We start from the raw sequence: 55,414 nt of genomic DNA, 5'->3' as shown, positions 1-55,414 counted from the left end.
GACGAATTCGCCAGGGTGGGCGCCCAGCGGGTGGGCATCAGCACCGACACCGTCGACAAGCAGGCCCACTTCGCCCAACAGCGCTCGTTCGACTATCCGCTGCTCTCCGACGCGGACGGCGTGGTGTCCGAGCTGTTCGGGGTGCGCCGAGGCAGGCTCGCCAAGCTGCGCAGATCCGTCGTGGCGCGTGAGGCGGCCCGGGGTGGTCGGCACACTCGGCGCCGTGGCCTGCTGGCCCGGCTGCTGCCGGTCAGACGGACCACATTCGTCATCGACACCGACCGCACCATACTCAAGGTCGTCTCCAGCGAGGTGCGCGCATCGGTGCACGCCGACCAGACGTTGTGGTTCTTGGAGAACCACAACGTGCACGACGGCGCGCATCAGCAGTCGGAGGGCAAGGGCGAACCGATTGGCGAGTGGTTCACAGAACCGGAAACCGCGGACGAGCCGAGCTTGGTCCGGCCATACACGCTGGCGGCAGGCCGTACGGACTCTGGTGTCGGACTCGCACTCGAGGCTCCGGTCGAAGCGCTCAACAGCACAGCTAAGCCGCCGCGCTGGCGGAGAAATGATGTGCGGGGCCAGATCCTGACGTCGTGCGTGCACAATCCCTCGGTCGCAGAGATCGCCTCTCGTCTGTCCTTGCCGCTCGGTGCGACGCGGTTCCTGGTCGACGACCTGGTGACACAGGGTTATTTGCGGGTGCACGCTCCCCTCGGTGACTCGATGACGATCGACGAACGACGTGAACTGATAAGCAGGACTCTGCGTGGCCTACGAGCACTCTGAGGGGTGGGGCGCCGCCCGTGCACGGAATTCACTCTCCGGCTTACAGGCCAGTCGCCCGCCCCGCCGGCTCAGCTCGACAGCTTGGCCACCGATTTAAAGAGCTTACGCAGCGCCGGCCGAAGGTGCTGGCGGCGTTCGTGCGCTAAGTCGTTCTCCTGCTGGTAGAGCAGGCCATAGGTGAACGTGTCCTCGCCCGCGGCGTGTGCGGCCTGGGCCTGCCGCAGCAGGTGCGCGCGGCTGACCACGCTGTCCTGGTGATCTCCGAGCAACGACTGTATTTTTTTCGCCCGCTTCGATACCTTCGTCGCGCCTGTCGCCGCAGCGGTGTAGCGAAGTCGTTTGGCACGCTTGCGAATTCGGTGTATCACGTCGTCGCGATCTTCGTCCTGGGCCCGTTGTGCGGCCTTCGCGGCCTTGTGCACCCTCTTACTGGCGGCGGTCACCGGGTCGGGCTCCTGTTCGGCCGGCGGGGCTTTCGCGACCACGGCTTCCAAGGCGTCGAGCAGCCGGAAGTACCGCGGTGAGCGCAACGCCGTTAAAGAACGACGCAGCCCGGTCAGATAGCCTTCTTCGGCAGCGTCGACCAATCGTTCCCGGACGGGTCCGCGGACCAGCTCCGGCGACAAACCGTCCAAGGCGCTGCGATAGTGCTTCGCGAGTACTTCGGCGTCGCGGGCTTCACCCAACACATTGCCCAGCTCGCGCAGCTCGTCGAGGAGATCATCGGGCGGAGCGCACGAATCGGGCCACGCTTGTAGCAGGCTGCGGATCTTGCGGGTCGTCACCCGCATCTGGTGCACGGCGTCGTCGGCCTCGGCGCGCACCGCGCGGTCCCACACCAGCAGCTCGTCGAGCTGCTCGGCGACTGCCCGATGTAGCGGGTTGGCGGCGCGGGCAGCCAGGTCGTTCACAGTCGTGCCGAGCACCCGCGCCAGTTTGGAACCGTGTCCTGCGGGCGCCGCACCGGCACCAAGCAATCGATCGCCCAGCTTTTCCATCAGCTCGGTGTTGCCCGTGGGCTGAGCCAGTTCGAGCTCCCACTCCCGCCACCGTTGCTCGACTTCGGGTGCATCGGGGGTGGCGGCCCTCGACGCGGTGACATGATCGTCGGCGAATTCAGCCAGCACCGCGTCGTCGGCGCCGTAGAGCTCGTGGACATACCGCGTGGTGGTTATCCGCGCGACCGGCCTCAGTGGGCGGTCGCGGACAATTGCCAGCACGACGTCCACCAGCTGGGTCGGCACTTCTTCCGGACTGTCTTCCTCGCTGCCGTTCGCGGTATCGAGTGGTGCGCGAACCTCGGTGCGGGCGTCGGGTCCGGCCGGCAGCTTCAGGTGCCAACCGGCGTCGACGCCGCCGGTGCGACGGCGCAACGTGATTCGTCTGGACGCCAGATCACGCGCCGGCGTGTCGAAGTACACGGCGTCCAGTGACTGAGTCGGGAGCCGCTCGACCCGGAGAATGTCCGCTAGACCGGCGAATGATGGCGAGCTGGTGGACTCGCCGACGTCGAACTTGCGCTCTACCTCTAGATAACGCGACGGACTCGGGGCGTTGTCAGGCATCGTCGCTTCAGCGTTCCCCAAGAAGCGGTGCTTTAAAAGCTGTGCTCGTCGGCGGGAAACGTCCCGGCGGCGACTTCCTCCGCATACTGGGTTGCCGCACGGTGCAATTCGCCCGCGACGTCGCCGAACCGCTTGACGAACCGGGCCGTCTTGCCGCTGGTGAGCCCGGCCATGTCCTGCCAAACCAGCACCTGGGCATCGCAATTGTGTCCTGCGCCTATGCCGACAGTGGGAATGGTCAGCTTGCCGGTGATCTGGGTGGCGAGTTCGGCCGGCACCATCTCCATGACGACGGAGAACGCACCGGCCTCGGCAACGGCGATCGCGTCGGCGATGGTCTGTTCGGCGGCGTCACCGCGGCCCTGCACCCGGAAACCGCCCAGGGCGTTGACGCTTTGCGGGGTGAAGCCGATATGGGCCATCACCGGAATACCGGCGGCGGTCAGGGTAGCGATCTGCTCAGTGACTCGTTCGCCGCCTTCCAGCTTGACCGCATGCGCGCCGGCTTCCTTCATGAATCGAGTCGCGGCGCTGAGCGCGGCGGCGGGACCGGCCTCGTAGCTGCCGAACGGCAAGTCGGCCACCACCAGAGCGTGTGGTGCGCCCCGCACCACGCCGCGCACCAGCGGAATCAGCTCGTCGATCGAGATCGGCACCGTGGTGTCATAGCCGTAGACGACGTTGGCGGCCGAGTCGCCGACCAGCAGTACCGGGATGCCCGCTTCGTCGAAGATTCGGGCGGTTGAATAGTCGTAAGCCGTCAGCATGGCCCACTTGTGGCCTTCGGCCTTCATCTTCTGCAGGTGATGGACACGGACCTTGGTCCGCGGTGCGGTAGCGCCGTAAACAGCGTGCTCAGACATCGTTGTCCCTAAAGTGGTCGGGTCGATCCTCGTGGCCCAGCGGGTCCCCGGGTTCGTCTGACGGTGCCAGTCTGCCACCTGTCGCCGCGGAAATGCACATCCGGTCCAGTGGACTTCCTCACACCAAGACCCGTCGCAACCATTCCCGCTCCGCCGTCCGGTCCCAGACATACCATCGGCGCATGCAGCGGCTTAGCGGACTCGACGCCAGTTTTCTGTACTTGGAGACCCAATCGCAGCCGCTACACGTCTGTTCGATTCTCGAGCTCGACACGTCCACGATGCCGGGCGGCTACACCTTCGATCGGCTGCGCGACGAGTTGGCGGTCCGGATCAAGGCCATGCCGCAGTTCCGCGAGAAGCTCGCGGACAGCCCGCTGAACCTCGATCATCCGGTCTGGGTGGACGACAACAACTTCGACGTGAGTCGGCATCTGCACCGCATCGGCCTGCCGCCACCCGGTGGGCGGAACGAGCTGTCCGAGATCTGCGGTCACATCGCCTCTTTGCCGCTGGACCGCACGCGGCCGTTGTGGGAGATGTGGGTCATCGAAGGGGTCGCCGGCACCGATGCCCAGCAAGGTGGCCGTCTGGCGCTGATGACCAAAGTGCATCACGCGTGTGTCGACGGTGTGACCGGTGCAAATTTGATGTCGCAGCTGTGCAGTACCGAAGCCGACCCACCGCCACCCGAACCGGTAGAGGGAGTCGGCGACGCCAATCAACTCCAGATCGCGGTGACCGGTTTTGCGAAGTTCGCATCCCGGCCGCTGTACCTGGCCAATGTGCTGCCGAAAACCGTGGATTCAGTGGTCAAGACGGTGCTGCGGGCGCGTAGTGGGATGACGATGGCCGCTCCGTTCGCGGCGCCACCGACGACATTCAACGCCAGCATCACCGCACACCGCAACATCGCCTACGCGCAACTGGATCTCGACGATGTCAAGACCGTCAAGAGCCGTTTCGACGTCAAGGTCAACGACGTGGTGATGGCGCTGGTGTCCGGCGTGCTGCGGCAATTTCTACTCGACCGTGGTGAGTTGCCGGATTCGTCGTTGGTGGCGATGGTGCCGGTATCGGTACACGAACGGTCCGATCGCCCTGGGCGCAACCAAGTTTCGGGAATGTTCTCCCGGTTGGAAACCCAGATCGCTGACCCGGCTGAGCGGCTCACGTCCATCGCTGAAGCGAATTCGGTTGCCAAGGAGCATAGTTCGGCGATCAGCGCCACACTACTGCAGGACTGGTCGCAGTTCGCCGCACCGGCGGTGTTCGGTATGGCGATGCGGGCCTACGCTCGCACCAGCCTGACCAAGAGCCGGCCGGTGCACAACTTGGTGGTTTCCAACGTGCCGGGTCCGCAGACGTCGCTGTATCTGCTGGGCAACGAGGTCAAGGCAATGTATCCGCTGGGTCCGATCTTCCACGGCTCGGGTCTGAACATCACCGTGATGTCGTTGAACGGCCAATTGGACGTGGGTCTCATCGCATGCTCAGAGCTGGTGCCGGACCTGTGGGAATTGGCCGACGACTTCGCCGTCGGGATGGAAGAACTGCTTCTCGCGACCCGGTAGAGCGCCCGGTTGCCGGGGCCACGCGTCAGCGCATGGCAGCATAGGTGGGCATGGGGATCCTTCGCGGCGGCAAGATCGCGCGCACGATGCTGATCTGGACCGCGATGGCAGTCATCGTGGCGACAGTGGCGAGCTGCACCCACGTCATCAGTGGGCGTGCGATGCTGGCCGGTCCGCGAATCGGTCAGCCAGTGGAGTGGGGACCGTGTCGTATCTCCGGCGGCGGTACCGCGGTGGTCCGGCTCCCGGGGGGCGCCCAGTGCGGCAAGCTTGCCGTACCCGTCGACTACAGGCGCCCCGACGGTGATGCCACGACACTGGCACTGATCAAGTTTCCGGCGACTCGAAACAAAATCGGGTCGCTGCTCATCAATCCCGGCGGACCCGGCGAGTCCGGCATCGAGGCTGCCGTGGGCCTCCTGCAGTCGGTGTCGCCGCGGGTTCGAGAGCGGTTCGACCTGGTCGGGTTTGATCCACGCGGGGTGGCGGCTTCGCGGCCGGCGATCTGGTGCAACTCCGACGCCGACAACGACCGGCTGCGCACCTTGCCGCAGGTCGACTACAGCCCGGCGGGGGTGGCGCAGATTGAAGCCGAGACCAAGGCCTTCGTTCGCCGTTGCGTCGACAGGATGGGCAAGAGATTTCTCGCGAACATCGGAACCGTTAGCGTTGCCCGCGATATGGACGTCATCCGCGAGGCATTGGGCGACAGCAAGCTGACATTCTTGGGCTACTCGTATGGCACCCGAATCGGCGCTGCTTATGCCGAGGCCTACCCGAAGAACGTCCGCGCGATGATCCTGGACGGTGCGGTGGACCCGAATGCCGATTCCATCGAAGCAGATCTGAAGCAAGCCAAGGGTTTTCAGGACGCGTTCAACGACTATGCGAAAGACTGCGCCAAGTCTTCGGACTGTCCGCTGGGCAGCGATCCGGCCAAAGCCGTTGACGTTTATCACAGATTGGTCGACCCGCTCGTCGACAACAACAACCCGATGATCGGCAGGCCGGCACGCACCACAGATCCACGCGGCCTGAGCTACAGCGACGCCATCGTGGGCACAATCATGGCGCTGTACTCGCCGACCTTCTGGCATCACTTGACCGAGGGATTGACCGAGCTGACCGGCCACCGCGGCGATACCCTCCTTGAGCTGGCCGACCTGTACATGCGCCGCGACAAGCACGGTCACTACACCGACGCCACCGATGCCAGGGTGGCGATCAACTGCGTCGACGAGCCGCCGGTCAAGGATCGCGCCAAGGTCATCGACGAAGACCGCCGCTCGCGCCAGGTTGCACCATTCATGAGCTACGGGAAATTCACCGGCGACGCCCCGTTGGGCACCTGTGCGTTCTGGCCGGTGCCGCCGACCAGTAAGCCGCATGCCATCTCGGCTCCCGGTCTGGCGCCGACCCTGGTGGTATCGACCACCGGAGACCCGGCGACGCCGTATCAAGCCGGAGTCGACTTGGCCAATCAGCTGCACGGTTCGCTACTCACCTTCCACGGCACCCAGCACACGGTGGTCTTCCAGGGCAACACCTGTGTCGACGACTATGCGACGGCATACCTCGTCAGCGGCGCGGTGCCGGCGAATGGGGCGAAATGTTAGGTGCGCGCAAAAGATAACGAGCGCGCAGAAATAACGAGATCAAGGTGTGACCATTGGGGATCATTACCCGTGGCCCATGCGTGGGACGATTGGCAGCCATGTGGCGCATGAGACGGTTGTTCTCTGCGTTGCTTTCGTTGACGTTCCCGGTAGTGGCAGCCGTGGCAACGACGCCGTTAGCAAGCGCGACGCCGGAATCCGATGCCGGCCCAACGCCGAGTTCGGCGGTGCCGCAGCCGTCGTCGGCGCCGCAATTGAGTTGGGGCAGCTGCGGACGGGTACTCAGTCACCCTGACGACGTTCCCGCCGCGCAGTGCAGCACCGTTCCGGTCCCCATCGACTACGGCAACCCGGGTGGCGCCCAAGCTCAGCTCGCGGTAATCCGAATTCCCGCGACTGGTCCGCGGATTGGAGCGCTGCTGGTCAATCCTGGTGGGCCCGGGGCCTCGGCCGTCGACATGGTCGCCACGCTGGGAGCGGAGCTGGCGGGCTCCGAGATCAGCCGGCGTTTCGATCTGGTGGGATTCGACCCCCGCGGCGTCGGCCACTCCACGCCGGCGCTGCGTTGCCAGACCGACGCGGATTTCGACGCCTACCGGCGCGAACCGATGGTCGATTACAGCCCGGCGGGCGTGGCACACATCGAAGAGGTGTATCAGCAGGTAGCCCAGCGCTGCCTCAACCGGAATGGGCCGGCGTTCTTGGAGAACGTCGGGACGGCATCCGTGGCACGTGACATGGATGTGGTGCGGCAGGCGCTGGGCGACGACCAAATCAACTATCTCGGATTCAGCTACGGCACGGAATTGGGCACCGCCTACGTCGAACAGTTCGGTGAGCACGTTCGGGCGATGGTGTTGGACGGTGCCATCGACCCGAGCGTGGGCCCGATCGACGAGAGCATCAACCAGCAGGCCGGGTTTCAGACGGCGTTCAACGATTACGCGGCGGATTGTGCTCGCTCGTCGGACTGCCCGCTGGGCAACGACCCCAACGAATGGGGCGCCCGCTTCCACCAGCTGGTCGACCCGCTGGTGAGCAAACCCGCCCCTACGTCGGATCCACGCGGACTGAGTTATGCAGACGCGGCCACGGGCACCATCAACGCGCTCTACACGCCGCAGTTCTGGAAATTCCTGACCAGCGGACTGCTCGGTCTCAAGCGAGGTACCGATCCCGGTGACCTGCTGATGCTGGCGGACGAATATTACGGCCGCACCGACCAAGGGCACTACGACAACTCGCAGGACGCGTTCAACGCGGTCCGCTGCGTCGACGCACCCGCGCCGAAAGACCCGGCGGCCTGGGTGGATGCCGACCGCCGGATCCGCCAAGTCGCGCCGTTCCTGTCCTACGGGCAGTTCACCGGGTATGCGCCGCGTGACTTGTGCGCGCTGTGGCCGGTGCCCGCGACGTCATCGCCGGCGCCGGCAGCGCCGGTTGCTCCGGGCAAAGTCGTCGTCGTGTCCACCACCCACGACCCGGCCACCCCCTATCAGGCCGGGGTGGACCTGGCACGCGAGCTCGGCGCCCCACTGATCACCTATGAGGGCACCCAACACACCGTGGTGTTCAACGGTGACCAATGCGTCGACGACGCGGTGACTAGCTATCTGGTCGACGGGGTCGCACCAGGAAACTTACGGTGCTAGGTCGTAGTGGTAACACGGATTTAACGGTCGATGCATACTGTTCAAGTCATGGATCGACAAAAGGAATTCGTGCTCCGCACGCTGGAGGAACGGGATATCCGGTTCGTCCGGTTGTGGTTTACGGATGTGCTCGGTTTCCTCAAGTCGGTCGCGATCGCGCCGGCCGAACTCGAGGGTGCGTTCGAGGAAGGCATCGGCTTCGACGGATCGTCCATCGAGGGGTTCGCCCGGGTTTCTGAGTCCGACACGGTCGCTCACCCAGACCCGTCGACTTTTCAAGTGCTCCCCTGGACCTCTCGGTCCGGCCACCACCACTCGGCGCGGATGTTTTGCGACATCACCATGCCGGACGGCTCGCCGTCGTGGGCCGACCCGCGGCATGTGCTGCGACGGCAGCTTGGCAAAGCCAACGATCTCGGCTTCTCCTGCTACGTGCACCCTGAGATCGAGTTCTTCCTGCTGCAACCCGGTCCGGAGGACGGGTCGACGCCGGTTCCGCTCGACAACGCCGGCTACTTCGACCAGGCGGTGCACAGCGCGTCCAACTTCCGCCGCCATGCGATCGACGCCTTGGAGTTCATGGGTATCTCGGTGGAGTTCAGCCACCATGAAGGCGCGCCCGGTCAGCAGGAGATCGACCTTCGCTTCGCGGACGCGCTGTCGATGGCCGACAACGTGATGACGTTCCGCTATGTCATCAAAGAGGTTGCGCTGGAGGAAGGTTCGCGGGCGACGTTCATGCCCAAGCCGTTCGGCCAGTACCCCGGCTCGGCGATGCATACCCATATGAGCCTGTTCGAGGGCGAGGTCAACGCGTTCCACAGCCCGGACGATCCGCTGCAACTCTCCGATGTCGCCAAGTCGTTCATTGCCGGGATCCTCGAGCACGCGAGCGAGATCAGCGCGGTCACCAACCAATGGGTCAACTCCTACAAGCGGCTGGTGCTTGGCGGTGAGGCGCCCACCGCCGCGTCGTGGGGGGCGGCCAACCGGTCGGCGTTGGTCCGCATTCCGATGTACAGCCCGCACAAGACGTCGTCGCGACGTATCGAGGTGCGCAGCCCGGACTCGGCCTGCAATCCGTACCTGGCGTTCGCCGCGCTGCTGGCGGCCGGGCTGCGCGGGGTGGAGAAGGGTTACGTGCTGGGCCCGCAAGCAGAGGACAACGTCTGGAACCTCACGCCCGAGGAGCGCCGCGCGATGGGTTACCGCGAGCTGCCGTCCAGCCTCGACGAAGCGCTTCGTGCCATGGAGAGTTCCGAGCTCGTCGCAGAAGCCCTGGGGGAGCACGTTTTCGACTTCTTCCTGCGCAACAAGCGCACTGAGTGGGCGAACTACCGCCGCCACGTCACTCCGTTCGAACTGAAGACCTATCTTTCCCTGTAACCGTTCCCTTCGCGGCGCTGGCTGAAGGGCATAGTCAAGTTCCGGGGAATCTGCGCTACCGTCGTGGACGTGAATCAACCGGTGACGGAGCGACCGAAAATTCCTAGCCTCGGTCGGCTCGGGTTGGTCGACGAGCGCGCGGGCGCCAACCTGGCGAAGCTCGGCTGGAACGACGAGGCGCATGTCACCCTGCTGTGGTCATTGTCGCGCGCACCGGACGCCGACGCTGCACTGTGCGCGATGGTCCGACTCCTCGAGGCGCTCGGTGACGACTGGGACGAGCTCAATGCGGCACTGGCCAGCGACCGCGGGCTGCGCGGCCGGCTGTTCGCCGTGCTGGGTTCGTCGCTCGCCTTGGGAGATCACCTGGTCGCCAATCCGCAGGCATGGCATCTGCTGCGGGGCAACGTCAAGCTGCCGTCCGCCGAGCAACTGCGGGACGCCTTCACCGAGTGTGTCACCGAATCCTCAAGTAGCCCAGGCTCGATGGTGTCGCGGCTACGCATCCTTTACCGCAACCGGGTGTTGGTGCTAGCCGCGCTGGACTTGGCGCCGACGGTCGAGAACGAGCCGGTGTTGTCCTTCAGCGCCGTCGGCGCCCACTTGACCGACATCGCGGACGCCGCACTGACGGGCGCCCTGACCCTGGCCGAGGCCACGGTCTGCGGCGACGCCACACCACCCCGGCTGGCGGTCATCGCGATGGGCAAATGCGGGGCCCGCGAGCTGAACTACGTCAGCGACGTCGACGTGATCTTTGTCGCCGAGCACGCCGACGCGATATCCACCCGGGTGGCCGGCGAGATGATGCGGCTGGCGTCGGAGGCCTTTTTCCAGGTGGACGCCGCGCTACGCCCGGAGGGCCGCCACGGCGAGCTGGTTCGCACCCTGGACTCGCACATCGCCTACTACCAGCAGTGGGCCAAGACCTGGGAGTTTCAGGCGCTGCTGAAAGCCCGGCCGGCCGTCGGCGACGCCGAGTTGGGGAAGCGGTACATAGCCGCGTTGATGCCGATGGTGTGGACCGCGTGCGAGCGTGAACACTTCGTCAGCGAGGTTCAGGCCATGCGGCGGCGGGTCGAGCAGCTGGTGCCCGCCGATGTCCGAAGTCGCGAGATCAAACTCGGCAGCGGCGGCCTGCGTGACGTGGAGTTCGCGGTGCAGCTGCTGCAACTGGTGCACGGCCGCACCGACGAGTCGCTGCACGTGGCGTCCACGGTCGACGCGCTGGCCGCACTCGGGGCCGGTGGCTACGTCGGGCGGGACGACACGGCCAACCTGACCGCCTCCTACGAGTTCCTGCGGCTGTTGGAACACCGGCTGCAGTTGCAGCGCCTCAAACGCACCCATATGTTGCCGGCCTTTGACGACGACGAGGCGCTGCGCTGGTTGGCGCGTGCGGCCCACGTCCGGCCCGACGGGAGTCACGACGCGCTCGGGGTACTGCGCGAAGAGCTGAAGCGCCACAACCTGCGGGTGTCGCGGCTACACGCCAAGCTGTTCTATCAACCGCTGCTGGAATCGCTTGCGCCGGAGGGCCTGGAGTTCTCCCACGGCATGACGCCCGCCGCCGCAGAGCGCCAGCTGGCCGCCCTCGGCTACGACGCTCCGCAGAGCGCGCTGACCCACCTGTCCGCGCTGACCAACCAGAGCGGCCGTCGCGGTCGCGTGCAATCGGTGCTGCTGCCCCGGCTGTTGGACTGGTTGTCCGACACCCCTGACCCGGACAGCGGACTACTGGCCTACCGCCGGATCAGCGAAGCGATGATCGTGCACCGCTGGTACTTGTCCACGCTGCGGGACAAGCCGGCGGTGGCCAAACGGCTGATGCATGTGCTCGGCACCTCCGCGTACGTGCCGGACCTGCTGATGCGGGCACCGGAGATCATTCAGCAATACAGCGATGGGCCGTCCGGGCCGAAGCTACTGGATGTCGACCCCGAGGCGGTGGCCGGTGCGTTGGTGGCCTCGGCGGGCCGGCAAACCGACCCGGTCCGTGCCATCGCCGTCGCCCGCTCGCTGCGTCGGCGTGAGCTGGCCCGCGTCGCCTCAGCTGATCTGCTCGGCATGCTCGAGGTCACCGAAGTCTGCGCCGCGCTGACTTCGGTGTGGGTCGCGGTGCTGCAGGCCGCCCTGAACGCGGTGATCCGCGCCAACCTTCCCGATGCCGGTGGCGCCCCGGCCGCCATCGCGGTGATCGGGATGGGCCGGCTCGGCGGCCGCGAGCTGGGCTACGGATCCGACGCCGACGTGCTGTTCGTCTGCGAACCGGCCGCGGGCGTTGAGGATTCGGCGGCGGTGCGCTGGGCGATGTCGGTGGCCGAGCAGGTCCGGGCGCTGTTGGGCACCGCAAGCGCGGATCCGCCGCTGGAGATCGACGCCAACCTGCGGCCCGAGGGCCGCAGTGGTCCACTGGTCCGCACGCTCGCGTCATACGCCGCTTACTACGACCAATGGGCGCAGCCCTGGGAAATCCAGGCGTTGCTCCGGGCGGACGCGATCGCCGGTGACGCCGATCTCGGCCAGCGGTTCCTGCTGATGGCCGACAAGACGCGTTACCCCGACGGTGGTGTGTCCGCAGAGGCGGTTCTCGAAATCCGGCGCATGAAGGCCCGGGTGGACTCGGAGCGGCTACCCCGCGGCGCCGACCCTACGACCCACACCAAGCTCGGGCGTGGGGGCCTGGCTGACATCGAGTGGACGGTGCAGCTGCTCCAGCTGCGATATGCCGACGAGATCCAGGCCCTGCACAACACCTCCACCCTGGAGAGCCTGGACGCGATCGTCGCGGCCGATTTGATCTCCGCCGAGGACGCCGACCTGCTGCGGCAAGCCTGGCTGACGGTGACTCGGGCCCGCAACGCGCTGGTCCTGGTTCGGGGTAAGCCGACCGACCAGCTGCCGGGACCCGGACGCCAGCTCAACACCGTCGCGGTCGCTGCCGGTTGGGAAAAGAACGGCGACGGCGGCGAATTCCTGGACAACTACCTACGGGTGACCCGCCGCGCAAAAGCTGTCGTGCACAAAGTGTTCGACGAATGAGCCAGCCCCGGCTGCACTGCGCCGCGCACCTCGGTGTTAGTAAAGACGGATAGGCCGGCTAGTCCACTACGCCCGCCACTAGCGTCAGGAGGCGGGTTTCGGTGGAGATATCTCGCGAGGTGATGAGCGCCGACGAGCACGACCGGCTCGTTGGGCTGTACGGTCCGCTGACCGACGCGGTGCGCGAGCTCATCGACGCCACCGTCCGCACCGAGGCCGACCAGGACGCCGTCAGCACCGCGCGGACCGCGATCCAGGCGGCGACGAAGGCCTTGCGCAGCAGGCAGCGTGATGGGGTGCAGGTGGTGCGCTATGCGGTCGGCGGGCGGCCTGTGGTCTGGAGCAACGCGGTGATCGGCCTGCGCAACCCGCTCGCCCCGCCGTTGACCATCCACCACGAGGGTGACGGCAGCCGGTGCTGGAGCGAATTCAGCCTCGGCGCCGCCTTTGAGGGCCCGCCCGGATTGGTGCACGGCGGCGTGTGTGCGTTGATGCTCGACCAGGTGCTCGGCGAAGCTGCGAGTCAGGGCATGACCAAGCCGCTGTTCACCGGAACCCTCACCCTGCGATTTGTGCGCGGCACTCCATTGGGCGTACTTCGCGCCGAAGCTGGCGTCGAGCGCACCGAAGGAGTCAAATCCTTTGTGTCCGGCCATCTTTCCGACGCAGAGGGCATAACGGTCGAAGCCGAAGGAATTTTCATCAAGCCGGCGTGGGCGCGGGACGCCGGATGAAGTTCTACATCAGCAGCGCTTACCTGAATACCCGAGAGATCGTGGAGGTCGCCAAGGTCGCCGACGACTTGGGTTACGACGGCATCGGGATCCCTGACCACATCGTCAACCTGGAAACCCTGAGCACCCCGTACCCCTACACCAAAGACGGGCAGCGACGCTGGCGGCCGTTCACCGAGTGGCCTGACCCGTGGGTGCTGGTCGGCGCGCTTGCCCAGGTCACGACGCGACTGAGATTCGTCACCACGGTCTACATCCCGGCGATGCGCAACCCCTATTCGGCGGCGAAAGCCATCGGCACCGCGGCGTATCTGGCCGACGGGCGGGTGGAGCTCGGTGTCGGCGTCGGCTGGTGTGCGGACGAGTTCGCATTGATGCAGCAGCACTTCGCGGACCGGGGTAAACGCAGCGACGAGATGCTCGAGCTGATGCGGGCGCTGTGGTCGCCGGACTGGACGGAATTCGACGGCGAGTTCTACCAGACGCCGAGATTGGAGATGGAGCCGACGCCACCGCGGATACCGGTCTATGTCGGCGGGCTCAGTGAGACCGCGCTGCGCCGCGCGGCCCGCCACGACGGCTGGATCGGCGACCTGATCAAGACCGACCGCGCGATCGCGGCCGCAGCCCGGTTGCGTGAGCTTCGGGTCGAAAATGGTTTGGCCATAGATGATTTCACTATCCTCACACCGTTGACCGACGCCATCACCATCGCCGACTACCAGCGCGCTGAGGATGCGGGCATCACCGGTATCCTCACCATGCCGTGGATGTTCTACGCCGGACCGGATGCCACCCTGGCCGAGAAGGTGGACGGCATGAAGAAGTTCCGCAAGGACCTCGCGCTCGACGGGTGAGCTGGCCGGTGGTAGTGAAATCGTTCCGTCGCTCGCTGGTTTGGCATAACGTGTCTGGGGTGGAGTTACACGGAAACCCCGAATTAGTGCCGGTAGAGGCATTGCGCTCAGGTGACCCGATAACCGATGTCCACGGTGGCGGCCAGCATTACACAGTCCTCGAGTCGAAGGCTTTCGACGAGAGCTGTGTGGTCCTCGAGCTCGAGTCGAAAGCCAACGACCAGCTTCGAGTGATCGAGATGTCTTTCCCGGCCGGCTACTACATGGGTCGGTCGCCTCGGCGCTTTCTCTGACGCAGCGGCGTCGGCAGCGTTCGGGATCTGGGGGCCCGGCCGGGTCGGTAGGATCAACTGCCCGCCCGGTGACACCTGGCGTCCATGGTTGCCTGCACTATGAACGGTATGTCCGAACTCAAGCCGTTTCGCATCGATGTTCCGTCCGAAGTTCTCGATGATCTGCACGCCCGCTTGGCGCACACCCGCTGGCCGGAAGCCGAGTGCGTCGATGACTGGAGCCAGGGCATACCTCTGGCCTACACCCGTGAATTGGCGGCGTACTGGGCTGACGGTTACGACTGGCGGTCGCGCGAAGCCGCGTTGAACCGATTCGATCAGTTCACTACCGAGATCGACGGCCTCGACATTCATTTCATTCACCAGCGATCGCCGCATGAGGACGCTTTGCCGCTGGTGATCACGCATGGCTGGCCGGGATCGATCGTGGAGTTTCAGAAGGTGATCGAGCCGCTGGTCAATCCGGCGTCGGGACGCGCCGAGGATGCCTTCCATGTGGTGTGCCCGTCGCTTCCCGGGTACGGGTTCTCGGGCAAGCCCGCTCGGACCGGATGGGGCGTGGAGAAGATCGCGCGAGCCTGGGACACGCTCATGTCCCGGCTTGGCTATGACCACTACGGCGCACAGGGTGGCGACTGGGGCGCGGCCGTCACGACGCAAATCGGCCGCAACCGTGGCCACTGCATTGCGATCCATCTGAACATGCCGATCGCCAGGCCTGGAAAGGATTCCGGCGAGCCGCTCACTGACGACGAGCAACAGGCGTTGGCGGAATTCGTCGAGCATCGCAAGTGGGGAACCGGCTATTCCAAGCAGCAATCCACCCGGCCGCAGACCCTCGGTTATGGGCTCGTCGACTCGCCGGTGGCACAACTGGCCTGGATCGTCGAGAAGTTCTGGGCGTGGACGGACTGCGACGGGCATCCCGAAAACGCGCTCAGCCGCAATGAACTGCTCGACAACGTGATGGTTTATTGGACCACCGGCAGCGGTGCATCCTCAGCGCGCCTTTACTGGGAGAGCTTCAACGATTTCGGCGGAAATGGACGTGTCGACCTACCCACCGGCGTCGCCGCATTCCCCAAGGAGATCCTGCGCACCCCGCGGCGCTGGTGTGAGGCCGCCTACAACATCACCCACTGGACGACGATGCCGCGCGGTGGGCACTTTGCGGCATTCGAGCAGCCGGATCTATTCGTCGACGACGTCCGCGCGTTCTTCACCACGGTCCGGTAAGTGCCGAATCAGCGGCGGAGGGGTCGGCGATTTCGTCGCCAGCCCGTACGACCGCGCCAGCCCGCGCGACCGCGCCGGGCATCCAGCGCGTAGGCGCCCCCACCCGCGAAGAGCAACAACAAGAAGGCGAAGCAGAACATCACCGCGGCCTCGCCGTGGTTGTTGATCGGAAAGAATCCCTTCGGCATGTGCACGGTGAAATAGGCGAATGCCATTTCACCGGCGGCCACGAATGCGGCTTCCCGAGTGAACAAGCCGAGGGTGATCAGCGCGCCGGTGATCGTCTCGATCCACCCGGCGTAGTAGTCCGGCCATTGGCCCACCGGCGCGGCCTGCGGCGCCGGCCAGCCGATCACCGTGGATAGACCGTGGCACAGAAAGAGCAGCCCGAACATCACTCGGAAAACCGACAGTGCGATCGGCCAGTACGAATTGAGCCGTGCCTCCAGATTGTGGGTCATGCGCCGACGATACGGGCTTCAAAGCTGAATCCACACCGACTTCGTCTTCATGTACATCTCGATGCCCTCTTTGCCGAACTCGTGGCCCCAGCCGGATTGCTTGTGGCCGCCGAACGGCACGTCATGGTCAAAGACCAACTGGCAGTTGACCTGCACGCTGCCGGCCTGCATCCGCTTGACGATCCGGTGGGCACGGCCGAGGTTTTCGGTGTACGCGGTGGCCGCGAGGCCGTAGGTGGTGTCGTTCGCCAGCGCCACGGCCTCGTCTTCATCGTCGAACGGCAGGATGCTGACCACCGGTCCGAAGATCTCCTGTTGGTACAGCCGCATGCCGGGGTCGACGTTGGTGAGCACTGTCGGGTGTACGAAGTAGCCCTTGCGGTCCAGGCGGTGGCCACCGGTCACGACTTCGACTCCGGCGGCGCGCCCCTCGTCGATGAAGCCCATGACGCGGGTCAGCTGCTTTTGGCTGATCAGCGGTCCGCTGACGCAGCCCTCCTCGCTGGGGCCGCCCAGCTTGAACGTGTTTGCCATCATCGCGATGCCTTCCACGACGCGGTCGTACACGCCGCGCTGCACAAAGATCCGCGACCCGCACACGCAACCCTGGCCGGAGTGCACGAAAATGCCGAGCGAGGCCATCAGAATGGCCTTGTCCAGATTGGCGTCGTCGAAGATCAGCACCGGCGACTTGCCGCCGAGTTCGAGCGTGACCTTCTTCAGGTTGCCGGCCGACGCCCGCACGATCTCCTTGCCGACCTCGGTCGACCCGGTGAAGGCGACCTTCTCGACGTCCGGATGCGCGGTGATCGCGGCGCCGGCGGTGTGGCCGTAGCCGGTGATCAGGTTGACCACGCCTTCGGGCACACCGGCCTCGTGGACCAGCCTGTCCAGCAGAAGCGCCGAAAGCGGGGTCTCCTCAGCGGGTTTGACGAGCATGCTGCCGCCCGCGGCAAGCGCCGGTGCGAGTTTCGCGCTCGCATTGAAGATCGGGCCGTTCCACGGGAAGATCAGCCCGACCACTCCATAGGGTTCCTTGAGGGTGTAGGCGTGCATGTCGACGAAGGCGTCCGTCGCGATGCCGTCGGTCTTCACGTCGTACGCGACGCCGTTGAGCTTCGAACACCAACCGGCGTAGTACCGGAAGAACTCCGCACAGGTGGACATCTGCAGTGTCGCCTGCATCAGCGGCATGCCGGTGTTCAGCGAGTCGAGTTGGGCGAACTCGTCGGCGTGCTCGTCGATCAAGTCCGCTATGCGCCACATGATCTTGGCCCGCTCGCGACCGGGCAGCGCAGACCAGACGCCCGATTCGAAAGACGCTTTCGCCCGCGCGACGGCCTCGTTGACCGCTGCTTCTCCGCAGTCGGTGAATTCGGTGATCTGCTCTTCGGTCACGGGATCGATGACCGCAATGACCTCCCCGGCGCCGGGGCGCTTGCGGATGTCGTCCAGAACCGTCTGCAGCGTCATCTGATCCCTTCCGTCGCTTGGATGCTGAGCACCTGCTTAGCATTGTCGGCGCTGCGTGGTCAAGATCGGTGCGCCTCGACTAGCGCACGCCCAGTTCGCCGCTGAGGTACTCCGAACGGCAGGCCCGGCGGGCCAGCTTGCCGCTGGTAGTGCGGGGGATAGCGCCGGCCGGCAGCAAAAGCACATCGCCGACGCGCAGGCGGTGTTGCTGTGACACCGCCTGCCTGATCGCCTCAATCGCCGGTTGCGGATCGACACGGCTGGTGCCCGCGGCGCGTTCGGCCACGATCACCAGCACTTCACGGCCCGTCGATTCGTCGCCCGGCACGGAGAACGCCGTCGCGTAGCCACGACGTACCACCGGCGAGGCCTCCGCGGCGGTGGCCTCGATGTCCTGCGGATAGTGGTCACGGCCATCGATGGTCACCAGATCGGCGATCCGGCCCGTGACGTAGAGTTCACCGTCGAGGTAGACACCGAGGTCGCCGGTCCGCAACCAGGCGCGGTGGACGGTCGAGCCCTCAGCATGGCTGCCTTGCCCGAGTCGCGATCTCAATTCGGCGCCGAACGTCGCGCGGGTCTCGTCGGGTAAACCCCAGTAGCCTCGACCAATGTTGTTGCCTTGCAACCAGATTTCACCAACTTCACCATCTGGCAGTTCGTGCCCGGTCTCAGGGTTGACAATCACGGCCCACAGACTGCGGGCGACCTGGCCGCACGACACCTGCGGCACGGCGTTCGGGGAATCCGGCGCGACGCGGACCGCATGGCCGGTGCTCAGTTCTTCGCGATCGAAATACCCGACCGACGACTGCGCGCCCGGACTGATGGTCGCGACGAGCAGCGTTGCCTCCGCGATGCCGTACGACGGCTTGAACGCTGTGCGCGGTAACCCATAGGGCGCAAACGCTTTGCTGAATGTCCTGATCGCGTCGATGCTGACCGGTTCGGAACCGATGATCATCACGACGTTGCGCAGATCGATGTCGTCGCCTTGCGCGGGCAGGCCACGCTGCGTGGCCCACTCGTAGGCGAAGTTCGGCGCGGCGGTCACGACGCGGCCTTCTCGCGAGCCCGCGGACAACGCATGAATCCACCGCTGTGGCCTTCGCACGAACGCCGTCGGCGACATCAGCGTGGAATGTCCGCCGTACACCGCCGGGAAGCCGATCATCGACAAACCCATGTCGTGGTAGAGCGGTAACCAACTGACGCCATGGGTGTTTCGGTCCAGCAGGTCGATCGAGAGGATCATCTGCACGAGGTTGGTCCCGACCGCACGATGGGTGAGTTCCACGCCGACCGGGGGTCGGGTGGAGCCCGACGTGTACTGCAGGTGGGAAACGTCGTCCATGCCCAGTTCGGTAGGCACGAAGAGTTCTCCTGCAGTGTCGGGGATCTGATCGATGACGACTACGTGCGGTCGGCGGCGACGGGGGAGATTGGTCAAAAATGACTCAACGGCCTGTTTCGCTGCCGTTGTGGTGAGGACGGCGGCGGGCTCCGAGTCGCGAAGCGCCGTATCGAGACGTTCGGCGTGGCCGGGCAATTCGGGGGCGAACAACGGCACCGCGATGGTCCCCGCCTTGATCGCCGCGTAGAAACCCGCGACGTAGTCGATGCCTTGCGGCGCGAGGATCGCAACCCGCTCACCGCGGCCCGCGGCTTGTTGCACGCGCGCACCGATGGCTTCCAACCTGGCTCCGAACTGCCTCCAGGTCACTTCGTCGGTGTGCACGTCAGCCGCGCGGGCGTAGTCAAGGTAGCGATACGCCGTCGCGTCGCCGACATTGGCGATGTTGCGGTCGATCAGCGAGATCGGTGTGGCACCCGGGGGCAATGCGACGCCGCCGTCGGCGTCGACGCAGTCTTCGATCTGGAGCAGTCCGAGACGATCCTGGCGTTCTTGCCCGGAACCGCAATCCATAACCGAAAGTCTAGGTGCGCATCGGATAGCCTCGGCCGGCCCGGACTCTCCTCGGGGCGGTCCGAACGGTGTCAGGTCCTATTGCCCGGGCTGCTGCAAACTGATCTTTGCGCCACCAGAGAAGGTCGAGTCGTGCACCGTGAGCACCCCGGTGTTGGAGGTGCCCGGCGGCACGTCAAACGACACCACGGCCTGAATGCTGTTTCCCGGGTTGATTTTGACGGTCATTGACCCGATCCACATGGCCGCCGTGTCATTGGCGCTGAATTGCTTGTCGCCGATTTCAAGCTTCTGATTCGACGCAAAGAAGTTCTGGGCCTTGTCCCCGACATTGCTCACTTTTAAGTGCACGTTAACGAATTCGCCTTGCGCAGTGACTGTTTCGATCGGAATGCTGGGGTCGCCGCCAGCCGTTTTTGACTGGTCGATGGACGTTGCAACGAACACGAATTTGCCGTCGCGAACTTCCTGTCCGATTCCAGCCAGAGGAGGTGGGGCGGTGGTCGTGGCGGGCGGTGCAGCCGCGATCGCCGCGGATGTGGCGGTCGACGAAGATGTCGACTTTGAGCTGCTGTTGTGGCTGTGTGAACCGGCTTCGCCGATGACTATCAGCACCGCAATGACGGCAAAGACAATGACCCATTTGGGTACCGATTGCTTCTTCTTCGGCGATCCAGTCGCGGCGGGTGGCGGCGCCGCCGGTCCCGAGTTTCTGCCATCCGAGGCGCAGCTTCCTGCGCCTGATGGGTCTGGATGCCAACCAGGGGCAGGGAGCGGGGGCGGCGGCTGCGTCATAGCCGAGACGGTACGGGCGCCGCGCGCTGTCTGTCGAGGACGGCTGGTCGGTCAGCTCGGTCTGGTGCACCTGCAACGGGCGACACCTGGCCTGGCGGTGTTGGTGCGGCGCAGTGCTACGCGCCGCAGCCCGGGCCGCGCTCCCGACGAACACACCACCGTAGTTCCCGACCTGCACCCGACCTAGGCTGCGCCGGAACTGGCATGGTCGGCCGAATGCGAACCCGAACCCGATCCGGGTCGGCGGTTGTTGTTGCGGGCCAACTGAGTTCAGCTGGTGCTGTAAGCCCAATAGTCATACGAGCCGGCCACCGGGCACAGGTCCTGGTATGCGGCCAGGACGAACTGTCCCGCTTGGTCGGTGGTCAGCTGTGGATGGTCCTGCACGAGGCCCGCGGCCACCTGAGTACCCGGCAACTGCCGAACCCACAGCCTCCTGCACACGCTGTAGCCGTCCTCCAGTATCGCCGGATCCGTTCCGGTGATGCCCGCCGCCCGTACGGCGGCCAGGAAGTTCGGGACGGTGGGAGGCTGCGGTACCGGGGCGGCGCCGGCCGGCGCCGCCAGGCCTATGGAAATGACGGCTCCAACGGCACCGACGAGGACTTTTCCGATCATAAGAGATCCTTTGTTTGTCCAACGTTTACTATTAGTTTTATTATAGTTCATATTACAGACACCTGAGCTTAATGCTTCCTGTGTGCCTGGTGGGGTCTTCCTGTCAGTTGTGCGGGTCCGCGGTTGGTCTCCGGCCTAGCGGGTCGCCGACGTGAATTTCTCTGGCCAACCTCAGCGGATGGGTGACCCGGTCGGAGTCCATTTTCGTTACTTCCCTTCACCTTCGTTGCTCACTAACGACGTCCGATTCGGTCTCTTTCGTTCCCAAGTCCTCGTCGAGCCGTTCTGCGTAACCTCTTCATATGGTTACAGCTTGCGCTTTCGCAATGAAACCTGTCAAGGTGGTTACTGTGAGTTTCGTCAACGTAGGCGGCCGCGAGTGCCTCAATTTCGCGGGCACTCGAAAACGGCGACGGACTCCGGCGCCCGAGGAGCTGTTGACGCGGCCGAAGCTGCTGTCGGACTGGGCTGTTCAGGCGGGGCTGCTGGACCGCGGCATCGAGGTCGCGGAAGACGACCTCCAGGCAGCAATCGCGTTGCGGGAGGGCATCTATCGGACCGTTACCGCCCGGCTTGAGGGCCGTCGGCCCAAGTCCGCTGACGTTGAGCTACTCAACGAGCGCGGATCCCACGCTCAACTCACGCCTCGGTTGGACCGAACCGGCGCTGTCCGTCGGGAGGGGACCCCATCGCAGTTGCTCGCGCGCCTGGCGGCGGATCTACTCGACCTGCTCGCCGGACCCGACATCGAGAAGGTCAAGGGTTGCGCCCATCCGGGGTGCAGCCGCCTGTATGTGGATTCGTCGCGCGCACAAAATCGGCATTGGTGCGGGATGGGCACCTGTGGCAACAAGGCCAAAGTGCGAGCGTTCCGGGAGCGTCAGCGGGCCTCCGAATCGGGGGTGGCCGGCGTCGGCCAGAGCCGGACGAACGGGTAACCGCCCCTAATTCTTCACACTAAGACGGTGCAGGCGCGGATGCGGCACGCCAGCGCGCGCACCACGCTCGACACCTACGGGCATATGTGGGCCGGATGCCGACGAGTCCACCCGCGCCGCGATCGGAATTGTGATCGCAGCGCGGATGGGCTCTATGGAATCTGCTGCGGACCCACTGCGGACCCAGACGACATGACTACGACTGCACCGCAGGTCAGGTCCGTTCGCTGGTTTATACGTCGTAGTAGAGGGCGAACTCGTACGGGTGCGGCCGGATCTGAACCGGCAGGATCTCGTTCTCGCGCTTGAAGTTGATCCACGTTTCGATCAGGTCGGGCGTGAAAACGCCTCCCTCGGTTAGGTATTCGTGGTCCGCCTCGAGGCGGTCGATCACCGCGGCGAGCTGGGTGGGGGCCTGCGGGATGTTCGCGGCCTCCTCCGGCGGCAGTTCGTAGAGGTCCTTGTCGACCGGCGTCTGCGGCTCGATCTTGTTCTTGATGCCGTCCAGGCCGGCCATCAGCATGGCCGAGAACGCCAGATACGGGTTGCCCGACGAGTCGGGGCAGCGGAATTCCAGCCGCTTGGCCTTCGGGTTGCTGCCGGTGATCGGGATGCGCACACAGGCCGAGCGGTTGCGCTGGCTGTAGACCAGGTTGATCGGGGCCTCGAAGCCGGGGACCAACCGCTTGTATGAGTTCGTTGTCGGGTTGGTGAAGGCCAGCAGCGACGGCGCGTGGTGCAGCAGGCCACCGATGTAGTGGCGGGCGGTGTCCGACAGGCCGGCGTAGCCCGTCTCGTCGTACATCAGCGGGCTGCCGTCTTTCCACAGCGACTGGTGGCAGTGCATGCCCGAACCGTTGTCACCGAACAGCGGCTTGGGCATGAAGGTGACGGTTTTGCCTTCCTGCCACGCGGTGTTCTTGACGATGTACTTGTACAGCTGCATGTCGTCGGCCGCGTGCAGCAGCGTGTTGAACTTGTAGTTGATCTCGGCCTGACCGCCGGTGCCCACCTCGTGGTGGCCCTTCTCCAGGCTGAAGCCGGACTTGATCAGGTTGCGCAGCATCTCGCCGCGAAGGTCCGCGTAGTGGTCGACGGGGGGGACCGGGAAGTACCCGCCCTTGGGGCGGACCTTGTAACCGCGGTTGGGGCTCCCGTCGCTCTCGGTCGGCTCGCCGGTGTTCCACCAACCCGAGATCGCATCGACTTCGTAGAACGAGCCGTTGGTGCGCGAGTCGAAGCTCACCGAGTCGAAGATGTAGAACTCGGCCTCGGCGCCGAAATACGCGGTGTCGGCGATCCCGGTACTGACCAAGTAGTTCTCGGCCTTGCGGGCGACGTTGCGCGGGTCGCGCGAGTATGGCTCGAGGGTGAACGGGTCGTGCACGAAAAAGTTGAGGTTCAGCGTCTTGGCATCACGAAACAGGTCGATCTGCGCGGTGTCCGGGTCGGGGAGCAGCAGCATGTCGGATTCGTGGATCGCCTGGAAGCCGCGAATCGAGGAGCCGTCGAAGGCGATCCCGTTCTCAAATACGTCTGCGTCGAAGAACGAAAGCGGAATTGTGAAGTGCTGCATGATGCCTGGCAGGTCACAGAACCGCACGTCGACGAATTCGACGTGCTCGTCCTTAGCGAGTTTGATGATGTCGTCGGCCGTTTTTTCGGACACCGAAGCGCTCTCCTTTGCTGCGAGCTTCGAATCTACTGCGGTCACTGAAAGGGCTCTCCTTTACGTGGCCGTAACTGATCGCCCGACCAGACGCTATAGGACGCAGTGTTGCCGTGGGGTCAACCCTGCGTTGCACCGACGTTACGGGGCAGCGCGGATCGGCGCCGGGTCTGGGCAGGTCTCACCTTATTGTGGGGGTTATGGCCCGTAGCAACCGACCCTGGCTATCTGGTCAGGAGCCAGCCGAATCGGGGCAGCCGCAGGGATATCCGGGTGAGACGCTCGGTCTGCCCGAGCGGGGGCCGGGTTCGCTGGCCGGCCTGGGCCGCCGGTTGGCGGCGCTGTTCGTCGATTGGTTGCTCGCGTACGGCATCGCTGCGCTCGGTATGACGCTCGGGCTCATCTCCGCGCAAGTGCTGTCTTCGGCCGTGTTGGTGGTCTGGTTGGTACTCGGAGCGCTCGCCGTCCGGTTGTTCGAGTTCACGCCGGGCCAGTTCGCCCTGGGAATGCGGGTGGCGTCCGTCGACTACCGGTTGCACGTCGGCTTAGGCCGCGCCGCGGTGCGCGGGGTGATGATCGCGCTCGTCATACCCGCACTGTTCGTCGACGTCGACGGCCGCGGGATGCAGGACCGCCTGACCGGGACCGCCCTGGTGCGGCGCTGACTGCGGTTGCCCGAATTAGCGGCGGCGGACCGTGCGCTGGACCCCGCGCAATTTGGCGGTGCCGGGCAGCGGGCCCTTGGGCATCGCGGCCGTCCCGGCCCGGGAGCCCAGCGCGCTGAGCCGCGATTCCAACGAGTCCATCTGCTTGGCGGTGATGTTGGCGGGCAGCCGGGTGAGGTGGCGCTCGAGCTTTGCCAGTGGAACTTCTCCGTCACCGTTGCCGATGATGACGTCGTAGATCGGGACATCGCCGACCAGTCGGGCGGTGCGTTTCTTCTCCTGGGCGAGCAGCGGTTTGAGCCGCGTCGGCGACCCCTCGGCGACCAGGATGACCCCGGGTCGGCCGATCACGCGGTGCACGGCGTCGAAATGGCCGGTGGCCGCCACACCAGGGGTGACGCGCCATTTGCCGCGCAGGTTGTCCAACGCCCAGGCGGCGGCGCCGGTTTGGCCCTCGGCCTTGCGGTACACCGACCGCTGCGCACGCCGACCGAAAATGATGAAAGCCACCAACACGCCCAGTACCACGCCCAGCGGGATCATCGTGACCATGGTGAACCCGCCGGACCACACCCCGACCGCCACTGACACCCCCACGATCAGCACGAACGCACCGATCATGTACGGCAGCAGCCGCTTGTCCTCCTGGCGCTGCACGTTGAACGCCTGCCAGAGTTGACTACGTCGCTCTTTGGCGGCCGCTTTGCGGGCCGCTTTCGCTTCGGCTCTGGCGGCCTTGGTCGCGTTGGCATTACGGAGTCTCGCCATAACCGCCAAGAATACGGAAGTCCGGTTCAGCGTGGAGGCGCGGTGCGCGTCTCCTGTCGCCGCGTGCTGGCCTGCTGGTAGAGCCGCCCGGCACGGTATGACGAGCGCACCAGCGGCCCGGCCAGCACCCCGGCAAATCCCAGGTGCTCGGCGTAGTCCGAATACTCGACGAACTCTTCAGGCCTGACCCAGCGCTCGACCGGATGATGCCGCGCCGACGGGCGCAGGTATTGGGTGATGGTGACGATGTCGCACCCGGCGTCATTCAGATCGGCCAGCGCGGTGCGTACCTCCTCCTGCGTCTCGCCGAGCCCGAGGATCAAGTTGCTTTTGGTGACCAACCCGAACTCCCGCGCGCCGGTGAGCACGCCGAGGCTGCGCCGATAGGAGAACGCCGGGCGAATTCGCTTGAAGATCCGCGGCACGGTTTCGACGTTGTGGGCCAACACTTCCGGCTGCGACTCGAAGACCTGCCGCAGCCGGTCTGGATCGCCGTTGAAATCGGGGATCAACAGCTCGACACCGGTGGAGGGATTGAGCCTCTTGATCGCGCGCACGGTCTCGGCATACAACCATGCGCCACCATCGGGCAGGTCGTCGCGGGCCACGCCGGTGACGGTGGAATACCGCAGGCTCATCGCCTGGACACTCTCGGCCACCCGTCGTGGTTCGTCGCGGTCCAAGGGGGCGGGCTTACCGGTGTCGATCTGGCAGAAGTCACAACGGCGGGTGCACACCTCACCGCCGATCAGGAAGGTGGCTTCGCGGTCTTCCCAACATTCGTAGATGTTGGGGCAGCCGGCCTCCTCGCAGACCGTGTGCAGACCCTCACGCCGGACCAGGCTTTTCAGCTCGGTGTATTCCGGCCCCATCCGCAGCCGGGTCCTGATCCACGGCGGCTTGCGCTCGATCGGGGTCTCCGCGTTGCGCACTTCCAGACGCAGCAGCTTCCGACCTTCGGGAGTGACGGTCACGAGCTCGATGCTACGTGGGCCGCGGCTGGCGCCCAGTGAACCGCGAGCCGGCCGTCCAAGGCGTCGCACACCGCGTCGGCCACCGCCGAGCGGACGTCGTCGACACCGACCCGGCGGCCCAGTTCGGCCGATATCGACGTCACCCCGGCGTCGGTGATGCCGCACGGGACGATGCTTTCGAACGCGCGCAGGTCGCAGTCGCAGTTGAGCGCAAACCCGTGCAGCGTCGTCGCCCGCGAGACCCGTACGCCGATCGCGGCGACTTTGCGCGCGGGCCTACCGGCGCCGGCCGGCAACCACACGCCGGATCGGCCGTCGACGCGGCCCACTTCCAATCCCAGCCCGGTGCAGACCTTGATCAGTGATTCCTCAATGCGCCGAACGTAATTCACCACATCGAGCGGTTCGGCCAGGCCGACGATCGGATAGCCGACGAGCTGCCCGGGGCCGTGCCAGGTGATCTTGCCGCCCCGGTCGGTGTCGATCACCGGCGTGCCGTCCGATGGTCGTTCTTGCTCGCATGTGCGGCGTCCGGCAGTGTAGACCGACGGGTGTTCGAGCAATAGCAGCGTGTCGGTGCCGCCCGCCGCCCGGGCGTTGGCGAGCTCCCGTTGCAGCTGCCACGCCACTCGGTAGTCGACCGTGCCGAGCTGGCGGACATCGACAGGGACGGTGCTCGAGCGAATGGAACTCACGTCCGTGACGGTACTCCCGATTGATCTGCCGCACCTCCGGGCGCATGGGCACAAATCGGCCCGCGGCCGCGTTGAGATCGGCACGCGCGACAACGCGAAGGGAGACTCCCGTGAAGGTTCGTTTCGGGGTCGGGCTCGGTGCGCAGACCGGTCCCGATCAGCTCGCCGACATCGTTGATCACTTGGAGGCCAGCGGGATCGACTCGCTGTGGTTCTCGGAGTTGGTCTACTCGCCCGCGGTCGATCCGGTGGTCGGTATGGCCTACGCGTTGGCCCGGACAGAACGTTTGAAGGTGGGCACTTCAGTGGCGGTGTTGCCGGGGCGCCATCCCGTGCTGGTGGCCAAGCAGCTGGCATCGCTATCGGCACTCGCGCCGCGGCGGGTTCTGCCCGTGTTCGGGTTGCGTTCGGCGATCCCGGCCGAACGTGAGGTGTTCGTCGTCCCCGATGGTGAGCGTGCCGCCGTATTCGATGAGTCGCTGCGTGTGCTGCGTGCAGCGCTGGTCGAGGATTCGGCCAGCCACCGCGGCAAGTACTTCACGGTGAGCGCGGTGGCGGTGGCGCCGCGGCCGGCGCCTCCGCTTGACATCTGGTTGGGCGGTTCGGCGCCGGCCGCGTTCCGGCGTATTGGCACGTTCGCCGATGGCTGGCTGGGCAGTTTCCTCACGCCGCCCGAGGCGCGAGCGGGGCGCGAGGCGATCGAACATGCGGCAGCGCAGGCTGGTCGGCACATCGAACCCGATCACTTCGGCATCTCGTTGGCCGTCGCCGACGGCGAGTTGACGGGCGAGCTCGCAGCGGCTGCCCGCCGGCGCCGCCCGGATCTCGATCCCGGCGAGCTGATCGCCGTCGGCTGGGACCAACTGCACCGCCAACTCGATGCGTACCTCGATGCGGGGCTGACGAAATTCGTCATACGACCGGCGGGTCAAGAATCAATCGACGGCTTCATCGATCGGTTCGTGGCTGAACTGATCGACCGGCAGAACTGACAGCGGCCGGAAGTCGTCGGGACGACCGGGTCGGTTAGGCGCCTACGCGACGGCAAGCCTGGCAGTGGCGTACCGCAGCGCCTCACCGACCGTCTTGTGGTGGAACTCAAAGCCACTGCGTTCCAGCACAGCCGGGATCGCACGTTGCCCGGCCAATAGGCCCTCGTCGGCGAACTCGCCGAGCGCGGCGCGCACCGCGAAACCCGGCATCAACAGCGGGGTGGGCCGGTTCACCGCGCGGCCCAGAGCGGTGGTGAATTCGGCATTGGTGACCGGCGCCGGCCCGGTGAGGTTCACCGGGCCGGAGAGCCGGCTGTCGGAGATCGCGAACTGCAGCGCCCGCACCTCGTCCTCAAGGCTGATCCACGACATGTACTGGCGGCCGTTACCCAAGCGTGCACCAAGGCCCACCGAGAACAGCGGCCGCAACCGGCGCAGCGCACCACCCGAAGAGGCCAACACCAGTCCGGTGCGGGCCAGCACCACGCGGGTGCCGGCGCGCTGGGCTGGTGCGGTGGCCACTTCCCAGTCTTGACACAGCTGGGCAAGGAAACCCGTTCCCGCCGGGTCGGTTTCGACGACCGCTCGGTCTTTGCTGTCGCCGTAGTAGCCGACCGCGCTGGCATTGATCAGCACCCCGACACCGGCGTCGGCGACCGCCGTCGACAACACTTCGGTTGGGGTGATGCGGCTATCGCGCAGGTTTTGCTTGAAAGCCCCCGACCAGCGCCGCTGTCCGATATTGATGCCGCACAGGTTCACCACCGCGTCGACTCCGCTCAACGCGCCGGCGTCGAATTCGCCGCTGTCGGGATCCCAGTGCAGCTCACCGGCATTCGCCGGCGCGCGGCGCACGATCCGCAGAACCTGATGGTCTGCCGTGCGCAGCGCCGTTACCAGCGCCGAGCCGATCAGCCCGGATGAGCCTGCGATGGCGACGGTGGCGGTCACGCTTCAAGCCCTGTCTTACAGTCCCAGGTCGGCCTCGAACGCGCCTTCCTCGAGCCGGTGCTTGATGGTCGTCACGAAGCGTCCGGCGTCGGCGCCGTCGATCAGCCGGTGGTCGTAGGTCAACGGGAGGTAGCAGATCGAACGGACGCCAATGGATTCGTTGCCGGTGTCGTCGACGACGACCCGCGGCCGTTTGACGATCGCGCCGGTGCCCAGCATCGCGGCCTGCGGGGGCACCAGGATCGGGGTGTCCGTCAGTGCGCCCTGGCTGCCGATGTTGGTGATCGTGAAGGTCCCGCCGGACAGCTCGTCGGGCCTGAGGTCTCCCGACCGGGCGCGCCCGGCGATGTCGGCGATCGCGCGCGCCAACCCGGCCAGCGACAGGTCACCGGCATTGTGGATGACGGGGGAGAGCAGCCCCTGCTCGGTGTCGACCGCGAAGCCGAGATGTTCGGCGTCGTAGTAGGTGATCTCTTTGGTCTCTTCGTTGTAGCTGGCATTGACGTTCGGGTGCACTTTGAGCGCATCGATCACCGCGCGTGCGATGAACGGCAGGAAGGTCAGGTTGACACCCTCGCGTTCGGCGAACGCGGCCTTGGCTTTTTCTCGCAGCGCCACGATTCGGGTCATGTCGACCTCATGAGTCTGGGTGAGCTGTGCGGTGGCTTGCAGCGACTCGCGGGTCTTCTTCGCGGTGATCTGGCGGATCCGGCTGGCCTTCTGGGTGGTTCCCCGCAGATGCGCCAACGCGGGCGCCGGTGCGGGCGCGCTCGGTTTCGGGGCAGCCGGGGCCGCGGCGGCTGGCGCTGCGACCGGAGCTTGCTTGGCTTCTTCTTTCTGCTGCGCGGCCGACAGCACGTCCTGTTTGCGGATCCGTCCACCTACCCCGGTTCCACTTACCTCGCCGAGATCGATGTTGTTCTCAGCAGCCAGCTTTCGGACCAGCGGTGTGACGTAGGGACTGCTTGTCGCGCCGGTGGTAGGTGCGGACTCAGCCCGAGGTTGGGGTGCCGGCTCGGGCTTGGCCTGGGGCGCTGGCGTCGGCTCGGGTTGGGGTGGCGGCGCGGGTTTCGCCGCGGGTTCTGGTTGGGGAGCTGGCCTTGCCTCGGGTTGTGCGGCCGGTGAGGCTTGCGGCTCGGGTGCGGGCTTGCCTGCCGCGGCGCCGGTACCGATCCGGGCGAGCTCGCCGCCGACCGACACGGTGACGTCCTCCTCGGCGGTGATGCTGATCAGGGTGCCTGCCACTGGAGACGGGATCTCCGTGTCCACCTTGTCGGTGGACACTTCGACGAGCGGCTCGTCCACCTCCACCGAGTCGCCGACTTTCTTCAGCCACCGGGTCACCGTGCCCTCGGTAACGGACTCGCCGAGTTCAGGCATCAGCACCGGGTGGGACGTGCCAGTCGCGTCGTGTTCGCCGGCTGCCGACGCAGGGGCCGGCTCCGGCTCGGCCTGCGGTTGCGGTGCTGGTTCGGGCTGAGCCTGCGGTTGCGGTGCTGGTTCGGGCTGGGCGTGCGGCTCCGGTTGTGGTTGCGGTGCTGCCTCGGCGGCGGGTTGCTCGGGGCCCCCACCTCCGGCGGCTTCCGACGCATCGCCGATGACGGCCAGCTCGCCGCCGATCTCGACGGTGTCGTCCTCGTGCGCAACGATCTTTGTCAGCACTCCCGCCGCCGGCGATGGAATCTCGGTGTCAACCTTGTCGGTGGACACTTCCAGCAGCGGTTCGTCGAGTTCGACAGTGTCGCCTTCTTGCTTGAGCCAGCGAGTTACCGTTCCCTCAGTCACGCTCTCACCGAGTGCCGGCATCTGAACTGAGAAGGCCATCTCTGTCGACTCCTCGATGGATCGGTCGGTGGGCGCGGATCGACCTCTGGCTTACCACAGCGTGATGTACCGGAAGCTGCACCCAAGCGGATTACCGAAACCATCCTGTCACTGCGGCCCCGTTGGCACACAAGCAGGGCGGAGCCGGTGCAACAGGGGGCGCGGTCGCTTCGCCGATTGATCTCAGGCACGTGTCCGGAACACGGTGGAGGATCGACTACGACTAACAAATTCAACGTGGGCCTAACAATGAAAGTCCAATAAATTGGACCCTTATTCCGCAGCCGCGGATGCGGTTAGTTTCCGGGGGGTTAAATACACTCGGCGTTTGACGCGTTTTGGATGAAAATGCCGGGAATCTGGATTATCTTGTTTCCCGTGTACCCAGATGACAGCGGCAAAGAACTCGCCACGGTGCTCTCCTACCTGGCCGGCCGTTCCCTCAGCAGAGAAGAGATCTGGACCGCGATGGAACTGCCGCGGTCCACGTACTACGACCAGCTGGACAAGGGAACCTTGATCACCGCGGACAACTTGCGCGTTGCCGCCGCCAACCTCGGTATCAACCGCGCCGAGCTGCTCACCCGCTACCGGTTCATCGACCCGGAAGAGATCACCGCACTAGCTGAAGAGATCCGCGGCGGCACCCTTATGCCGCACGGCTCAACCGCCACTCAGCTGAAGACCGTGCAGCCGACAAAAATCGCGGACTGGCGCCCCCGGCACGACGCGCCCCCGCTGTAACACTATCTGCTGACGGATATCTCGTGGCTCTCTCTGCACTCATCATCATCACCCTCGCGTCCATCGCGTGGAGCCTCTGGATACGGCGAGTCACCTGGCATTGCCGGTGGGAGGTGGCCGCCACGCTCAACATCGCCCTGCAGGGATGCGCGGTCGCCTTGATGTCCCCGCTGTGCGCCGACACGCTGGGCGTCGTCCTACACAACATCACCGGTGAGTGGAACCTGCAGAACTACGTCGGGCACGACTGTTACGTCGTCGCGGCCTCGGCGATCGTCTACAACGCGGTCGGTCGGCTTGAAGAGGACGACGCTTTACAGAGGTCGTTCAAGCAATTTGTGGAACGACCGGCGACGTTGTGCATTCCACTGTTGTTGGCGACGTTCACCCTCAGCTATGCCAGCAAGACTTACGCGAGCGATTTCTTTGCGCTACCCACCGACATCTGGCTGACCGTGTATTGGCTTTTGCTCTGTGGAACGCTTTGTTACCTGCTGGTGTTCGGCTCGCGAGCGCTGCTGGTGCTGCGCAAGGACCCGCGCTCGAGGAACATCGCGAACCTCTATCTGGTCGCCTCGGCCAGCGGCATTTCTGCCTGCGTGGTGCGGATGATCACCGCGCTGATTCCCCCGATTCAAGGTCAGCTGGGGGCGGCGCTGGTCTGGCTGTTCGCATGTGCGTGCGGCGCCGGTTTCGCACTGACTTCAGCGCAATCCTGGCGGCAGAAGGTCAAATGGTTCCAGCATCCGGTGGTGCACCACTAGCCTCGCGCTGAGGCGCCGGCTAGCCATTTTCGGCGATGTCTTCCAGCACCGCGAACATGGTGCGGGTCGGAACACCCGTGCCGCCCTTGGGGGAGTAACCCCACGAGCTACCCGTGTTGTAGGCCGGCCCGGCGACGTCGATGTGTGCCCAATTCACGCCGTCGGCAACGAATTCGCGCAAGAACACGCCCGCAACCAGCATCCCGGCGAAGCGTTGCCCGCTCACGTTGGCCAGGTCGGCCACTGTCGACTTCAGGTCGTCTTTGAGTTCGTCGGGCAGCGGCATCGCCCAGCCGTTCTCGCCGACCCGCTGGGATATGGCCGCCACCCGGTCGCGGAAAGTGTCACTGCCCATCACCCCCGGCGTACGCGCGCCGAGCGCCACCGTCTGCGCACCGGTGAGGGTCGACGTCTCAATCAGGTAGTCCGGGTTGTCTTCGCACGCCCGGGCGATCGCGTCGGCGAGGATCAGTCGGCCCTCGGCATCGGTGTTGAGCACCTCGACGGTCGTCCCGCCGTACTGGGTCAGCACGTCACCTGGGCGCTGGGCGGTCGACGACGGCATGTTCTCGGCCATCGGCACGGTGGCGATCACGTCGATCGGCAGCTCCAACTGCGCCGCCAGCGCCACGGTCGCGACGACCGCGGCGGCACCACCCATGTCGCCGGTCATGTAATGCATCGATGCCGCGGGCTTGATCGAGATGCCGCCGGTGTCGAAGGTGACGCCCTTGCCGACCAGGGCAACTTTCTTGGCCCGCTTCGGCTTTTTGGCCAGCCGCGACCCGTGGTGGGTCAGCCGCACCAGGCGCGGCGGTCGCGACGAACCCTTGCCGACTCCGACCACCCCGCCGTAGCCGCCCTTTTGCAGCGCCTTGTCGTCGAGCACCTCGACCTCGAGGCCAACCGATTCACCCAAAGCCTTTGCGCGATCTGCGAATTCAGCCGGAAACAAGTGGCTGGGCGGGGTGTTGACCAAGTCGCGGGCGGTGGCCACGGCGGTCGCGACCGCCGCTGCATGCGCGGCTTGGGCCTTGGCGCCCTTGTCGGTGGAGAGCACGGTGATCTTGCGCAGGCCGGGGTCCTTGGGGGCGGTCTTGTCGGTACGGAACGCGGTGAACCGGTAGCTGCCCAGAATCAGCCCCTCCACCGCTGCCTCCAGGTCGAGGGCCGTCAGTGTGGTGATGGCGGTCTCGGCGCTGCCCAACGCGCGCGCCGCGGAACCGGCCGCGCGGCGAATCACGTCGGCGGGCCACTCGTCGCGCCGCTTGCCCAGACCTATCGTCAGCACACTGGCCACCGGCAGCGAACGCACCACCAGCCGGTTCACCTGCTCGCTCGCGCCGGTGGCGTTCAGCGCCCGCAGGCCTGCCTCGATTTCGGCGACCGCCTCGACCGGCAGAAAAGGCTCCACGGCGGCGACGGAGATGTCAGCGGCCCCCGGCTGATCCTCTGTGCCTTCTGGACCTGACGAGACCACCGGGACGATCAACACCGCCGACCCGGCGCCGCGACGCGGCAACGAGGAGGCGACGGTGACGGCAGGGGCGCGATAACCGGGTTGTGTGCTCACAAGCATTAACCCTAACGATCGGCGGTCATCGGCCGCGGCTGAGGTCGTAACAGGTCACCGGTTCGTCGAAACCCTTGAGTATCAACGGATCCTGGGCGATCACCGGCCAGTCGGGCAATTGCTCGTGGACTTCCACTGCGGCCAGGATCTGGCCCGGACCCGCCGCGGCGACGAGCCGGGCCGCCAGGTTAACCGCGTTGCCGAAGTAATCACCATTGATGGCCAGGATCTGGCCGTAGCCGAGGCCGGCGCGGACCTGTAGTCCCGCCTCGCGTGCACGCGGATGGTCGACGAGGTCGACAGCCGCTTTCGCCAGCCGCTCAGGGTTCGAGCTCACCCACATCACGGCGTCACCGAGGAACTTCACCAGCCGCCCGCCGTCGGCGTGCACCACGTCGCTGGCGGTGGCGCCGAACACGGTCAGCATTTCCGACAACTCCGCGGGTGTGAGCCTTTGGGTCAGCGCGGTGAAGCCGGAGAGATCCGCGAAACCGACGCCGCACTCCAAGCTCGCCGACTGGCCGCTGACCACGCCCTCGATGAACGTTCGGGTGCTGACCAGATGGTGGCGGTGGACGGCGTCGATCATTGCCCCGAGGCGGGGGACGAACGCCGCCATCTCGCGGTACACCTGCGCAGTGGTGAGTTCGTCCCCGGTGAGGCCGAGCCACATTTTGGGCTGACTCGTCCGGATCATCGACGATATGGCCTCGGCCACCCGGGCCACGTTCGCTCCGAGGACCCGCAAGAAACCATCCGCAGCGTCGGGGCCCATCTGCATCCTCAGCGCCACCCAGGTCGCCAGGCCGTCCACGTCGGCCTGACTCAACGCCGGGGTATCCGGATCTGCGACGGTCAGGCCGAGCATGGCCCAGCCGTGTTCGACGTCCTCCAATGCCACGCCGATCGCATCTGCGGCGGTCCGCAGGGTATAGACCTGGGGACCGGACAACAACAGGGCGTCACCGCCAAGCCCGAACAAGCGGCCGCGACGCTCGGCTTCCACCATCTGGTCCGCGGTGAAACCGAGTTCCGTCAAATACTCGATCAGACCTGCCCGCCCGCGGGCGTCGGCGATTCCGGCGGCCTCCAGCGCCTCCAAATCGACCACCTGACCAAGTCTGCCAGTGACGAGCCGGATTAGGGTCGAATGTCGTGAGCCGCGCAGGCGGCGATGCAGTGGGGGCACCCCCAGCCGCGCAGCGGCGAGGGGGAGGCAGCGATAAAGAGGAGCGGCGCCATGAGCGATGGCTTATTGCACGGACCACTCGAGGACCGCCACCGTGAGCTCGGCGCGACCTTTGCCGAATTCGGCGGCTGGCTGATGCCGGTGTCGTATGCCGGCACCGTCAGTGAGCACACCGCGACCCGCACCACCGTCGGCCTGTTCGACGTCAGCCACCTCGGCAAGGCGTTGGTCCGCGGCCGCGGTGCCGCGCAGTTCGTCAACTCCGCGCTCACCAACGACCTGAACCGCATCGAGCCGGGAAAAGCGCAATATACGTTGTGCTGCAACGAATCTGGTGGAGTCATTGACGACCTGATCGCCTACTATGTTGGGCCCGACGAGATCTTTCTGGTGCCCAACGCCGCCAACACCGCGGCGGTGGTTGCGGCTCTCCAGAGAGCTGCGCCCGCTGGCCTCACGATCAGCAACGAGCATCGTTCTTACGCGGTGCTGGCCGTGCAAGGACCACGGTCGGCGGAAGTGCTGGCCGAATTGGGGCTGCCGACCGATATGGACTACATGGGCTATGCCGACGCGGCGTTCGCGGACGTGCCGGTGCGGGTTTGCCGCAGCGGATACACCGGGGAGCAGGGTTACGAACTGCTGCCACCCTGGGGATCGGCCGGTGTGGTGTTCGACGCGCTGGTTGCCGCGGTGACGCGAGCCGATGGGCAGCTTGCCGGTCTGGGGGCGCGTGACACGTTGCGCACCGAGATGGGTTATCCATTGCACGGTCACGAACTCTCGGCCGATATCTCGCCGCTGCAGGCTCGATGTGGTTGGGCAATCGGGTGGAAGAAGGGCGGGTTCTTCGGCCGTGACGCGCTGCTGGCCGAGAAAGAGGCGGGTCCGCGGCGGCTGCTGCGCGGCCTGCGCGCGGTGGGTCGCGGTGTGCTGCGGCCGGAGTTGACCGTGCTCGACGGGGACACCCAGGTCGGGTTCACCACCTCGGGCACGTTTTCGCCGACGTTGAAAACCGGTATCGCACTGGCGCTGATCGACACGGACGCGGGCGTCGAGGACGGCCAGCACGTCGCGGTCGATGTCCGGGGCCGCGCGGTTGAATGCGAGGTGGTGCGCCCACCGTTCGTCGATCCAAAAACCCGTTAGCGCCCGGCTATACAATCGCATGATGACCGGTGGCGTCCTCGAGTTTGCGGTTTCACGCACCGCAAGCCCGACCAGCGACGAGGCACGCGAAGCGATACTGGCCGACCCGGGTTTCGGCAGATATCACACCGACCACATGGTGTCGATCGATTACACCGATGGGCAGGGTTGGCATGATGCACGGGTCATCGGGTATGGCCCGATCGAGCTGGATCCGTCGGCGATCGTGCTGCACTACGCGCAGGAAGTCTTCGAAGGGCTTAAGGCTTACCAGTGGCCGGACGGGTCGATCGTGTCGTTCCGCGCCGAGGCCAACGCTGCGCGGATGCGATCGTCGGCGCGGCGGATCGCGATCCCCGAATTGCCCGACGAACTGTTCATCGAGTCGTTGCGGCAACTGATCGCCGTCGATAAAGGGTGGGTTCCGCCGGCCGGTGGCGAAGAGTCGCTGTATCTGCGGCCGTTCATCTTCGCGACCGAGCCGGGCCTGGGGGTGCGCCCGGCCAAGCAGTATCGCTACCTGGTGATCGGTTCACCGTCCGGCGCGTATTTCAAGAACGGCATCAAACCCGTCAGCGTCTGGGTGTCAACGGAATACGTGCGCGCCAGTCCGGGCGGTACCGGTGCGGCGAAGTTCGGCGGAAACTACGCCGCGTCGTTGGTGGCGCAAGCCGAAGCTGCCGACAATGGCTGCGAACAGGTGGTGTGGCTGGATGCCGTCGAACGCCGTTACATCGAAGAGATGGGCGGGATGAACATCTTCTTTGTGTTCGGCAGCGGTGGATCGGCCCGGCTGGTCACCCCCGAGCTGTCTGGCGCGCTGCTGCCGGGCATCACGCGGGATTCATTGCTGCAGTTGGCAACTGATGCCGGTTTTGCCATCGAGGAACGCAAGATCGATATCGACGAGTGGCAGAAGAAGACCGCCGCCGGCGAGATCACCGAGGTGTTCGCCTGCGGCACTGCCGCGGTCATCACTCCGATTTCACACGTGAAGTACGGCGAAAGCGAATTCACCATCGGCGATGGCGAATCCGGTGAAGTGACGATGGCGCTGCGCGACACGTTGACCGGGATCCAGCGCGGAACGTTCGCCGACACCCACGGCTGGATGTCACGGCTCGGCTGAAAGCCGGGCCGCCGGAACTCGATCACCGGGCGACGATTTTGGTCGGTGGCGTGATTTGGCCGTATTGCGCCGAATTTGGCCGTAGGCTGCTGCGGGCAAATTCCCCTGGTGGCAGCGAATGCGCTGCGCTTAGCGCGGTGGGCCGCCCGCCAATTATCGCCGGAGGTATGAGATGGTCAGCCCGAGTAGCCCGACGCCGCAGGGGTCGCGTCGCCAGGGGGCGGTGATGGGGACGCTGATGCCGCACCTGCATCCGGGCGTCATCATGTGTACCGCAATGCCACCGCATTGGCGTTGTCGGCCGCATTGATCGCAGCAGGATTGGGCTCGCTGCCGGTCGCATTGGTGTTGACGGCAATGGCATTGCCGGCGGCGGTGCTGGTTTACATTCATGATCACCGGTTGTGGCACGATGAGCCGCTGACGGTGATCGCTGTGTCGTTTGGGCTTTCGCTGCTGCTCGGCGTCGGGGTCGGGCTGCTGGAGACCCATTTCATCAAGCTGGTGGCGGCGGGTTCGACCGGCTATCACCTGCCGCCGGTTCCTCGGATTCTCGAGCTGGGTCTGCTGGTACCGGTGGCGGCGTTTGTTGCGGTGCTGATCGCCCCGTTGGTGGTCAGCGCGCGCTCGGCATTCCGGCATCCGATGGATGCCGTGGTGGCTTGTTCGCTAAGTGGTGCGGCACTGTCGTTGGCGCTCAGTGTGGTGGTCCAGCACGGAGCCTTCACTCATGTGCAGGGCACGGCTGGGGATCCGGCGCACGTGGCGTTCATTTCTCTGACGCTGGGGTTTTTGCAGCCGATTGTGCTGGCGACGGCGGCCGCCGTCGGTGTGTTGGGTTTGCGCCGACTGGGGGTCAGCCCTGTCGCCGGAGTGATCGAGGGATTGGTGCTGGTGGTGGCCTATGAGTTGGCGACCACCTTGTTGCAGCCGTATGGGACACGCGGAATCGTGTTGACCGCCTTGGCGGCGTTCGTGCTGGCGGGAGCGGGTTTGGCCGCGGCTCGTGATGGGTTGCACGAGGCGTTGCTCGCCGACGCTGGGCCGGGTGCGGGTGTGCCGGCGACCGGCCACGCTGAGCACCGGTTGCATGCCGGCTTGGTCGCCGGGATCGTAGCCGTAGTCGTCGTGATCGCTGCGGTGGCCAGCGTGGCGGTGGTAATGAGCGGTGCGGCAACGCATCCCACGCCGCCGGGTCAGGACGGCAGCAGCAGGATCGCTCCGCACAGCGCTTCATCGGCCGGGTCTGTCCACCACACGATTGGCCGGCCTGGTCAGCGCCCTTGGGGCAGCGTGGCTTTGGCGTCGACCAGCACATCGCTGGCGGCCGGCGCCGCCACCACGGTCAAACTGTTCGCCGGGATCAATATGACGGCGGCTCCCGGCTGGACAGTCACCCGTCAAGGTCAGCAGTCCGCCGACCTCATCAATAGCGACCAAAGCGCGGCCCTGTTCGTTGATGCGGGTAGCGAGAACACCTCGGACATCAGAAAAGAATCCACCTTCCTGATCAACCAGAACATCCAGAGCTCTGGATTGACCAACGTCAAGCAAACCCCGGCGGCGCCGGAGCCCTTGCAGGGCAAGAACTTCAATCAGCTGTTCGAGGTCGACTACACCGCCAACCTCCAAACCAACCAGGGCACCGACCAGATCTACGGCGGATGGGTGACGCTGTACAACACCGTAACCGGCGTGTCGGGCCTCTTCAATCTCTACGCCGGGAGTCTGGCCACGTTTAAAGCGGCACTGCCAGACGCCGCGCAAATGATGCTGTCGATGCAGTAGCGACCCGGTTAGCGCGCGGGTCATTCGAATTTTGCGGATTAAGGGTTCCACGCTTCCCCGAGCAGAGAGTTAGGTCGCGCCACAGCGAACGTTCAGTCCGGTGGAGTCCACAGCCCCGTCAGCCGAAGCGGACCAATCCGACCAGCAGCAGCGCAGTCACTGTCGTGGTCAATTCGATTGCGGCGCCCAGCACGTCACCGCTGATGCCGCCGAAACGGCGCACACAGTGCCCGATCAGCGCCGCACCGCAACCGAGCCCGACCAGCACCGCCACCGGCCCCTGCCACAGCTGTCGATCTGCGGCGAGAGCCGCCGCGAGCAGCACGATGACCCAGGCCGCGATCACCGGCGCAGGCTGGGTGCCTGCGACCCGAGCGCCCAACGTACTGCCCTGAGCCGCCGGCAACGACCGGCGGCAGGCCAGCACAGCGGCGACCCGGCCGGCGGAAACGGCGACGACGATCGCGGCCGCGTGCAGCGCCGAAAAAGCCAGCCCCTGCAGGGCGATCACCAACACGACGCTGGCCACCCCGAACGGTCCGGTCGACCCGTCGCGCATCACCTGCAGCGCGCGTTCCGGCGGCCCGTAGCAACCCAGCCCGTCGGCGGTGTCGGCCACGCCGTCGATGTGCAGGCCCCGGGTCGCCGCCAGCAACGCCGCCACCGCGATCAGGCCGGTCAACGGGTTGCCTGAGCCGAACACCAGCGCGCTCGCCCATGCCACGGCCGCGCCCAGCGCACCGAGTGCCGCGCCGACGACCGGCAGAGCGGTCATCGCACCGCCGCCTAGCGGCCGGTCCGATGCACGGGGCAGGGGGACCACCGTCTCGAACGCGAAAGCCGTTGCCAGCGGGCCGATCACGATGTTGGTTCAGAGCGGTCGACGCGGTTGGAAACGTTCGCGCTGGCAAAGCTGGCCATTGATGTCAACGCGGCCACTGCGGCCCGCAGCACCGGCAGCGCCACCGCCGCGCCGGTACCCTCGCCCAGCCGCATTCTCAGATCCAGTATTGGATCGAGCCCGAGCTGGGCCAGGGCCAGCGCATGCGCCGGTTCGGTCGAGAGGTGACCGGCCTGCCACCACAGCCGGGCTCCTGGAGCCAGACGCTCGGCGATCAGCGCAGCAGCCGTCACCGCCATGCCATCGAGCAACAGTGGGGTACGCCGGATCGCGGCCTGCGCGCAGAAGCCGGCGATTCCCGCCAGATCAGCCCCACCGCAACGCTGCAGCAGCGCAACCGGATCGGATATCACCGGCTCGGCCCGGAACAACGCATCGCGCACCGCCGCCGTTTTGCGCGACCACCCGGCGTCGTCGATTCCCGTTCCGTAGCCGACCGCCGCAACTGGCTCGATACCCGTCAGCGCCGCGGTCAGAACCGTTGCCGCAGTGGTATTTCCGATGCCCATATCACCAGCAATGAGAAGATCCGCACCGGCGTCGACCTCCTGGTCGGCGATCTGCCGGCCGGCGTCAATCGCGTCGACGGCCTGCTGGTGGGTCAGCGCATCCTCTTTCGTAATGTCGCCGCTGGCGCGCCGCACCTTGTGCGCGCCGATCTGCTGGGAGAGCGGGTCAGCGTCCACGGCCAAGTCGGCGACGCGCACCGTCGCGCCGGCGACGTCGGCCAGCGCGTTGATAGCGGCGCCGCCGGCGGCGATGTTGGCGACCATCTGGCTGGTGACCTCCGGCGGGTAGGCCGATACCCCCGATCGGGCGACCCCGTGATCGCCGGCGAACACCACAATTCGCACGCGCTCGAATTGCTTTGGCGGACAATTGCCTTGGCACGATGCCACCCAGACGGACAGATCTTCGAGACGGCCCAGTGCGCCCGGCGGCTTGGTCAGCGTGTCCTGGCGGCCCCGGGCCGCCGCGGCGGCAGCCGTATCGGGCGGTACGACCGGCGGAAACATCGTCAGACCCTCGCCGGCTTGATGTATAACGGCAGCCCGGCCACCATCAGCACCACCCGATCGCATAACGCGGCCAGTCGCTGGTTGAGTGCGCCCAACTCATCGGTGAACCGGCGGCCGGATGCGGTCGCCGACACGACCGTCAGCCCGACCTCGTGGCTGACCAGGACTAGCGGCGAATCGAATGCGGCCACCGTGGCCAGCATCTCGTCGACGTCTGGCGTCACCGAGCCGTGCTCCCAGCCGCGGCGGTCCAAAGTGGCGGTCAGCCAGCCGCAAACGTCATCGACCAGGGTGGGCGCGGCCGACGACTGGCGTAATTGTCTTGGAATGTCGTCGCTTTCCACTGTTGACCAGTGCCCGGGCCTCCGATCTCGGTGCTGGGCGATCCGTCGCAACCAAGCCGGGTCGGTGTCCGTTACCGACCCGGTCGCCAGGTAGCGGACCGGCTCAACCGGTCCCAGTGACTCGGCGATGGCCATCTCCGCCCAGCGGGACTTGCCCGACTTGATTCCGCCGAGCACCAGGGTCCGCACGGCAGCTCAAGCGCCCCATGGCGATCGCAAGCGCGGCGCAGCCGGGCGCGCCGGGTCGCCATGCGAGGGCCTCTTCCGACGACGTTTACTCGACACTGGCGCCGTGCTTGACTTGTGGCCGCGGCGCTCGCATCCGGCGCATCTGGGAAGCCCGACCGGCTGCGTAAAGCGCTAGCTTCAAACGACTTTCGGTGTTGTCGGGAAACTTCTCGTCGACGCGCCTGGTGACTTTGCGGCCCAGGATGATCCCGTCGAGCATCATCAGACCCATCAGCAGCGTCATGGCAGGTGAAATGTACAGCTGCAATTGTGGGACGGCGAACATGACGAACAACAAAGTCAGGGCCGAAGGCATGAAGAGCCCGAGCACGTTGCGGCGGGCGTCCACCAAGTCCCGGGCGAACCGGCGCACTGGGCCCTGATCGCGGGTCAGCAGGTAGCGTTCGTCGCCGCCCATCATGCGCTCCCGACGTTCCGTCATCTGCGCGCGACGCGTTGCACTGTTAGCCCGGCGTTCCTCACGACTGAGCTTGGGCCCCGCCAAAGACTTTCGCCGTGCGCGGGCCTCGGCGGAGGTCATCGGCGCCGGCGCGACCGGGCCCTTGCGGCGGCCGGCGCTACGCGGGGGCGTGGGGCGGCCCTTGGGGGCGGTTGTCTGCGAACCACGGGATTCGGAGGCTTCCGCGGCCTCCGCCGGCGTCCGGCCACCGCCCTGGTCACCGGCGGCGTCCACGTCTTTCTTACGACCCAGCAGTTTCACGTTTGCCAGGTTACTTCGCAGCGGATGCTGTCTGGTAGACGGTGCGAACGTGACCTGGCGGGGGGTGCACCTTTCCCCAGCGGGCCCTACGCTGACTCAGATGAGCGGGTCGGCGGCTGACGTCGGGGGTATCGCACCCGCCGCGGGCCTGGTGCCGACCCTGCGCGTGCTGGTTGCCCCCGATTGCTACGGCGACAGCCTGACCGCGGTCGAGGCGGCCGCCGCGATTGCGACGGGCTGGAACCAGGTGCGGCCCGCCGATCGATACACCATTGCGCCGCAATCCGACGGCGGCCCAGGCTTTGTCGAGGTGCTGGCCAGCCGATTCGGCGAGCGGCGGCAACTCGAGGTGTGCGGCCCGCTGGACGAAAACGTGCAGGCCGAGTGGGTGCTGGACCTCAACTCGGGAACGGCTTACCTGGAATGCGCGCAGGCGTGCGGATTGGCCCGCCTCGGCGGCCCGCCGACGCCGCAAACGGCGCTGTCCGCGCACAGCAGGGGAGTCGGCCAGCTCATCGCCGCTGCCCTGCGGGCGGAGGCCGCACGGATCGTGGTCGGCTTGGGCGGCACTGCCAGCACCGACGGCGGCCGCGGAATGGTCGACGAGCTGGGCGGCCTTAGTTCGGGCCAGCGGCGGCTGGCCGGAGTGGAGCTGATCGCCGCGTCAGACGTCGAGTACCCGCTGTTGGGGCCGTGGGGGGCCGCGGAGGTGTTCGGGCCGCAGAAGGGAGCGGATTCGGCCACCGTCGCCATGCTCGAACACCGGCTCACGGAGTGGGCCGGTGAGCTGGACGCAGCCGCCGGGCGGCCGGTCAGCGCACAAGCGGGCGCCGGGGCCGCCGGGGGCATCGGCGCGGCGCTGCTGGCCCTGGGCGGCCGGTGTGAATCCGGTGCGTCGATCATCGCCGAGCACACGCGGTTGGACGACGACATGGCCGGCGCTGATCTGGTGATCACCGGCGAGGGCCGGTTGGACGACCAGTCGTTGCACGGCAAGGTCGTCGGCGCGCTGGCCGAGGCGGCGCGCTCGCACGACATACCGGTCGTGGTGATGGCTGGTCAGGTAGACCTCGACCGGCTGGCGGTGCGATCGGCGGGCATCCTGGCGGCTTACGCGATCGCCGACTACGCCGGTTCGGCGCGGCTGGCTTTGGCCGACGCCGCCAACCAGCTCATGGGCCTGGCCTCCTACGTAGCGGCGCGACTCGGGAATAGAGGCCCGACAAGGTACCTTTGAAGGGGTGGGTTTTTTCATCGGGGTGCACAAACCCTCCACCGACCCGAGAATGATTTGAGCTTGTAGGCACTCATAGGGAGACGCAATGACTGTTCAGGACGAGACTGCCGCCGCAGGGTCAGCCACCTCAACCCACGGCGTGATCTTGACCGACGCCGCGGCAGCCAAGGCGAAGTCACTGCTGGAACAGGAGGGACGCGACGACCTGGCGCTGCGTATCGCAGTCCAACCAGGGGGATGCGCGGGCCTGCGTTACAACTTGTTCTTCGACGACCGCGCGCTGGACGGTGACCTGACCGCGGACTTCGGTGGTGTGAGGCTGACTGTGGACCGGATGAGCGCGCCCTACGTACAGGGCGCCTCCATTGACTTCGTCGACACCATCGAGAAGCAGGGCTTTACCATCGACAACCCGAACGCCACCGGCTCGTGCGCCTGCGGCGATTCGTTCAACTGACGTTCGGGCTTCCCCTTTTGGGGCGAGGCTAGTAAGTGCCGGCGGTCCGCTGCACGTAGGAGCACACCAGCACCTGGTTGTGCTGGGAAAGTAATTGCGCGATCCCCTGTATCTGCTCGTGCACGGCGCTGCCGGTGGCAGGTTTGACGCGCATGCTGAACAACACCTGCGCCTGGTAATCCGACCAGTAGACGATCTTGTCGATCGAGGTCACCTGGGCATCGGAGAACTGCTTGCGGAACGCGTCGCTGCTCAATTTGGCCAGCGCCTGATCGGAGCGCCGGTCCCGTACGGCGTCGTAGATGCCGCACAGCGAGTTGCGCGCGATGGTCTCGGTGTCGCGATGGTCGAGGGCGTCCAAATAGCCCTGGATCGCCGTTTTGGCGGTGGCGTCGGAGATCGCGCCGGCGGAGGTGGTAGGGCCGCCGCGCACACCGTGCACAATCGCCGCGATCAATCCGGCAACCACGACCAACGCCGCCACAGCGGCCAGAAGCACCCGTCGACGGCGGCGTTTCGGGTAGCGCACCGGCGGTGGCAGCAGACCCGGATAGGCCGCCGACGGCGGCGCCGCTTCGGCCGCTTGGTGCAGCGGCGGTGCCGCGTACGCCGGCTGGCCGGGGATGGGCTGGCTGGGATGCGGGTCGGTGAACGGCGGTCCGTGGGTGCCGAGACGGTGGTCCGGCGAGTACGGACCGGGCATAGGCGGTTCTCCTCGGGTATCGGGGCTGGATGACCCTGAACGAAGTCTGTCGCCGCTAGGTTTCTCTTACCGAGGCTAGCGGGCCGCGCTGCGCGCCGCAGCGGCGGCCACAAGCCGCGGGTAAGCTTAGCTAGCCGAACTTACGAACGAAGGGTGGTTTTTTCGTGACGATTGCGGTGACCGGTTCGATCGCGACCGACAATCTGATGCGGTTTCCCGGCCGGTTTTCCGAGCACCTATTGGCCGAGCATCTGCAGAAGGTATCCCTGAGCTTTTTGGTCGACGACCTGGTGATCCATCGTGGCGGCGTGGCCGGCAATATCGCCTTCGCCATCGGTGTGCTGGGTGGTGACGTGGCACTGGTCGGCGCGGCCGGTGACGACTTCGCCGACTACCGCGAATGGCTGCAGGGTCACGGTGTCAACTGCGACCACGTGCTGATCTCCGACACGGCGCACACCGCGCGTTTCGTCTGCACCACAGATCTCGACATGGCTCAGATCGCGTCGTTCTATCCCGGCGCCATGTCGGAGGCCCGCAACATCAAGCTCGCCGATGTCGTGTCGACCGTGGGTAAACCGGATCTGGTCATCATCGGGGCGAACGACCCCGACGCGATGGTGGTGCACACCGAAGAGTGTCGGAACCTCGGTCTGCCTTTCGCCGCCGACCCGTCCCAGCAGCTGCCCCGCCTCTCTGGAGAAGAGATCAACAAGCTCATCGACGGCGCCGCCTACCTGTTCACCAACGACTACGAGTGGGAGCTGTTGCTCTCCAAGACCGGCTGGTCGGAAGCCGACGTGCTGGAAAGGGTCGGCCTGCGGGTGACCACGCTGGGCGCCAAGGGCGTCGACATCGTCGACCAGGACGGCACCACCGTCCATGTCGGCGTGGTGCCCGAGACCAGCCAAACCGACCCCACCGGCGTCGGCGACGCGTTCCGGGCCGGTTTCCTGACCGGCCGCAGCACCGGCCTGAGCCTGGAGCGTTCTGCGCAGCTCGGCTCGCTGGTAGCCGTGCTGGTGCTGGAGTCGACCGGCACCCAGGAGTGGCACTGGGACCGCGACGAGGCGGTGACTCGGCTGGCCGGGGCCTACGGCGACGACGCCGCCCGCGAGATTTCCGCCGCGCTCGTCTAAGCCGCCGTCATAGCTGCACCGGGTAGCTAGGCTCGCTGATCTGTGGCATCACACTGTGCTCGACGAAGATCCCGTGCCACAGCATAAAGATCAGTACGGTCCACAGCCTGCGACTGTGATCGGTTGTGCCGCAACGATGTTCGTCTAACATCCGACGAACGGCGGGCAGGTCGATCAGATGGTCGGTTGCTGAAGAGTTCACCATTTCATGCGCCCACTCCAGCAGCGGGCCGGCACGCAACCAGTGCCGGATAGGCACCGGAAAGCCCAGTTTCGGCCGGTTGAGGACGTGCGGCGGAACGATGGGTTCCAGCGCGCGCCGCAGCGCGTACTTCGTGGTGGTACGGGTGATCTTGGCCTGCACCGGTAATCGGGAGGCGACCGCGAATACCTCGGGATCCAGAAACGGGACCCGCAGTTCCAGCGAGTTGGCCATCGTCATCTTGTCGGCCTTGACCAGAATGTCGCCGCGCAGCCAGGTGAACAGGTCGATGTGTTGCATGCGCGCCACCGGGTCCCAGTCCGCTGATTGCGCGTACAGCGGTTCCGTCACGTCAGTGTGCGTCCACTCCGGCCGGAACCCGGGCAACACGTCCTGCAGTTGCGCGTCGGAGAAGCTGCGTGCGTTGCCGTAGTAGCGCTGCTGAAGCGTCAGCGATCCGCGGTGCAGCAGGCTTTTGCCGCGCATGCCGTCCGGCAGGGGTCTGGACAACGTCCCCATCGAGCGTCGCAGGCGCCCGGGAAGATAGTCGAAAGGCTTGAGCGACAACGGCTCCCGGTAGATGGTGTACCCGCCGAAAAGCTCGTCGGCGCCCTCCCCGGATAGCACCACCTTGACGTGCTTTCGCGCCTCACGGGCGACGAAGAAGAGTGGCACCAGCGCAGGGTCGGCCACCGGCTCGTCGAGGTACCACACGATCTCGGGTAAGGCGGCGACGAACTCGTCGGGAGCCACCACCTTGGCGACGTGCCGCGCACCGATCGCTTCCGCCGATGCCACCGCGACGTCGATCTCGGAGAATCCCTCACGCTCGAACCCGGTGGTGAAGGTGATCAGCCGGGGGTTGTGCCGGATAGCCAGCGCCGCGATCGCCGTCGAGTCGATGCCACCCGACAGAAAGGCGCCGACGGTCACGTCGGCGCGCATGTGCTTGGCCACCGAGTCCTCCAGCACCGCGGTGATCTCGTCGTAGCGAGCCTGCTCGGTGTCCCGGGTAATCGGTGTCGCCGCGAACCGCGGCACGAAGTAGCGGGTGGTGTCCGGTGCGGCGGCACCAGGACGAATCCGCGCATAACAGCCGGACTCGAGCCGGCGCACGCCGCGGTGCAGGGTCTCGGGTTCGGGCACATACTGCAGCACCGTGTAGTGCTGTACGGCGCGCAAGTCGATGGCGGTGTCGAAACCGATCACGTCGGCCAGTTCCAGCAGGCATTTCTTTTCGCTGGCTACCGCGGTGCCGCCGGTTCCGGTCGCCATGAACAGCGGTTTGATGCCGAAGGGGTCACGGGCGCAGAATAATTCGCCGGCGACGTTGTCCCACAGCGCGAAGGCGAACATGCCCCGCAGCCGGGTCAGGGCGTCGGCGCCCCAGTAGTGATAGGCGGCGACGATGGCCTCACCGTCGCCGTCGGTGGCGAAGACGGCGCCGTGCCGCTCGGCGAGCTCGGCCCGCAGCTCCAGATAGTTGTAAATCTCGCCGTTGAACACCAACTCATACCGGCCGGGGCTTTCCGGTGGCCCCCAACGCAGCGGTTGATGGGAATGGGCGATGTCGATGATGGACAGCCGGTTGAAGCCGAACACGACGGTGCCGGCGGGATCGGCCCAGGTGCCCGGCTCGTCGGGTCCACGGTGGCGCATCAGGTGCGATGCGCGGGCGACGGCATCGGCCGTATCACGGGCACCGCTCGACGAATCGCCGCCGGCCGCAGCGCTCACGAAGGCCAGCAGTCCACACATCGCGCCCAGTATGCCGCAACGCGGAAAGGTGGGCGCCGCCGCAGGTCGCGGGCCGGCCGGCGGTCGGAGGGCGGGCGCGGGGGCTCCGACACGGCTTGATTACTTGGCGTGGTCTACGCTGCGTAGTATTCGACATGCTTGCTGTCGGTCCTAGCTTGTGATTCAGGAGGAGCCACGGTGACACCTCGCGGACCAGGCCGTTCGCAGGGCTTGTTGGGAAGCCGCTCCGCGGGCTCCCGCCGGCGTCGGCTACTGGTTTTGGCCGGCCTGCTCGGCACGCTGGCGGTCACGCTGAGCGGATGCAGTTGGTCGGAAGTCTTGGGCATGGGCTGGCCGAGGGGCATCACCCCGGAGGCCGACTACAACCGGCAGCTGTGGGTCGGCGCGGTGATCGCATCCCTGGTGGTCGGCGCGATCGTCTGGGGCCTGATCTTCTGGACCAGCGCTTTTCACCGCTGGAAACCCACCGACACCGAGTTGCCCCGCCAGTTCGGCTACAACATGCCACTGGAGCTGGTGCTGACCGTGACGCCGTTCCTGATCATCTCGGTGCTGTTCTACTTCACCGTGGTGGTGCAGGAGAAGATGCTGCACCTGGCGTCCGACCCGGAGGTCGTGGTCGACGTCACCTCGTTCCAGTGGAACTGGAAGTTCGGTTACCAGAAGGTCGATTTCAAGGACGGCACGCTCAATTTTGACGGAGCCGACCCGGCCCGCAAGGCGGCAGTGGTCTCCAAATCGGAAGCCCAGAACAAGCAGGGCGAGGAGCTTCCCGGTCCCGACCATGGAATCACCATGCAAGACCGCAGCTATCTGAACTACGACAAGGTCGAGACGGTGGGTACCAGCACCGAGATCCCGGTACTGGTGCTGCCTGCGGGCAAGCGCATCGAGTTCCAGCTGGCCTCCGCCGACGTCGTCCACGCTTTCTGGGTGCCGGAGTTCCTGTTCAAGCGTGACGTGATGCCCTATCCGCATGAAAACCATTCGGTGAACGTCTTCCAGGTCGCTGACATCAACCAGACCGGCGCATTCGTGGGTCGCTGCGCCGAAATGTGCGGCACCTATCACTCGATGATGAACTTCGAGGTCCGGGTGGTGCAGCCCAACGACTTCAAGGCCTACCTGCAGCAGCGGATCGCGGGTAAGACCAATGCCCAGGCATTGCAGGCGATCGCCCAGTCGCCGGTCGCGGTCACCACTCACCCGTTCGAGACCCGCCGCGGCGAGCGTGCGCCCCAAGCGAGTAACTAGGAAGCCCCCATGCATATCGAGGCCAGGCTGTACGAATTCGTGGCCGCGTTCTTCGTGTTCTGCACGGTTCTTTACGGCGTGCTGACCACCTTGTTTGCCACCGGGGGCATCGAGTGGGCCGGCACTACGGCGCTGGCGCTGACCTCTGGAATGGCGCTGATCGTGGCGACGTTCTTCCGCTTCGTGGCACGCCGGCTCGACACCCGCCCCGAGGATTACGAGGGTGCTGAGATCAGCGACGGCGCAGGCGAACTGGGTTTTTTCAGCCCGCATAGCTGGTGGCCGATTCTGATCGCGCTGTCGGGCTCGGTAACCGCGGTCGGCATTGCGTTGTGGCTACCGTGGTTGATTGTCGCCGGGGTGGTGTTTGTCCTGAGTTCGGCGGCCGGGTTGGTCTTCGAGTACTACCTCGGTCCGGAGAAGCACTAGTCGGCGCCCGCAAAGGTCACAATCAGGGCATCAGTTGATCCGTGTCCCGTTCACCGAGAATGCCGCGCAGGTAACGGTTGGGTAGGGTTTCCGAGGCACAATGAGGAACATCGGAGCGCGCGCTCAACAACACAGCCGCGGTGCTGCGCGCGTCGGTGAAGTAGTCGGACAGGACAGGCAAACATGAGCGGGCCCAATCCACCAGGACCAGAGTCCGAAGAACTGGAACCCGGAGTCGAGCCCAGCGAAGGCGACGCCGAATTCGAGGAGGGCGGCAACGAATTCGGCGAAGAGTCGACGGGGGACGGGGCCGAACGGGAGGGCGATACGGCCCAGACGGATATCTATTCCCGGGCTTACTCGGCTCCGGAGTCCGAACACGTCACCAGCGGCCCATATGTGCCCGCAGACCTGGACCTCTACGACTACGACCGATACGACGAGCTAGCCGACGAAGAAGCCACCGCGCCACGCTGGCCGTGGATCGTCGGCATTGTCGCGATTGCCGCGGCGATCGCCCTGGTGGTGTCGGTGTCGCTGCTGTTCACTCGCACCAGTACCAACCAGGTGGCGACGCCCAGCACTGCGCCCACATCGACGCCGCCGATGCAAGACGAGATCATCGTCACCACACCGCCACCCGCGCCGCCTCCGCCGCCGACGACCAGCGTCCCGCCACCACCACCGCCTCCGCCGACCAGCGAGGCTCCGCCACCGCCACCTCCGCCGCCGACCGAGGCACCGCCGCCACCGCCTGCTCCGGCGCCGGCCCCTGCTCCTGCTCCGGCGCCGCCCGCCGCGGCGCCGCCGCCCGCGGGCGCTCCTCCCGCAGCACCCCGGCAGGTCACCTACTCGGTGACCGGCAGCAAGGCGCCGTTTGACCAGATCACGATCACTTATACCGACGCCTCCGGAATGCGACGGATCCTGAACAACGTGTACATCCCGTGGACCCTCACGCTGACACCGATCTCGCAGTCCGATGTTGGTTCGGTCGAGGCGTCCAGCTTGCTGCGGTTGAGCAAACTCAACTGCTCGATCACCACCAGCGACGGCAAGGTGTTGTCGTCGAACGAAAACAACCAGCCACAGACGAACTGCTGATGATCGACCGGTACTCCCAAGTCTGGGGCGCGCGCAGCAAGATCACGCCCGTTACCGCCGATCGCATACTGGTTGGGTCCTGCGCCGCTGTCTGGCTGGCGTTGGTGGGGATGAGCGTGGCGGCCATCGTCGCGCTGGCGGACCTCGGCCGGGGCTTCCACGACCCGAAAGGGAACCCGCACACCTCGTCGGTGCTCTACGCGATCATCGTCATCTCCGCGCTGATCATCTTGGCGTCGATTCCGATGCTGCTGCGTGCCCGTCGGTCCACCCGGGACGGGCCGCTCACGCGATCGGCGCGGACGGCACGCACAACGGGTGGGCAGCCCATCAGGGCCGAGCACGCGCCCGCGCCGACGATCACGGGGCAGGGCTATACCGAGCGGTTGACCACGCTGCGGCCGGCCTTGTCAGACGCGGCAGTGGACCGCGTCTGGCTGCGCGGCACCGCCGCTCTGATGATCACCATCGGAGTGGCGCTGCTCGCGGTCGCGGTGGCCACCTACCTGATGGCCATCGGCCACGATGCCTTCTCGTGGACCAGCTATGGGATCGCCGGCTTCGTCACGCTGATCATGCCGTTGGTGCCGTGGCAACAGGTGCGCCAGCTACGCCGCACGCTCGCCGTATAACCGCCCAGGCGGTTCGCTGCCCTAGTGGTGGCCGTTCGATGAGCCGTTGCTGCCGTCCTGGTGCTCCCGCAGTGCGGTGAGGGCGCGTTGTTCGGCGCTGTGGTGGGCCTCGGAGAGAGCGGCGTCTTCGGAGGGGGGGTCGGCGAACAGGAAGCTGCCCGAGCCCGGCGAGCCGCCGGAGCCGAGCTTGTTCATCTTGACCGGTACCGCGGCGCCTTGGTATTCCAGCGGCACGGGGTGGCCGTGGTCGTCGACCGGGCCCAGCGGCTGGTGTAGTTCGATGTAGGCGCCGTGCGGCAGGCGTTTGATGATGCCGGTTTCGATGCCGTGCTCGAGGATGGCGCGGTCGCTGCGTTGCAGGCCGATGGCCCATCGGTAGGCGATGAAGTAGACGAACGGCGGCAGCACGATCATGCCGATGCGTCCGATCCAGGTCGTCGCGTTGAGCGAGATGTGGAATTTCAGGGCGATGACGTCGTTCATCGCGCTGAGGGTGAGGATCATGTAGAAGGCGATCGCCATGGCCCCGATCGCGGTGCGCACCGGGACATCACGCGGGCGCTGCAGCAGGTTGTGGTGGGCGTAGTCGCCGGAAAATCGCTTCTCCAGGAACGGGTAGATAATCAGCAGCGTGAAAACCAGGCCCATGATCAACCCGACCCAGACCACCGCGGGGATGGTGTGGTGGCCGATGTAGAACTCCCACGCCGGCCAAATACGGGCCAGGCCTTCGGTCCACATCATGTAGAAGTCCGGCTGGCTGCCTGCTGAGACTTGAGATGGCTTGTAGGGACCCAGGTTCCAGATCGGGTTGATCTGCAGCAGTCCGCCCATCAGGCCGACAATCCCGGTGGTCAGCGCGAAGAAGGCGCCGGATTTGACGGCGAATATCGGCATCACCCGCACGCCGACGACATTGTGCTCGGTGCGACCGGGCCCGGGGAACTGAGTGTGCTTCTGGAACCACACGAACGCCAGATGCGCGCCGATCAGCGCCAGAATGATCCCCGGCAACAGCAGGATGTGCAGCCCGTACAACCGCGGGATGATGTAGCCCGCCGCGGTGCAGTCGCTACCCACGCCGCCGCAGGGGAAGTCACCGCCGAACAGTGCCCAGTGCAACCAACTGCCGATCACCGGCATTCCCAAGGTGATCGACGACAGCGCGGCGCGCAGGCCGATGCCTGATAAGAGGTCGTCGGGCAGCGAGTAGCCGAAGTATCCCTCGAACATGGACAGGATCAGCAGCAGCGAACCGATGACCCAGTTGGCTTCGCGGGGCCGCCGGAACGCACCGGTGAAGAAGATCCGGGCCAGGTGCACCATGATCGCGGCGGAGAACATCAGCGCGGCCCAGTGGTGCACCTGGCGGACGAACAGGCCGCCGCGCACCTCGAAGCTGATGTCGAGTGTGGACGCGTAGGCCTTCGACATTTCCACGCCGCGCAGCGGCTGGTAGGCGCCGTTATAGGTGACGTCGTTCATGGAGGGGTCGAAGAACAGCGTCAGGTACACGCCGGTCAACAGCAGGACGATGAAGCTGTACATAGCGATCTCACCGAGCAGGAACGACCAGTGCGTCGGGAACACCTTGTTGAGTTGGCGGCGCACCGCAGCCGAGGGGTGATAGCGGGTGTCGATATCCTCGGCCTGGCGGGCGAGGACCTCGCCGATCTGGGGCGGTTTGGGCGGACTCAGTTTTGGACTCATGATGTTGTGCGCTCCCAAAATGCCGGTCCGACAGGCTCGATGAAGTCGCCGTTGGCGACGAGGTACCCGTCGGCGTCAATGGTGAGGGGCAGCTGTGCCAACGCGCGCGCGGCCGGCCCGAAAATCGGCTTGGCGTAATGCAATGCGTCGAACTGCGACTGGTGGCAGGGGCAAAGGATGCGATAGGACTGCTGCTCGTAAAGCGATGAGGGACAACCCAGGTGCGAGCAGACCTTGGTGAAGGCGAACAGCTCACCGAAGTTGAAGCTCTCCTGGCCTTTTCGCTTCACTACCCGCGACATGTCGGCGGGCTTGATACGGATCAGCATCACCGGGTTACGGACGGCGGTCAGGATGGATGTCAGCTTTTCGTGTGATTCCACCGTGGTGCCGTCGCCGTCTGACTCGCGCCACGGGAAGACCGTCTCCATGCCGCCGGCGTCGATGTCTTCGGGCCGCATCTTGACGAACGGCGCTCCCAAGCTTTCGCCGGTCGCCCGGGCCACGTAGATCGTCTCGCCGTGATAGCGCGGCGTCCAGCCCGAGGTCCACAGCACGGCTTTCTTGCCGTCGGCGGTCTGCACCACCGGTTTCCACGGGTTCTTGATAAGGCCGCCGGCAAATGCCACCAGGGTGCCGAGCCCGAATGCGCCGAGTCCGGCGCCCAGCGACAGGCCGATCAGTTTGCGGCGCCGCAGCGTCGAGCCTTCGAAGGCGTCGGTCAGGTTTGCGGCCACGGTCTTGCGGTCGATCTCATCTGAGCCGGCCGCGCCGTAGTGGCGGTCCTGGATCGAAATCTCTTCGGGGATGAACTTTTTCTGGAAGAGCACCGCGCCCACGGCGATGCACAGCACGGACAGCCCGAAAGTCAGGCCATAGAGCGGGGTGGCCAGGGTGTACAGGAAGCTGCCATGGGCTCCGTGCGGTTTGTACTCCCACGGCCAGAACAGGAAAACGACCAGCAGCGCGAACCCGAAGAACCCGCCCAGCAAAAGCCATGTCGCGACGAGGCGTTCGGCCCGCTTCTCGGCCTTGGTGCCGGCAACCGGCCAGCGCGGCTCCTTGTAGACGGTCTCCACGCCGTCGATCCGGCCACCCAGGGCGACGAGTTCGTCACGCGACATGGCGTTCAGTTCGGCATCGGTGGGCTGCCCGGTGCCTTTCGCGTCGTCGCTCACGATCGTGCCCCAATCCACAGCGCCGCGCCGATGACGGCGACCATCCCGATGATCCACATCGCCATGCCCTCGGGGGCGGGGCCGAACCCGCCCAGGCCGTTGCCACCCGGACTACGTTCCTCCGTAACGGATTTCACGTAGGCGATGATGTCTTTCTTGGCATCGAAGGAGAGCTGGCGATCGGAAAACTTCGGCATGTTCTGCGGACCGGTCAGCATCGCGTCGAGGATCTGCTGCTCGTTGGCCGGCTCCAGGTCGGGCGCGAATTTGCCGGACGACAGCGCCCCGCCCTTGCCGGTGAAGTTGTGGCACGACGAGCAGTTGAGTCGGAACAGATCGCCGCCGCGGCCAATGTCGTCGCCGCGCAGCGATTGCATTGCGATACTGCCGTCCGGGTTGCGTACCACTGCGGGCCCGCCGCCGTTGGCTTCCACGTAGGCGCCCAGCGCATCGATCTGAGGGCCGTCGAATACGGGGTCTTTGCGGACCGCCTGGGCTTCCCCGCGCACCGCGGGCATCCGGCCGGAAGATACCTGGAAATAGACCGCGGCCTCGCCCACGCCGATCAGGCTCGGCCCGCGGTCGGGCACGCCCTGCAGGTTGGCGCCGTGGCACGTCACGCACGAGGTGTCGAAAAGCTGCTTACCGGTCCGCAGCAGCGCCGACGACGACTCGTCTGCGACAGCCACTTGAGGGCTGGGGGTCAAGACGGCGGCCAGCCCGCCGGCCGCCGAAAGTGCCACCACCAGCAGTAGTCCCGCCGACAAACGGCGGCGCAGGCGACGCCGCGCCCGATCACTCAGCGATCGGGCCAAACCCAGTCTCTTCAACCGAGCACTCCTGTCCTTGCGCGCGCTGGTCATCGGATGAAATAGATCGTCGCGAACAGGGCGATCCAGACGATGTCGACGAAGTGCCAGTAGTAGGAGACGACGATCGACGCGGTCGCCTGCGCCGGGGTGAACTTGCTCATCGTGGTTCGGGCCAGCAGGAAGATGAACGCGATCAGCCCGCCGATGACGTGTAGTCCGTGGAAGCCGGTGGCCAGGTAGAAAACGCTGCCGTAGGAGCTGCTGGGGATGGTGGTCCCGTGACTCATCAGGTGGTGGTACTCGTAGGCCTGCCCGAGCACGAAGAACAACCCCATCGCAAAGGTGACCACGTACCAGCGACGCAACCCGAACACGTCGCCGCGCTCGGCCGCGAAAACCCCCATCTGGCAGGTGAACGACGAGGCGATCAGCACCAGCGTGACCGGAACGGCTTGGTAGAGGTTCAGTTCGGTCGGCGGGGGCGGCCAGTTGCCGCCCGCCTGGGCGCGCGCCGTGAAGTAGAACGCGAACAGCCCAGCAAAGAACATCAGTTCACTGGAAAGCCAGACAATGGTGCCGACACTGACCATGTTGGGGCGGTTGAGCGAATGTACGCGCGCCGTGATAGCAGTACCCGAGGTCCCTACCGCACTCGTCACATCCGCAAGTATGACGCTTTGTAGTTGTCGACCTCCACTCGGGGCGGCAATTGGCGAGCGGAATTCATTTCGGTGCGCCCGCTGCGCCCGGCTGCGCCGCGCTTGCGATCGGCCGGGGCCCTGCGATGGCGACCCGCTGCGCCCGGCTGCGCCGCGCTTGCGATCGGCTGGGGCCCTGCGATGGCGACCCGCTGCGCCCGGCTGCGCCGCGCTTGCGATCGGCTGGGGCCC

Annotated in this window: 50 protein-coding genes and 2 pseudogenes; 26 read left to right on the top strand and 26 right to left on the bottom strand. The window is 65.9% G+C overall.

Annotation, left to right across the window (positions count from 1 at the left end):
• A pseudogene (locus tag VNW74_RS10095) lies at positions 1 to 354 on the top strand (redoxin domain-containing protein); the annotation flags it as partial.
• 12 nt (positions 355 to 366) lie between these two features.
• Positions 367 to 792: a DUF742 domain-containing protein gene (locus VNW74_RS10090; RefSeq protein ID WP_414686648.1), complete on the top strand. Its 426-nt coding sequence runs from the start codon at positions 367 to 369 to the stop codon at positions 790 to 792.
• A 68-nt stretch (positions 793 to 860) separates the two neighbouring features.
• Here VNW74_RS10090 and VNW74_RS10085 read toward each other — a convergent pair whose 3' ends face one another.
• Both VNW74_RS10085 and panB read right to left on the bottom strand, forming a co-directional pair.
• Entirely contained in the window at positions 861 to 2,357 is a 1,497-nt protein-coding gene (locus VNW74_RS10085; RefSeq protein ID WP_325676456.1) for a CYTH and CHAD domain-containing protein, read from the bottom strand.
• 32 nt (positions 2,358 to 2,389) lie between these two features.
• Positions 2,390 to 3,220, bottom strand: a complete 831-nt coding sequence (gene panB / locus VNW74_RS10080) for a 3-methyl-2-oxobutanoate hydroxymethyltransferase (protein WP_325676455.1) — start codon at positions 3,218 to 3,220, stop codon at positions 2,390 to 2,392.
• A gap of 182 nt (positions 3,221 to 3,402) precedes the next feature.
• Here panB and VNW74_RS10075 point away from each other — a divergent pair, with 182 nt between their 5' ends.
• The 9 genes from VNW74_RS10075 to VNW74_RS10035 all read left to right on the top strand — a co-directional run bounded on the left by VNW74_RS10075 (position 3,403) and on the right by VNW74_RS10035 (position 15,610).
• A complete protein-coding gene (locus VNW74_RS10075) occupies positions 3,403 to 4,794 on the top strand; it encodes a wax ester/triacylglycerol synthase family O-acyltransferase (protein ID WP_325676454.1) in 1,392 nt (463 codons plus the stop codon).
• 50 nt (positions 4,795 to 4,844) lie between these two features.
• A complete protein-coding gene (locus tag VNW74_RS10070) occupies positions 4,845 to 6,410 on the top strand; it encodes an alpha/beta hydrolase (protein ID WP_325676453.1) in 1,566 nt (521 codons plus the stop codon).
• Between the two features lie 89 nt (positions 6,411 to 6,499).
• Positions 6,500 to 8,062 carry an alpha/beta hydrolase gene (locus VNW74_RS10065; protein ID WP_325676461.1) on the top strand — a complete coding sequence of 521 codons (1,563 nt, stop codon included), beginning with the start codon at positions 6,500 to 6,502 and terminating at the stop codon, positions 8,060 to 8,062.
• Between the two features lie 48 nt (positions 8,063 to 8,110).
• Positions 8,111 to 9,448, top strand: a complete 1,338-nt coding sequence (locus tag VNW74_RS10060) for a glutamine synthetase family protein (protein ID WP_325676452.1) — start codon at positions 8,111 to 8,113, stop codon at positions 9,446 to 9,448.
• Between the two features lie 69 nt (positions 9,449 to 9,517).
• Positions 9,518 to 12,490: a bifunctional [glutamine synthetase] adenylyltransferase/[glutamine synthetase]-adenylyl-L-tyrosine phosphorylase gene (locus VNW74_RS10055; RefSeq protein WP_414686645.1), complete on the top strand. Its 2,973-nt coding sequence runs from the start codon at positions 9,518 to 9,520 to the stop codon at positions 12,488 to 12,490.
• 122 nt (positions 12,491 to 12,612) lie between these two features.
• Positions 12,613 to 13,224: a PaaI family thioesterase gene (locus tag VNW74_RS10050; protein ID WP_414686647.1), complete on the top strand. Its 612-nt coding sequence runs from the start codon at positions 12,613 to 12,615 to the stop codon at positions 13,222 to 13,224.
• Complete coding sequence (locus tag VNW74_RS10045) at positions 13,221 to 14,081, top strand: TIGR03619 family F420-dependent LLM class oxidoreductase (RefSeq protein WP_325676460.1); 861 nt, start codon at positions 13,221 to 13,223, stop codon at positions 14,079 to 14,081. Before VNW74_RS10050 ends, VNW74_RS10045 begins: the two co-directional genes overlap by 4 nt.
• Before the next feature lie 59 nt (positions 14,082 to 14,140).
• A complete protein-coding gene (locus VNW74_RS10040; protein ID WP_325676449.1) occupies positions 14,141 to 14,374 on the top strand; it encodes a hypothetical protein in 234 nt (77 codons plus the stop codon).
• A gap of 108 nt (positions 14,375 to 14,482) precedes the next feature.
• Entirely contained in the window at positions 14,483 to 15,610 is a 1,128-nt protein-coding gene (locus VNW74_RS10035) for an epoxide hydrolase (protein ID WP_325676448.1), read from the top strand.
• 8 nt (positions 15,611 to 15,618) lie between these two features.
• Here the strand turns inward: VNW74_RS10035 and VNW74_RS10030 are convergent, their stop codons facing one another.
• The 5 genes from VNW74_RS10030 to VNW74_RS10010 all read right to left on the bottom strand — a co-directional run bounded on the left by VNW74_RS10030 (position 15,619) and on the right by VNW74_RS10010 (position 20,884).
• Positions 15,619 to 16,071 (bottom strand): DoxX family protein, encoded by a 453-nt coding sequence (locus tag VNW74_RS10030; RefSeq protein ID WP_325676447.1) that lies wholly within the window; start codon positions 16,069 to 16,071, stop codon positions 15,619 to 15,621.
• 18 nt (positions 16,072 to 16,089) lie between these two features.
• Positions 16,090 to 17,544, bottom strand: coding sequence for an aldehyde dehydrogenase family protein (locus VNW74_RS10025; RefSeq protein WP_325676446.1), 1,455 nt, complete (start codon positions 17,542 to 17,544; stop codon positions 16,090 to 16,092).
• Positions 17,545 to 17,623: 79 nt separating this feature from the next.
• Positions 17,624 to 19,471 carry a fatty acyl-AMP ligase gene (locus tag VNW74_RS10020; RefSeq protein WP_325676445.1) on the bottom strand — a complete coding sequence of 616 codons (1,848 nt, stop codon included), beginning with the start codon at positions 19,469 to 19,471 and terminating at the stop codon, positions 17,624 to 17,626.
• Between the two features lie 78 nt (positions 19,472 to 19,549).
• Positions 19,550 to 20,266 carry a DUF4352 domain-containing protein gene (locus VNW74_RS10015; RefSeq protein ID WP_325676444.1) on the bottom strand — a complete coding sequence of 239 codons (717 nt, stop codon included), beginning with the start codon at positions 20,264 to 20,266 and terminating at the stop codon, positions 19,550 to 19,552.
• Between the two features lie 270 nt (positions 20,267 to 20,536).
• On the bottom strand, positions 20,537 to 20,884 hold the full coding sequence (locus VNW74_RS10010) for a DUF732 domain-containing protein (RefSeq protein ID WP_325676443.1): 348 nt from the start codon (positions 20,882 to 20,884) through the stop codon (positions 20,537 to 20,539).
• Between the two features lie 350 nt (positions 20,885 to 21,234).
• Here VNW74_RS10010 and VNW74_RS10005 point away from each other — a divergent pair, with 350 nt between their 5' ends.
• Complete coding sequence (locus VNW74_RS10005; RefSeq protein WP_325676442.1) at positions 21,235 to 21,822, top strand: CGNR zinc finger domain-containing protein; 588 nt, start codon at positions 21,235 to 21,237, stop codon at positions 21,820 to 21,822.
• A gap of 232 nt (positions 21,823 to 22,054) precedes the next feature.
• On the opposite strand, the gene glnA is transcribed toward VNW74_RS10005, so the two are convergent.
• Positions 22,055 to 23,491 carry a type I glutamate--ammonia ligase gene (gene glnA / locus VNW74_RS10000; RefSeq protein ID WP_325676441.1) on the bottom strand — a complete coding sequence of 479 codons (1,437 nt, stop codon included), beginning with the start codon at positions 23,489 to 23,491 and terminating at the stop codon, positions 22,055 to 22,057.
• 200 nt (positions 23,492 to 23,691) lie between these two features.
• On the opposite strand from glnA, the gene VNW74_RS09995 reads away from it, so the two are divergent.
• Positions 23,692 to 24,156 carry an RDD family protein gene (locus tag VNW74_RS09995; protein WP_325676440.1) on the top strand — a complete coding sequence of 155 codons (465 nt, stop codon included), beginning with the start codon at positions 23,692 to 23,694 and terminating at the stop codon, positions 24,154 to 24,156.
• Between the two features lie 15 nt (positions 24,157 to 24,171).
• Here the strand turns inward: VNW74_RS09995 and VNW74_RS09990 are convergent, their stop codons facing one another.
• From VNW74_RS09990 to lipB, 3 genes are read right to left on the bottom strand one after another with little or no spacing between them, the layout of a single operon-like run.
• Entirely contained in the window at positions 24,172 to 24,924 is a 753-nt protein-coding gene (locus VNW74_RS09990) for a DUF4191 domain-containing protein (protein ID WP_325676439.1), read from the bottom strand.
• 26 nt (positions 24,925 to 24,950) lie between these two features.
• Positions 24,951 to 25,898 carry a lipoyl synthase gene (gene lipA, locus VNW74_RS09985; RefSeq protein ID WP_325676438.1) on the bottom strand — a complete coding sequence of 316 codons (948 nt, stop codon included), beginning with the start codon at positions 25,896 to 25,898 and terminating at the stop codon, positions 24,951 to 24,953.
• The gene (lipB, locus tag VNW74_RS09980) at positions 25,895 to 26,593 is read right to left on the bottom strand and encodes a lipoyl(octanoyl) transferase LipB (RefSeq protein WP_325676437.1); all 699 of its coding nucleotides are present in this window, start codon (positions 26,591 to 26,593) and stop codon (positions 25,895 to 25,897) included. The genes lipA and lipB overlap by 4 nt, the downstream gene beginning before the upstream one ends.
• A 110-nt stretch (positions 26,594 to 26,703) precedes the next feature.
• Between lipB and VNW74_RS09975 the strand changes: the two genes are divergently transcribed.
• A complete protein-coding gene (locus VNW74_RS09975) occupies positions 26,704 to 27,585 on the top strand; it encodes a TIGR03854 family LLM class F420-dependent oxidoreductase (RefSeq protein WP_325676436.1) in 882 nt (293 codons plus the stop codon).
• A 42-nt stretch (positions 27,586 to 27,627) separates the two neighbouring features.
• Here the strand turns inward: VNW74_RS09975 and VNW74_RS09970 are convergent, their stop codons facing one another.
• Positions 27,628 to 28,536, bottom strand: a complete 909-nt coding sequence (locus tag VNW74_RS09970) for a TIGR01777 family oxidoreductase (protein WP_325676435.1) — start codon at positions 28,534 to 28,536, stop codon at positions 27,628 to 27,630.
• 15 nt (positions 28,537 to 28,551) lie between these two features.
• Positions 28,552 to 30,360 carry a 2-oxoglutarate dehydrogenase, E2 component, dihydrolipoamide succinyltransferase gene (sucB, locus tag VNW74_RS09965; protein WP_325676434.1) on the bottom strand — a complete coding sequence of 603 codons (1,809 nt, stop codon included), beginning with the start codon at positions 30,358 to 30,360 and terminating at the stop codon, positions 28,552 to 28,554.
• Between the two features lie 378 nt (positions 30,361 to 30,738).
• Here sucB and VNW74_RS09960 point away from each other — a divergent pair, with 378 nt between their 5' ends.
• Both VNW74_RS09960 and VNW74_RS09955 read left to right on the top strand, forming a co-directional pair.
• Positions 30,739 to 31,104: a hypothetical protein gene (locus VNW74_RS09960; protein ID WP_325676433.1), complete on the top strand. Its 366-nt coding sequence runs from the start codon at positions 30,739 to 30,741 to the stop codon at positions 31,102 to 31,104.
• 23 nt (positions 31,105 to 31,127) lie between these two features.
• The gene (locus VNW74_RS09955; RefSeq protein WP_325676432.1) at positions 31,128 to 31,868 is read left to right on the top strand and encodes a hypothetical protein; all 741 of its coding nucleotides are present in this window, start codon (positions 31,128 to 31,130) and stop codon (positions 31,866 to 31,868) included.
• Between the two features lie 19 nt (positions 31,869 to 31,887).
• Here VNW74_RS09955 and VNW74_RS09950 read toward each other — a convergent pair whose 3' ends face one another.
• Together VNW74_RS09950 and VNW74_RS09945 are read right to left on the bottom strand one after the other, a co-directional pair.
• Positions 31,888 to 33,441: a leucyl aminopeptidase gene (locus tag VNW74_RS09950; RefSeq protein ID WP_325676431.1), complete on the bottom strand. Its 1,554-nt coding sequence runs from the start codon at positions 33,439 to 33,441 to the stop codon at positions 31,888 to 31,890.
• Between the two features lie 25 nt (positions 33,442 to 33,466).
• The gene (locus VNW74_RS09945; protein ID WP_325676430.1) at positions 33,467 to 34,552 is read right to left on the bottom strand and encodes an adenylate/guanylate cyclase domain-containing protein; all 1,086 of its coding nucleotides are present in this window, start codon (positions 34,550 to 34,552) and stop codon (positions 33,467 to 33,469) included.
• Between the two features lie 129 nt (positions 34,553 to 34,681).
• Between VNW74_RS09945 and gcvT the strand changes: the two genes are divergently transcribed.
• The 3 genes from gcvT (at position 34,682) to VNW74_RS09930 (ending at position 38,696) form a co-directional block, all read left to right on the top strand.
• Positions 34,682 to 35,779 carry a glycine cleavage system aminomethyltransferase GcvT gene (gcvT, locus tag VNW74_RS09940; protein ID WP_325676429.1) on the top strand — a complete coding sequence of 366 codons (1,098 nt, stop codon included), beginning with the start codon at positions 34,682 to 34,684 and terminating at the stop codon, positions 35,777 to 35,779.
• 22 nt (positions 35,780 to 35,801) lie between these two features.
• Positions 35,802 to 36,908: a branched-chain amino acid aminotransferase gene (locus VNW74_RS09935; RefSeq protein ID WP_325676428.1), complete on the top strand. Its 1,107-nt coding sequence runs from the start codon at positions 35,802 to 35,804 to the stop codon at positions 36,906 to 36,908.
• Positions 36,909 to 37,175: 267 nt separating this feature from the next.
• Entirely contained in the window at positions 37,176 to 38,696 is a 1,521-nt protein-coding gene (locus VNW74_RS09930) for a zinc ribbon domain-containing protein (protein WP_325676427.1), read from the top strand.
• A 118-nt stretch (positions 38,697 to 38,814) separates the two neighbouring features.
• Here VNW74_RS09930 and VNW74_RS09925 read toward each other — a convergent pair whose 3' ends face one another.
• The 4 genes from VNW74_RS09925 to VNW74_RS09910 form a co-directional block, all read right to left on the bottom strand.
• Positions 38,815 to 39,558, bottom strand: a complete 744-nt coding sequence (locus tag VNW74_RS09925; protein ID WP_325676426.1) for an adenosylcobinamide-GDP ribazoletransferase — start codon at positions 39,556 to 39,558, stop codon at positions 38,815 to 38,817.
• Positions 39,555 to 40,619 carry a nicotinate-nucleotide--dimethylbenzimidazole phosphoribosyltransferase gene (cobT, locus tag VNW74_RS09920; RefSeq protein WP_325676459.1) on the bottom strand — a complete coding sequence of 355 codons (1,065 nt, stop codon included), beginning with the start codon at positions 40,617 to 40,619 and terminating at the stop codon, positions 39,555 to 39,557. The genes VNW74_RS09925 and cobT overlap by 4 nt, the downstream gene beginning before the upstream one ends.
• On the bottom strand, positions 40,616 to 41,149 hold the full coding sequence (locus tag VNW74_RS09915; protein WP_325676425.1) for a bifunctional adenosylcobinamide kinase/adenosylcobinamide-phosphate guanylyltransferase: 534 nt from the start codon (positions 41,147 to 41,149) through the stop codon (positions 40,616 to 40,618). Before VNW74_RS09915 ends, cobT begins: the two co-directional genes overlap by 4 nt.
• 85 nt (positions 41,150 to 41,234) lie before the next feature.
• Positions 41,235 to 41,882, bottom strand: coding sequence for a DUF3043 domain-containing protein (locus VNW74_RS09910; protein ID WP_325676458.1), 648 nt, complete (start codon positions 41,880 to 41,882; stop codon positions 41,235 to 41,237).
• Between the two features lie 187 nt (positions 41,883 to 42,069).
• On the opposite strand from VNW74_RS09910, the gene VNW74_RS09905 reads away from it, so the two are divergent.
• Together VNW74_RS09905 and VNW74_RS09900 are read left to right on the top strand one after the other, a co-directional pair.
• Positions 42,070 to 43,146: a glycerate kinase gene (locus VNW74_RS09905; RefSeq protein WP_325676457.1), complete on the top strand. Its 1,077-nt coding sequence runs from the start codon at positions 42,070 to 42,072 to the stop codon at positions 43,144 to 43,146.
• Between the two features lie 85 nt (positions 43,147 to 43,231).
• Complete coding sequence (locus tag VNW74_RS09900) at positions 43,232 to 43,603, top strand: iron-sulfur cluster assembly accessory protein (RefSeq protein WP_325676424.1); 372 nt, start codon at positions 43,232 to 43,234, stop codon at positions 43,601 to 43,603.
• A 28-nt stretch (positions 43,604 to 43,631) separates the two neighbouring features.
• On the opposite strand, the gene VNW74_RS09895 is transcribed toward VNW74_RS09900, so the two are convergent.
• Entirely contained in the window at positions 43,632 to 44,306 is a 675-nt protein-coding gene (locus VNW74_RS09895) for a hypothetical protein (protein ID WP_325676423.1), read from the bottom strand.
• Positions 44,307 to 44,470: 164 nt separating this feature from the next.
• On the opposite strand from VNW74_RS09895, the gene VNW74_RS09890 reads away from it, so the two are divergent.
• The gene (locus tag VNW74_RS09890) at positions 44,471 to 45,445 is read left to right on the top strand and encodes a carbohydrate kinase family protein (protein WP_325676422.1); all 975 of its coding nucleotides are present in this window, start codon (positions 44,471 to 44,473) and stop codon (positions 45,443 to 45,445) included.
• Between the two features lie 7 nt (positions 45,446 to 45,452).
• On the opposite strand, the gene asnB is transcribed toward VNW74_RS09890, so the two are convergent.
• Positions 45,453 to 47,405 (bottom strand): asparagine synthase (glutamine-hydrolyzing), encoded by a 1,953-nt coding sequence (gene asnB / locus VNW74_RS09885; protein WP_325676421.1) that lies wholly within the window; start codon positions 47,403 to 47,405, stop codon positions 45,453 to 45,455.
• Positions 47,406 to 47,582: 177 nt separating this feature from the next.
• On the opposite strand from asnB, the gene VNW74_RS09880 reads away from it, so the two are divergent.
• The 4 genes from VNW74_RS09880 (at position 47,583) to VNW74_RS09865 (ending at position 50,824) form a co-directional block, all read left to right on the top strand.
• Positions 47,583 to 48,659 carry a cytochrome c oxidase subunit II gene (locus VNW74_RS09880; RefSeq protein ID WP_325676420.1) on the top strand — a complete coding sequence of 359 codons (1,077 nt, stop codon included), beginning with the start codon at positions 47,583 to 47,585 and terminating at the stop codon, positions 48,657 to 48,659.
• A 9-nt stretch (positions 48,660 to 48,668) separates the two neighbouring features.
• Positions 48,669 to 49,088, top strand: a complete 420-nt coding sequence (locus tag VNW74_RS09875) for a cytochrome c oxidase subunit 4 (RefSeq protein WP_325676419.1) — start codon at positions 48,669 to 48,671, stop codon at positions 49,086 to 49,088.
• Between the two features lie 183 nt (positions 49,089 to 49,271).
• On the top strand, positions 49,272 to 50,192 hold the full coding sequence (locus VNW74_RS09870) for an MmpS family transport accessory protein (protein WP_325676418.1): 921 nt from the start codon (positions 49,272 to 49,274) through the stop codon (positions 50,190 to 50,192).
• Entirely contained in the window at positions 50,192 to 50,824 is a 633-nt protein-coding gene (locus VNW74_RS09865; RefSeq protein ID WP_325676417.1) for a DUF2561 family protein, read from the top strand. Before VNW74_RS09870 ends, VNW74_RS09865 begins: the two co-directional genes overlap by 1 nt.
• A 21-nt stretch (positions 50,825 to 50,845) precedes the next feature.
• Here VNW74_RS09865 and VNW74_RS09860 read toward each other — a convergent pair whose 3' ends face one another.
• From VNW74_RS09860 to VNW74_RS09840, 5 genes and pseudogenes are all read right to left on the bottom strand, one after another.
• Positions 50,846 to 52,534, bottom strand: coding sequence for a cytochrome bc complex cytochrome b subunit (locus VNW74_RS09860; protein WP_325676416.1), 1,689 nt, complete (start codon positions 52,532 to 52,534; stop codon positions 50,846 to 50,848).
• Entirely contained in the window at positions 52,531 to 53,715 is a 1,185-nt protein-coding gene (locus VNW74_RS09855) for a ubiquinol-cytochrome c reductase iron-sulfur subunit (protein ID WP_414686646.1), read from the bottom strand. Before VNW74_RS09855 ends, VNW74_RS09860 begins: the two co-directional genes overlap by 4 nt.
• Entirely contained in the window at positions 53,709 to 54,575 is an 867-nt protein-coding gene (locus VNW74_RS09850; RefSeq protein ID WP_414686644.1) for a c-type cytochrome, read from the bottom strand. The genes VNW74_RS09855 and VNW74_RS09850 overlap by 7 nt, the downstream gene beginning before the upstream one ends.
• Complete coding sequence (locus tag VNW74_RS09845; RefSeq protein ID WP_325676413.1) at positions 54,572 to 55,183, bottom strand: heme-copper oxidase subunit III; 612 nt, start codon at positions 55,181 to 55,183, stop codon at positions 54,572 to 54,574. Before VNW74_RS09845 ends, VNW74_RS09850 begins: the two co-directional genes overlap by 4 nt.
• Positions 55,180 to 55,414, bottom strand: a pseudogene (locus VNW74_RS09840) (hypothetical protein); the annotation flags it as partial. The pseudogene VNW74_RS09840 and the gene VNW74_RS09845, both read right to left, overlap by 4 nt.

It is taken from the genome of Mycobacterium sp. (assembly GCF_035570115.1).
In the GTDB taxonomy this organism is placed as follows: domain Bacteria; phylum Actinomycetota; class Actinomycetes; order Mycobacteriales; family Mycobacteriaceae; genus Mycobacterium.
The sequence above is the reverse complement of the archived record's forward strand: the minus strand, read 5'-3'. Positions and strand labels throughout refer to the sequence as shown.

What these genes read in the sequence shown, in the direction of transcription:
- VNW74_RS10085 (WP_325676456.1), bottom strand. Translation starts at nt 2,357, where the DNA reads ATGCCTGACAACGCCCCGAGTCCGTCGCGTTATCTAGAGGTAGAGCGC.
- panB (WP_325676455.1), bottom strand. Translation starts at nt 3,220, where the DNA reads ATGTCTGAGCACGCTGTTTACGGCGCTACCGCACCGCGGACCAAGGTC.
- VNW74_RS10075 (WP_325676454.1), top strand. Translation starts at nt 3,403, where the DNA reads ATGCAGCGGCTTAGCGGACTCGACGCCAGTTTTCTGTACTTGGAGACC.
- VNW74_RS10070 (WP_325676453.1), top strand. Translation starts at nt 4,845, where the DNA reads ATGGGGATCCTTCGCGGCGGCAAGATCGCGCGCACGATGCTGATCTGG.
- VNW74_RS10060 (WP_325676452.1), top strand. Translation starts at nt 8,111, where the DNA reads ATGGATCGACAAAAGGAATTCGTGCTCCGCACGCTGGAGGAACGGGAT.
- VNW74_RS10050 (WP_414686647.1), top strand. Translation starts at nt 12,613, where the DNA reads ATGAGCGCCGACGAGCACGACCGGCTCGTTGGGCTGTACGGTCCGCTG.
- VNW74_RS10045 (WP_325676460.1), top strand. Translation starts at nt 13,221, where the DNA reads ATGAAGTTCTACATCAGCAGCGCTTACCTGAATACCCGAGAGATCGTG.
- VNW74_RS10035 (WP_325676448.1), top strand. Translation starts at nt 14,483, where the DNA reads ATGTCCGAACTCAAGCCGTTTCGCATCGATGTTCCGTCCGAAGTTCTC.
- VNW74_RS10030 (WP_325676447.1), bottom strand. Translation starts at nt 16,071, where the DNA reads ATGACCCACAATCTGGAGGCACGGCTCAATTCGTACTGGCCGATCGCA.
- VNW74_RS10025 (WP_325676446.1), bottom strand. Translation starts at nt 17,544, where the DNA reads ATGACGCTGCAGACGGTTCTGGACGACATCCGCAAGCGCCCCGGCGCC.
- VNW74_RS10020 (WP_325676445.1), bottom strand. Translation starts at nt 19,471, where the DNA reads ATGGATTGCGGTTCCGGGCAAGAACGCCAGGATCGTCTCGGACTGCTC.
- VNW74_RS10015 (WP_325676444.1), bottom strand. Translation starts at nt 20,266, where the DNA reads ATGACGCAGCCGCCGCCCCCGCTCCCTGCCCCTGGTTGGCATCCAGAC.
- VNW74_RS10010 (WP_325676443.1), bottom strand. Translation starts at nt 20,884, where the DNA reads ATGATCGGAAAAGTCCTCGTCGGTGCCGTTGGAGCCGTCATTTCCATA.
- VNW74_RS09995 (WP_325676440.1), top strand. Translation starts at nt 23,692, where the DNA reads ATGGCCCGTAGCAACCGACCCTGGCTATCTGGTCAGGAGCCAGCCGAA.
- VNW74_RS09990 (WP_325676439.1), bottom strand. Translation starts at nt 24,924, where the DNA reads ATGGCGAGACTCCGTAATGCCAACGCGACCAAGGCCGCCAGAGCCGAA.
- sucB (WP_325676434.1), bottom strand. Translation starts at nt 30,360, where the DNA reads ATGGCCTTCTCAGTTCAGATGCCGGCACTCGGTGAGAGCGTGACTGAG.
- gcvT (WP_325676429.1), top strand. Translation starts at nt 34,682, where the DNA reads ATGAGCGATGGCTTATTGCACGGACCACTCGAGGACCGCCACCGTGAG.
- VNW74_RS09935 (WP_325676428.1), top strand. Translation starts at nt 35,802, where the DNA reads ATGACCGGTGGCGTCCTCGAGTTTGCGGTTTCACGCACCGCAAGCCCG.
- VNW74_RS09900 (WP_325676424.1), top strand. Translation starts at nt 43,232, where the DNA reads ATGACTGTTCAGGACGAGACTGCCGCCGCAGGGTCAGCCACCTCAACC.
- VNW74_RS09895 (WP_325676423.1), bottom strand. Translation starts at nt 44,306, where the DNA reads ATGCCCGGTCCGTACTCGCCGGACCACCGTCTCGGCACCCACGGACCG.
- asnB (WP_325676421.1), bottom strand. Translation starts at nt 47,405, where the DNA reads ATGTGTGGACTGCTGGCCTTCGTGAGCGCTGCGGCCGGCGGCGATTCG.
- VNW74_RS09875 (WP_325676419.1), top strand. Translation starts at nt 48,669, where the DNA reads ATGCATATCGAGGCCAGGCTGTACGAATTCGTGGCCGCGTTCTTCGTG.
- VNW74_RS09870 (WP_325676418.1), top strand. Translation starts at nt 49,272, where the DNA reads ATGAGCGGGCCCAATCCACCAGGACCAGAGTCCGAAGAACTGGAACCC.
- VNW74_RS09865 (WP_325676417.1), top strand. Translation starts at nt 50,192, where the DNA reads ATGATCGACCGGTACTCCCAAGTCTGGGGCGCGCGCAGCAAGATCACG.
- VNW74_RS09860 (WP_325676416.1), bottom strand. Translation starts at nt 52,534, where the DNA reads ATGAGTCCAAAACTGAGTCCGCCCAAACCGCCCCAGATCGGCGAGGTC.
- VNW74_RS09850 (WP_414686644.1), bottom strand. Translation starts at nt 54,575, where the DNA reads ATGACCAGCGCGCGCAAGGACAGGAGTGCTCGGTTGAAGAGACTGGGT.